We start from the raw sequence: 57510 nt of genomic DNA on the forward strand, positions 1-57510 counted from the left end.
TAAAATAAAAGGTGGACACAAAGAAATAAAAATATCTGATATATCAATTTTTAGAGAAGGAGATGCTGCATTATTTCATACATTAGAAGGAAAAGTAAATGAAGATAAGGCTGTTGGTATGGTTTCAATAGGTTTTAGAAGTACTGAGATGTCTTTCTTTGAAAAAGGATTTGTATTTAACGATAAACTATCTGATACATTAGAAGCTGGAAATCAGGATGCATTAACAATGGTTCAGAAGCAACTAAAGGATAGAGGCATAATAAGAGAACTTAATGAAATAGATAGTTCTAATGATTATGATGAACTTAAAAAGGTTGCTTATATAATGGCTTCTGAAAGCACTGCTCAAAGAATTGCCTCTAAATGGAAGAACATTGATGAAATGGATGTATATGTATCTGGTGGTACTGCATTGCATATGAAATTTGATAATAGATTTAAAGTATCTGAAGATGCTCAAATGGCAACTTCTAAAGGCTTATTTGAAGTGGGTATCGAACAATTCTAGGAGTGATATAAATATGAAGAAATCATCTAGCTTTTATTTGGAAGAAGATATATTTGATGAAATAGAAAGATATCAAAATGATAGAAAAATAAGTAGTAGAAACACAGCCTTAGAAAGAATTATATTAGAATGGAAAAATTTATTAGAAGAAAATAAATTATTAAAACAATGTTTAGGCAATAGTACATTTAAAGATAATAAAGAAGTTTCAATTACAGAAGAGAAAATTATAAAAAAAGAAAATCCAATTATTAAAAATATATTTAATAATATGCCAGATTAATGACAAATATCTGCTCTTTAATTTAAGGAGTAGATATTTAACAAGATGCTTGAGAACGGAGAGTTTATATGTTATAATGAAAATATACTATAAACAAAGATATTATTATTCATGAAGCTTTAATTTATAATAATTTTAACATAGTTTTATATCAACATTGTATTAGATTAATAAATAAAGAGGAAGGGTGTGATACTTATAAATAAAGGTAATGAATTTGTAAAAAGTGTAATTGTAACAGACAATAGAACTGGAGAAATAGTAGAACATCGAGGAATGAAAAGAGGCGAAATAGTCGAGATTAACAAAAGAAAAGTATGTTTTACACCAGAGCAAAAAGCTATTATGAATAATAAAAAAGAATTACCATCTTACAATTTTAAGCTAGGGGGCTTTGTATTCTGTGCTTATGTGAAAAATGAATTGTTATTTAATGAAATAAGTATAAGTAGAGCAAATATCAGTAGATTAATATATCTTACAACATATTTAAATTACAATACAGGAGAAGAAAACTTATTAGTGAAATATTCTAAACATAAAGAAATAGTCCCTATAGATAGAAAGAATATGAGAGAAATATTAAATCTTAAAGACAGAGCATTTAGAGAGTTTCTAACAGATGTAAAGAAAAACAATTTATTATATGAAAGTAATGGAAAATTTTATATAAGTACAGAGTATTTTACAAAAGGCATTTCTAAATTTAAAGATAAAGACTATACAAGAATATATATAAACACAAGTAGGTTCCTCTATGAACACAGCACTCCAAGACAACATAAACAATTAAGCTATATATATCAACTCATACCATATATACATTTCGAAAGTAATATATTATGTTTAAATCCAAATGAATTAGATATATCAAAATTAGAAAAAATGAGTTTACACACAATTTGTGAATTATTAAATGTTAGTACAATAAAACAAGATATGAATAGATTTAAAAAAGAATTGCTAAAATTTTATATAAAGTTAGATGAAAATAGGTTTTATGTTTTTAAATATGTAATAGTAGAAGGAACTTATAAAAGTATGGATTACTTTATTATAAATCCTTATGTTGTTTGGAGAGGTAATAATTTAAACATTGCTAAAAGAACAATTAATTTATGCTTTTTCTAAATAAGTTTCTAAGATATAAGAGGTAATAAACCTTAAAAAATTGAAAAAGTTCAGTAAAAACAGCTGAAAAATAAAATTTATAGGTGGCATAGAAATGTGACTAAAATACAAAAAACTGGCATAAAAATGTTACTTATAGATAATAACATTTAATATTGTTAGCAAGATAAAGGTGAAATATGAAAAAAGAAGAATTAAAGGTAATGTACTTAGAAGATTTATGCGAGATAGAAAAAACAAGTATACATAGAAATACATATAAGATTTTTGATGAAGAATATGAAGGTGAAATAGATAGATACTATGAATTAAGCCAAAGATCTTCATATGAAATAATTAATAGAAAACACGAAGAAGATTTCAAAGATGAGCTATGGGATTATGATGATACAAATTATAATGACAGATTACAAGGAAGGGAGATATAATCTTTTTAATGTACAATAATAACAATTTTTATGAAAATATAAATGGTAGATATGTCCAAGATTACATAAAGAATTTGGATTATAGTATAGGTGATTGTGAAGATAGAATTACGTATGTAGAAGAAATATTAGAAATTAAACATACTTGGTTTGAAGAAGTAAGTAGAAGTTATACAGATAAATACTATAATTTTGTTTCAAAAAGAAACGAAGAGGTTATTACAAAAGTAAAGTATCAAGAGAAAAAACAGTTTAATAATGAATTTTGGGAAGAAATATTTGAACAAACTTCAGATAGCCCTTTAAATAAGGATGGTATATATTATGTAGACAAAAATGGTGAAGAAGTAGCAATGGAGTATAAGAGATTCATTAAGTGGTGTAAATTAAAAGAGATAAGTCCAACTGAATATGTAGGTGCAGTTAATCCATTTAGTAATAGTGAAGGAACATGGGATTATAACAATAATGACACCTCTAAAGTTAAATTAATATTAAATAAAAATGATAGCACATATTCAACATCAAATATAGCTAAAACCTTAGAAATATTAGCTAGTTACATATTAGCAGTAGATGATAAAAGTAAAGAAGCTAAAATAAAAATGTACAATTCAAAAGAACTTTTCAAAAGAGCATGTCAAGAAGAGGCTCTTCTAAATAAAATAGCTACAGTCAATGGTGAAAATACATATTCAAAAACTCCAAATAAAGATGAAATCAAAGAAGACAATTCATTTGCAATTTTCCAGATACCCAAAAACTATAAAAAAATAAAAGATATTAAAATAAAATCCAAAGATATTAAAAAATATCCTATGTTAAAAATGTATTCAGATACTTATGAATGGTATAAAAGTAAATATAAGGAACTAGGAGATAGAAAATTAAATAAGGAAGACTTGAAGATAAAAAGGGTAGTTAGAAAGAATTTGAAATTATTAAAAAATGACATGATTGATGCTAAAAATTCAATAGAAAGACCTATTGTTTGGAAGGCACCATTAAAAGACTCTGGTAACCCCGAGTGGGATTATTTAAATATGTTTGATAAAACACATGTCAGAGAACTTTTAAGAGTTCAGAAAGGAAATGATTTGCAGGATGATTTATCATGTATTGTTATGGATTTAAATAACATTATTTCCAAGATTGAATTTACTAAAATACAAATAGATATATTAAGCATGTATAGGAGAGATAAATCTTTGGAGTATATTTCTGATATTATGAATATAACTTCTCCAGCAGTAAGCAAACAAATTGATAAAATAGTAAATAAAATAATTAGTACTTATGAAAAAGAGTATGAAGAAAATTACTATTATATGTCTGTTTGCAAAGGAAAGTACAAGAAGTGTAGTAGATGTGGGGAAATCAAATTATTATCTAAATTCGATAAGAATGGGAAAAAAGGATATAGGTCAAACTGTAAGAATTGCAACTAGTTGGTGGGGAAAAGTGGTTAAGAAAATGCTTGTTTAAAACATATTAATAGTGTAAGGGGATAAAAATAAGACCTCTTATTATCAAATGAAAATTACATGAAAAAGGGAGATTGGAAATATGAAGACTAAAGAATTTATAAAAATAATAGCAGAAGGGCTAGAGATATCACAGATAAAAGCAAGAGAAATACTTGATGTGATAGAAGAAAAAAGAAATGAAGTATTAAAAAGCGGTGATGAGTTGACTCTTATGGGAGTAAAATATTTAACTAAGGTACAAAAAGGTAGAGAGGGTGAAATAACCCTTGAAAATGGAACTAAAAAGCTTTGGAAATCAGAAGATAAGATAATACCTAAATTAAAAGCAGTTAAATCCTTAAAAGATGCAGTAAAATAATGTATAGTACTATATACTTAATATAATAGGAGTTAGAGGCTTATCTAGCTCCTTAATTTAAATAATTTTTATAATTGATTTAAACCCTGGGAAATAAATAATTCCCAGTAGATTTTATAATAGAAACATATAAAAAATAAATTTAAGGAAGATATTTATGAAAAATAATAAAGGAACTGTTTTAGAAAAATGTGAAATAGTAAAAGAAGAAGATGGAACAATAAAGATTGTAGAACATTTAAAAGACGGAGATCATGAAGTATTACTTAGTGATATTTTAGATAAATATGCTGGTGATACAGATTTAAATATAACAATTAGATTAAGTGAAACAATAGTCTAAGATTAGTATCTTAGACTATTTATTTTTTTACTAATATATTGATAATGATATTTATTTAATAAAATAGGGAGATATTAAATATGGAAGATATATTAAAGAGAAAAGAAAAAGAGACATTAGAAGATTATAGATTCAGAATTAGACTAGCAAAAGTTAATAAAGAAGTAGATTTAGATTGGGGTGAAATAGTTGAACTATTGGGTTTAGAATGTTCACCAGATCATTGTAGAAAAATCTCATATGGTTTAAAAGAGGCGCATGATTATATTAATTCAAACATTCCAAAATATTTTAATGAAGAAAAGTTAAATGATATAGAAGAAAAGATATTAGAATTAAAAAAGATTAGAGTACAAATATCTGATGAAAGAGCTTTAGTTAATAGAAAAATAAGGGAATATTCAAGGCTAGATAGTATAATTAATTTATTTAATAAAAAAATAAATGAGAAATCACATTATAAGCCACTTTTAGAAACTTATAATTACAAAAGATATGAGCCTTTAAATCAAGAAGCTATTATTCTTATTTCTGATATTCATTATGGATTGGAAGTAATTAATTCATTTAATAGATATAATACTAAAATATTTAAAGTACGAATAAATTATTTGAAAAGTAGGATTGTAGAATATTGTGAACTTCATAAAATTAAGAGATTGCATATAATGCTACTTGGAGACTTAATTTCTGGTCATATACATAATTCTATAAGATTAGAAAATAGAGAGAATATAGTTGAACAAATTATAGAAGTATCTGAAATACTCAGTGACTTTATATATGAGCTATCTCAGAGAATTGATGAAGTTGTAGTTTATTCAGTAGGAGGAAATCATGATAGAGTTCTTCCAAAGAAAGATGAAAATTTAGATAAAGATAATTTTACACTATTAATAGATGAATACATAAAATTAAGAATTAATAATATAAATAATGTTATATTTCAAAACAATGTACAAGACAATGATATAATAATAGCCAAAATATGTGGAAATACATGTCTAGGAGTCCATGGAGATAAAGATAAAATATCAACTGCAATTCCTAAGCTTACATCTCTAATAAAAGTCATTCCTGATTATATCTTCATGGCTCATCTACATAATTGTAAAGAAGATAGTTTTGGAGAAAGTGAAATATGTGTAAATGGAAGTTTCTGCGGAACAGATACATACGCTAAAAATCTAAGATTAAGTTCATATGCAATGCAAAAATTTATGATATTTAATGAAAATGGAAGATTGTGTACTTATAATATAAATTTAAGTAAACTATAAACTATTTATTAAGAGCTGAGTTAAGTTTATAGTTGTAGACTTATCTCAGCTCTTAATTGAACTGAATCTCCCTATTAACCACTAGGGAGTTAATTCTCTAGTGGTTTTTTTTATGGTGGTGATAATAATATATGGCAGTAAATAAGAAAAAATGTTCTTGCTGTAAACAAGAAAAATATGAAGAAAGATATTTCTGGAAAAGTTATAGTTATATATATTTAGATAGTGGAAGATTACCTGTGTGCAAAGAATGTTTTAAAAACATCTTTGATAGACTAGAAAATAAATATAATAGCAATATAAAAGCATTAAAACATACATGTCTTAATTTTGATATTTATTTTGATGATAAGTTAGCAAGTGAATTGAGAAATAAAAAAATTGAAGATTTTATTGATGAATATATGAAGATTATTAATCGAAATTCAAGATATCGAGGAAAGACATCAATTGATAATTCTATAGAAGATAAGATTAATTGTGCTTTTGAAGCAAATGAAGTAAAAATAAACAATGATATGGTTGAAAGATGGGGAGCTGGGCTAAGAGAAGAAGATTATATGTTCTTAGAAAATAAGTTTAATGAGTTTTCTACTGCATATCAATGTAAAAGACCTGCTGAAAAGATGCTATTAGAACAAATATCTAAATGTTTATTAAGAAGTGATGAGGCACTAAGAAATGGTGATGCTACAGGATTTGAGAAAATGAATACCTTAATATCAAAACTTATGAATGATGCAAATATAAAGCCTATTCAAGAAGCAAGTTTAGCGGAAAATGAAACTATTACATGGGGTACATGGATTGATAAGATAGAGAATTATAGACCTATAGGAGAGCCTTCAGAGCAATTTAAAGATGTAGATAAAATAAAAACATATATTAATAAGTGGTTTATAGGGCAAATGAGAAAAGTATTTGACTTAGCCAGTGAGGACAATCCAAATGACAACTAAAACTAGAAAGTTAGATAATCATGAGATTAATTCAGATAAAACTAAAGCTTTTGAAGAAGGTATAATTGAATGGACTAAGTTCTATAGAGAAAATCCTCATAGATTTTGTATAGATTATTTTGGACTCAATTTGTATTTAGTTCAAAGCATTTTAATATATATGTTTGACAAAGTTAACTATGCAATGCTTATATGTGCTAGAGGATTTGCAAAGAGTTGGATTGCTGCCGTATATGCATGTTGTAGGGCTGTTTTATACCCAAATTCTAAAATTGGTATAGCTGCATTTACTAAATCGCAGGCAGAACTTATTATAAGAGAAAAGATAGAAAAAGAATTAGTAAAACAATCTCCTATGTTAGCTAGAGAGATTAAAAAGATAGAATATAATAATAAATTTTCTAAAGTAACATTTCACAATGGAAGTACTATAGAAGCTATAGTCTCAAATGAGCAATCAAGAGGTTTCCGTTTCAATATTCTTATTGTAGATGAGTTTAGATTGGTAAAAAAAGAGATACAAGATAGAATTCTTAAACCATTTCTAAATGTAAGTAGAAATTTGAAGTTTAAAAAAGATGGAAAATATGAAGATTATCCTCCAGAACCTAATAAAGAATTGTACTTAAGTAGTGCATGGTTTAGGATGCATGAAGCATATGATAAATTTAAATTGTATGTGAAAGATATGATAGATGGTAGAGATAAATTTGTACTTAATTGTAATTATAAACTTTCTCTTCATCATGGGATACTTGATTAAAAAATAGCTACGCACACTTGTGACTTTAGTCGTGAGTTAGTAGCTAAAATAGTCAGCATATAGGGAAACTTATATGTAGAGATAGGATATAACCTATCCAATACTACCTGAATTGCTGGAAACCCCTAAAGCTAACCAAACTAAAACACAAGGATGAAATAAACCTAAGTGTGAAAGTTACGAAAGTAGAAAAAATTGGTTAGATAGTATAAGGTTAAACCCTAAGTACTTTAAAATGGGCAATCAGCAGGTAAGCTCCGAATAGGAGAAACTTCAACGACTATTCCTCTTGAGGGAAGTACACTACAAGCTATTGGTAGTGGAAGTGGGTAGACCTTAACGGATAACGCCGAAGGATAAGATATAGTCTGTGCTTACATGAAAGTGTAAGAAGTTCATAAGAGAACTGCATAGGTAGTAGCGAACTTATGCGAACGACAACCTCAAAAATGATAAAAGTTAGGACTTACGGTTCTTACATATGTTATTTAAAAATAAATATAAAAACCTTCAAAATACTTGTTTAAAAAAATTTACCTTGTTAATATTAGGATGGGTGAGTAAAATTTGAAGTAGCTCAGATATGTATAAATACCATATAGTATGGTGTGTAAAATATGGATATCGAGTATTAACGTAATCATAAAAAACAAGTAAAGTGAGGTGATAGTAGTGGAAAAAGCATATAAGTTTAGAATGTATCCAAATAAAAAACAGCAAGAGTTAATTAACAAAACTTTTGGATGTTGTAGATTTGTATATAATAAATATCTTGCTAAAAAAATAGAAGTTTATGAAAATGATAAAGAAACTTTTACTTATAAACAGTGCAGTTCTGATTTGACCAATTTAAAAAGAGAGTTAGAGTGGCTTAAAGAACCTGACAAATTTTCACTACAAAACACCTTAAAAGATTTAGAAAACGCATATAAAAAATTCTTTAAAGAAAATACAGGATTTCCTAAATTTAAATCAAAGAAAACTAATAGGTTTTCATATAGAACTAACTTTACAAATGGAAATATTATGCACCTTGGTCAATATATAAAATTACCTAAACTTGGTATGGTTAAAGTAAGGGATAAACAAGTACCTCAAGGGAGAATACTTAATGCTACTATATCCAAAGAACCAAGTGGTAAATATTATGTATCATTATGCTGTACTGATATAGATATTAAAGCATTTGAAAATACTAATAGTCAGATAGGTTTAGATTTAGGAATTAAAGAATTTTGTATCTCAAGTTGTGGACAATTTATAGAAAATCCTAAATATCTTCAGAAGTCATTAAACAAACTTGCTAAATTACAAAGAGAATTATCGAGAAAAACAATTGGTAGTTTAAATAGAAATAAGGCAAGATTAAAAGTCGCAAGACTTCAAGAACATATAGCTAATCAAAGGAAGGATTTTCTACAAAAACTATCTACTAAATTAATAAGAGAGAATGATATTATTTGCATAGAGGATTTACAAGTAAAGAATATGACTAGAAATAGTAAACTATCTCTTTCTATTTCTGATGTGTCATGGTCAGAATTTGTTCGTCAATTAGAATACAAGGCTAATTGGTATGGTAGACAAATTGTAAAGGTAGGTAAATTCTTTGCAAGTTCACAAATATGCAATAAATGTGGGTACAAAAAAGAGGAAATGAAGAATTTAAATATAAGAGAATGGATTTGTCCTTGTTGTAATGTAACTCACGATAGAGATATAAATGCAAGTATAAATATACTAAAAGAAGGATTAAGACTAATAACAGTTTAAAATAGATAACGTATGTAAGAACCGTAGGAACTACGGGGATAGCCTGTGGAGAATTGGTAAGACATATTTTAGTATGCGAAATTCTATGAAGCAGGAACTCTGTGACTTTAGTCATGGGAGGTTCAGAAGGAAAGAGCAGATGAAATGAAAAGAGAAATGGATGCTGTTTCTTGGATTATGGAGATGGAATCACTTTTCTTTGGAGAAAATGAAGATGCAATATTTAAATCATCTTATGTAAATCCATGTAGGACATTAAAAAATCCATTTTATCCTCCAACAGATTTGGAAGTGTTATCTGCTAAAAACGGAAAAATAAAGTGTAATCTACAAAAAAGAAAAGGTGAACTAAGGATAATTTCTGCTGACATTGCTATCGCAGAAGGAGACAATAATGATAACTCAGTATATACATGCTGGAGATTATTGCCCGAGAAAGATTATTATGAAAGAATGGTTGTTCATATAGAATCTCATAATGGTATGAAGCCAGATAAACAAGCAATAAGATTAAAGCAATTATTCTTTGATTTTGAAGCTGATTTCTTAGTTATAGATACTCAAGGAGTAGGGCAAAGTGTTTTATCTGATTTACTTAGGGTTAATTATGATGATGCTAGAAATAAGGAATATAACGCATTTTCTCATGCTAATACAAATCATTTACATAATAATTTTACTACAAAAGAAAATTATCCAGTTATATTTGAAATTAAAGCATATGGACAAATAAATCATGATTGTATAATTGGTTTACTTGATGTTTTCCTAAAAAATAGAATAAAATTGCCTATAAATGATGTAGAAGCAAACGATATGTTAAGTAGTACATCTGGGTATGCAAAGAAAAATTATACAGACCAAGCAAGAATGATATTACCATATAAACAAACTACGCTACTTGTAAACGAATTAATTAACTTAGAAACTGTTAAAAATGATGGTCAAAAGTGGCTTAAAGTTAAAGAAAAAGGGAAAGCACGAAAAGACAGATATTCTTCTTTAGCATATGGAAATTATCTAGCAAATTTACTGGATATAGAATTAAAAAAGAGAAATAGCAAAGAAAATGGACAAATAATTTCATTCTGGTCAGGAGGTGGAAACCATAATAGAACTCAAAGGAGATAAAAAAGAGTATACTTTAGACCAAATAAAATACTTAAATGAGCAACTAAGACAAAGAAATTATGCAATGATAGAAAATACTATAAATCTGTCAAATGAAATGTACAAGATAAGAAATATAAGTAGAGACCAAGTAAGAAAAGCTATGATAGACCCTTACAAAAACGTAGAATTACTACAAAAGGTTAGTCTTTTGCTTAAAGAAACGTCTGGTACATATAAAAGAATTCTAAATATGATTTCAACCATGAATACATTTGACCATTATATAATACCAACAAATATTTCTAAATTCAAAGATAAAGATGATTATGTCAACTCTTTTTTTAAAGCAGCAACATTTCTAAAAAAATATCAACTTAAACATATTTGTCCTTGGATAACTGAAAAAGTATTAGAACAAGGAGAAATATATCTATATAAAATTGAAGATTCAAAATGTATAATGATGCAACAAATGCCAGCTTTTTATTGCACAATAACATCTAAAGTAAATGGGGTATTAAGGTATGGTATTGATTTACGAAAAATAAATAGAAAGACTTTATCAGCATTTCCAGTAGAAGTTCAAGAAGCATATAAAAAATTGAATGATGGAAGATTAAAAAAAGAAGACTTAATAGAAAATAAATACTATGAATTAAGTGATAATGCTGTAGCATTTAATATAGATATTGATTCAACAAAAGGAATACCATTTTTTAGCTTTTTATTTGATGATATCTTAGAACTTGAAGATATGAAAGATTTAAAAGGTTCTAATGCAATTATTGAAAGTATTAAGTTAATACATGGAAAAGTACCTTATGGTAAAAATGATGAACCATTAGTTGCATTTGATTTATTAAGTGCATACTACCATGATATAAAATCTAATTTACCAGCAGGGACATCTGTAGCAGTAACTCCACTAGATATGGAAGGGATTAATCTAAGTGATGGAAAATCAAAGATTAATGATTATGTTAAAGAAGCAAAAGAATTTATATTCGATAATGCTGGAATCAATACTGCTCTTTTTAACTCAGATAAAATAAACACAGAATCAATTGCAGATGGAGTTATAGCAGATAGTTTAATACCTATGAGGATTCAAAATGAGATAGAAACATGGATAAATTATGAACTAAATAAAAAGAACTCATCTAAAGCATTTCAACTTTATTTTGTTGGCACAACTCATTTTAACCAATCTAAGATATCACAACAACTTAGAGAAAATATAAATAGTGTAGGAGATAGCAGGCTAGTATATTTAGCTAGTACTGGAAAAGAACCAATTGAAATTGCTAATTTATATAAAGCCGAACAACTAATGGAAATAGATGATTTGTTGCCAGTTAAACAAGCTTCATATACATTTTCAAATAATGATGCTGGAAGACCTACTAATGAAGATAAAGGTGATGGTGGTACAAATGGAAATAAATCAGATAGAAAAGATGAGAACAAATAATGAACGATTTATTATTGCGTTTACAGGTGATAAAAAAGACGAATTAATTAAAAAAGGATTTACTTTTATTAATGAAAATAAATGTGGTGAAGAATCATTTTATTTATTTGAAAATAAGCCTGATGAGATACTTAATTTTAATAAGGAAGATTTTAAAGATATAAGTTTTAGCGATGTAATGTTTATTTAAGGAGGTGAAAAGTTGAAAGTAGTTAGTATTCCATGTGGATTTGAGACATTTTCTAATGAAGAAGATGATAGAAAATTAAATGTAAAACTAAAAATTTTACATGAAGGCAAAAATTTAAATAAAACTAAGTTTGATTTACCAACTATAAATGAAGCAGAATCAACTTTATCAGATATACCAATACTTGGATATATAAAATATGATGAAGAAGAAAATGCAGTAGATTTTGATGAACACAATATGATAACTAAAGTTGTAAAGGATGATGATGGTTATTCTATAGAGTATAAATTCTTAGAAAGACCACTTGGTGTGATTCCAAATAATACTGAAATAACTTATACAGAAGAAGATGGAAAGACATATCTAAATTGTACAGGGCTTATTTGGAAACACTATTCAAATTCAGCATATCAATTATTGACAGAGTCAAAGTCAAAAAGTGTGAGTATGGAAATAGCAGTTGAAGATGGAGAAGTTGATAAAACTGATGGATATTATAATATTAAAAGATTTAGTTTTTTAGGAATTACTATTTTAGGAGATGATGTTGCACCTGGAATTGAGGGAGCATCTATAAATACATATAGTAATTTTTCAAAATATAAAAAAGCAATTTATGATATTTGTAAAGAAATGTATTCATTTAAAGGGAAGGAGGAAAATGTGTTGGATAAAAAGAAAAATGATTTATTATCAATAGAAGATATAGATATTTCTATTAATAGTCAATTAAAAAATAAGATGGTTGAGGTTGAAGACCCTTATTGGGGAGGTAGATACACAGCAAGAGAATATTATTTAAGAACTATTCTACCTGAAGAAAAAATAGCTATATTAGAAGATAACATAAATTATTGTAATTATTATGGTGTACCATATTCTATAGATGGAGATGATGTTGTTTTAGATTATGAAAACAGAAAATCATATATAGAAGAATGGAGAGAGAAAAAAGAAGAAGAAGTTATAGAAACTTTTTCTAAAGAGGATACTTTAAAAGAATTAGTACTTGAAAAGTTTAGTGAAAAAGAAACTGAGATAAAAAATCTAACTGAAGAGTTGGGAGTTTTAAGAAAATTCAAGGCCGATAAAGAAATGGAAGAATATAAAGTAGAAGTTTCTAGTATTATCTCAGAGTTTAATTCTTTAACAGAAGATGAAGTTAAGACTTTTAAAGAATCCGCTATAAACAAAGAGTTATCTTTAGAGGATTTAAGGAAAGAGTTAAGTTTACTTGATTATACTAAGTTAAAAGAAAACACAAAGAAATTTAATTTTGATAAGGGACTTATAGTGGAAGAAGCAAAGATAAATTATTCATCTACATTAGAAGATGAAAATAAAAATACAAAATCATATGAACAAATATTGAAAAAACACTCAAATAAGTAGTGTTTATTTTTATGAAAAAATAAAAAAGGAGATATAAAAATGGCAGATAAAGCGATATTAAATTGTGATATAGACAAGTACCCAGATGTTGTAACAGCAAAAAATGGAAGTGATGTACTAGAAAATGGTGCAATAGTAGCGTTAGGTGGCTTAGTAGATTCAGAGCTAGGAAACGATTGTTATAAAATAGAAAAGTTATCAGAGGGATGCAGATTTGGAATTTTAGACAGTGTTGCACTTCAATATGATGAAAGATTAGATGAAAGAGATTATGAATTAAAAGCAAATGAAATAGATAGAGTCAGATTACCTCATAAGGGATTATGTATGACTTTAGCTAAAAAACATTTTGATGGTGTTGTAGCTGTTGGGGATGAATTAGAACTTAAAGCAGATACATATAAGTTGACAAAGAAAACTACTGGAATAGTAGTTGCAAAGGTTGAAGAATTATATACTTTTAATGGACAAGATTCAGTATATGTATCTTTTATATAGAAAATAAAATCATAATAAATAATTAATGGAAGGTGGAAAAAATATGGCTATAGATATAATAGCATTAAAAGATTTATCAAGTGATATATTAAATGGAAAAGTAAAAAATTATGCTCAATGTGAAGATGCATTAAGAAAAGAAATAATAGATATATGTGGAGGGAAATGGGGACAATATACGTTCTTTGAAAATAAATATAAGATATTTCAAATATTATCTGAAACAATAACTGATAAAGTAAATAGATTAACTGAAGAAGCATTTTCAGATTTTTGTGATGTGGAAAACTTTGATTTAGGCAATAAAAAAGAATTTACAGTTAAAAATACTGATTTATTAAGAATTGCAAATATAGCTGAAGGTAAAAATAGTACAAGAAGACAAAGACTATTAGGTAAAAAAGTTCCTACATCTGCATTTAAATTAGCAATAGCTATATATGAAGAGTTTGATAGATTTATAGCTGGAAGAATAGATTGGTCTGAAATGGTAGATAGAGTATCTTCTACATTCCAACATCATATAGCAGAGGCAATAGCATCTACTATGGAAGGGGCTTACGCATCTGTGCATACTAATTTAAAAACTAGTGCTGCTTATTCAGATAAGGACTTAAAGAAAATAGTTAATAAAGTAAAAGGTGCTACTGGACAATCTGTTGCTATATATGGAACTCCAGAAGCAGTAGGAAATATAGAAGGTGTTGGAGCTGACTTAGATAAAGATGACAAAAGAAATTTTGGTTATGTTAAAAACTTTAGTGGAACACCTGTAATAGAATTACCTAACTATTATGATGCTGAAAGAGATAAATGGGCATTAAGTAATAGTATTTTATATGTTATACCAAACGATGAGAAGATAATCAAATTAGGATTTGAAGGCGACACAATGATAATAGAAAATACTGATGGAATAGCTAGAGATGACCAACAAATAGAGATGTTCATGTCAAGAAAAATGCATTTAGGTGTTGTTGTTGCTTCTAAATTTGGAATGTATAAAATACAATAATATTATTTAGAAGGGAGATTTTTTAATGGCTGCTAAGACAAAAAAAGATGTTTCAGAGGAAGTTGAACAAATAAAAACTTCTAAAAAAACATATAAAGAATTAAGAAATGAACTGAGGAAACTCAAAGATGAAATAGAAGTAGAGATAATGAACTTAGATACTGGAACAGTTTTATATAGAGATAGAGATGAAAGATTAGTCTTTGAAATGAATAAAGTGGGAGAAAAGACATTTATTATACTATCTGACTTATATGAAATATCAAACAAACATAGAGGTTATTTTGAAAACTATCTTATAACTATAGTGGATGTTGATAGTGATTATTATACTGTTGAGGATATATTAGAGTATTTAAGTTTAAAAGATGTTTATGAAGGTCTAGGTGGGTATGATTTAGATTACATAAATTATATATTATTAAAATTAGATAATGATAGATTTATGAATATAGTTGAAAAAGCTAACTATGGTTTAATAGAGTGTTTAGGCTCAAGAGTAATCGAATTATATAAAAAGGGTAAGTTTGATTCTCATTATAAGGAACGTTTAATAGCTACTAGACTAGGCTTACAAAGCTTATTTGAGGATTAGGGTGGTGTTATACATCATCTATTTTATAAAAGAGTGGTGATGATATGGCTACGCCAGTAAAAGAGATATATAAGCAATTTCTTTCTCTAATAAATGATGAAGAGATGCTATTACTTGAAGAGGAAATAATTGAGGATATGATGTATTCATATCTTCAAAAGGCTACATTTGATTTTTATGAATGTAGAAAAGATTTGTCTATAATAGGACAAGAAGAGTCTTGTATTACAATTCCAATTGACCAATTGGAATTTATTATTGAATATAATAATAAATTTGCAGAAATAAAACTAATAGGAAAATATACAGATAAAGAGTATGAAATCAATAAAGATTATATTGTAGAGTTTAGAGAAGAAGACTGTATAATAACCTTTGAAACAGAAACAGAAGAAGAAATCTTATTTAAGAGTAAATATCTAGGAGAAATAATTTCAGACCTTAATTTAGATGAAATAATTATATTAGCTTATGGAATGATGATTTGGTGGCTTCAACCTAAGATTCTTAGAGAAGAAAATTTAAAACAGATGTTAACTGACTCAGATTATAATACTAAGTCTGGTGCTAATATGTTAGCAAAGCTTTGTTTGTTAGAAGTTCAAATTAGAGAGCAACTTGCCAAATACAAGACAAGATATGTATATAAAGGTTTTAAAGGTTGGGATAAAATTGAATAGTTATATTAGTAATTATAAAAAAAGAATTGGACTAGGATGCTCAACTCCTAAAGAAAAAAGAATATTACAACTGAGATTAAGTTTTAAGAAATATTTAAAAGAAACACCAACCTGTATTGAAGTACCTATAACTGATATAGATGAAGTTTGTATAACAGAAGATACTAAAAGAGCTATAGTTGCAATTAATGATATAACTAATAATGATAAAAGGTCACTAGATGAAAAAAATCTATTAGTTGAATCGGATTTAAATGTAGATGTAGGTTGTTATCTTTTTTATGATAATTGTTACTGGCTGACTATATTTAAAGAACATAAAGAAATGGATACATATAAGCATTTTATAATAAAAAGATGTAATCAATTCTTTAATTATAAGTATAAAGGTCAAACATATAAAATTCCTCTCTCAGTAGAAAACTTAACTTTATATTCTGATGGTATGGCAGATAATAAATATACATCTGTAGCAGATACAAAAAGACAACTTTATTTTGGAAGTAATCATATAACTAAAACTATAGATATTGACACTAGAATAATGTTAACTGGTAAAACTGTATTTAGAGTTACATCGGTAAATGACTTTGAGTATAATGGCAGAGAAACAGGCTCAGATGGACTTATTAAAGCTATATGTTTACAAGATGCTTTAATTTCAAAAGATGATACAATAAATAATATTGCTTATAATGAGTTATCTGAAAATGATAATGTAATTATCCCATTTAGTAAGATTATGGGTGAAGAATTTATTAATCTAGGCGAAGAAAATGAATACACTATAGACCATGCTCAAGGTGTTGAGTGGCTCTTAGAGAAGCAGTATAACTATTGTAACATAATTAATCAAGATGAGAAATTGTGCGTCTTACAATCTAACACACTAGCTAAATATTCTGGCTTAGAAGTACTGCTATTAGCTAAAGATAAAGATACAAATGAAATAATAGATACTAAAAAGATAATGCTAAGGGGGTAGATATTATTAGTTTATATGGATTTCCCTAACAAGTTAATTTCAAATATTGGAACAACTCTAATGTCAAATCAAGACTTCGCTAAATTTATGATTTATAATGATGAATGCCAAGAAGATATTCTATCCATGCCTGATATAAAAAACCCAGTTAAAGAGCTTAGAAACAAGAAGGTATTTCTAAATAGAAGAGTGGAAAAAGTATTAAAAGAAGCAGATATATCAGTTTTCATAATTATGTCAGAGTATAGACCATGTTCTGAGGGAAGTAGGACAGTTAAAAAAACAAAGATAGAAATTGGTGTTGTCTGTCATGATGAATGCCAAGATACGGCAAATGGCCTAAGAGATGTTGCGTTGATGTGTTGCATAGTCGATATAATAACTCAAAATGAGGAAATAGCTGGTATAGGTAAGATTAAGTTAGAAAATGTATATCAAATGTATAATTTAAGTACTGATTATAATGGATTTGTAATAACTGTATCTGCTGAAAGTTTTGGTGATATGTAATGTTAGAAAATTACTATATTACAGGACTTCCAATTAAACTAGGTGAAACACTAGGAACTATATATCAACCTACTATTGAAGAGCTTATTAATTCAGATATGGCTAATTTAGAGCTGGTCAACCCGTTTCTAATACTTGAGAAGAGTTATTCTCAGCTATGTAACGAGGAATCATTTGAACTAAAATGTAAATATGACACTATACCCATTTTAGATTTAATGATATTAACATCAAGGAAAAACTCTTCTGAGAAAGTTGAATTACTTAGTGATAAAATAAAAAAATCTTTATCTATATTATATAAAACTGATATTAAAAATATTGAGTATATGAATAATATTAAAATTGGTATTTTAATCAAATCAGAAGATAAGAAGAAAAATGCTTTTATAAGCAGAGAAGATTTTGGACTAGTATCAGATTTAATTTTAGAAATGTTTTGTATTGATAAAAAAAGCTTCCAAGATGATGAAGATAAATGGATTGAAAATACTGGTTCTGAGAGAGAAAGAAAGTTAATTGAACACTTCAAAGAAAAGGAAAGAAAAAAAAGAGAAAAAGAAGCATATCATTTATGTGATTATATAAATATAGTTCAAAATATAGATGGGCATATTCATATAAATGAAATATTAAAAATGACTTATTGGCAACTGATTAATATTTATAAGACTAAAATTCAATTTAAGAATTATAATGAAAACTTAGGTTATGCATGGTCTTTTAAATACCAAATTGGAGCAGATAAGATGAAACATTGGTCTAAAGAAATAAAAATACAAACTAGCACTGTTAAATAACAGTATTATTTTTATGTAAAAATGAGAGGATGATTAAATAATGAGATTTGCGATAAAAGATGCAAGTAATATAATAGTAAAAAATAAAACAACTGGAGAACCACTTTTTTATACAGCAGATTTAAATGCTTTTAACTTTAAATTGGATTCAGAATCAGTTTATGCTAAAGCGAAAGGTGCGAATGCCATTGCCTTTGATGGGAGCGTGACTTGTAGTTTAGCACTTGAGCAAGAGGTAATACAAATGCCACAACTGGCAATGCTATTAGCTTCTGATATGGTTGAAGAATCTGCTAAGGTTGGTAAAAGAAAATTATTAACTTCTGATGCTACTAAGAAAGTTACTTTAGAAAATGTAAAACCAGTCACTAATAGTATATCTGTATATAGTGTTGAAAAAGATGGTATATCTTTAGTTAAGAAATTACAATTTACTTCAACTGTAACAGGTTCTAATACGGAGATAACAATATCTACTGCTGATTTTAATGCAGGAGATAAGGTAGCAGTATTTTATTTAGAAGAGTTACCAAAAGCAAAAGTTATAAAAATAAAAGAAGAATCTACTGCTCCAAACTATGTAGTAGAGGCAGATGTTATGGCTAAAACTGCTGATGGTGAATATATGGTATTGTACATGACTATTCCAAATGCAAAAGCACAAAGAAGTATAGAATTAAATCTTACTGCTGAGAATCCATCTGGATTTAATATGACACTAGATGTTTTACCAGATGAAAATAAAGAATATGTAACATTTGCATTTGTTGGAAATGAAGATGTTAGCCCTGTTAGAATGGCCTCTATGTTAGGTGCTGAATTAATAGATGAAAAGGATGTTAAATCTAAGAAATAGTGAATTGCCCTACTCTTAATTGAGTAGGGGTTATTTTTTTACGTTTAAATATAATTTTAATCGGATTTGAACTTAAAAAAATGAAAGAAGGTGATAAATTGGTATTTTTAGATGATAAGTTTTTATTTGATAATATCTCAAGCGAATCTATGAACATCAAGTTGGTTACATTGGGTGATGATGATATTTTAAATGAATATGGGTTACCTTATGAAGAAGCAATTAAATCTGATAATACTTTTAATAAGAATCCTTGTTACTCGGAGGATGAAACTACTATTGAACCCATAACATTACAATTCTGTTTGTGTAGTGAACATGGAGAGGCTTATGAGTGGGATGATTATACTTTAGAGAATATATGTAATTGGTTTTGGCAGAGAGAATTTAAACCATTTATATCCTTTGACAATATAGAAGAAATTTATTATTTGAAGGCAAGAAAGATAACAAAAAAGTATACAAAAGATAAGAAAGGTGTATTGGAAATAGAGTTTCAGCCCTATACGAATTATGCATATAGAAATTTCCAGAAATCAATAACTGTTAAAGATACAAGGGAAATTAAACTAAATAATGTATCTAATGTAGATGAAGAATATGCCCCAGTGATTGATATTGAATGTTTGAAAGATGGAGATATAACTATTAGAAATTCTACTATCAGTGAAGAAGATAGTTTAGTTATAAGTGGATTAGAATTAAATGAGAAAATAACAATAGATAATTTATACTATACTGTTTTAAATGACAATGGAGAGAATAGATTTAATTTTGTTAATAGAAAGTGGATTAGGTTAAGAAGAGGTGTAAATATATTGAAATTTACTGGAAACTGTAAAGTTTCTATTAAGTGTAAATATCCAATAATAAAATAAGGGAGAGATAGATATGAATAAGATACAAGTAGATAAATTAATGCAAGATGAGGTTAGAGCTATTATACCTATTGTAGATGAGAATGGTAAAGAGGAGTACATAGAGGTTAGAAATCCTGATAAGAAAACTAAGGAAGAGATATTAAATAAAATATGGGCTGGTATGGAAAATCCAGATTTAGCATTGTCTCAAGAAGATATTCTTAAAATGTTGGTTGATGAGTTGACTAATATAGAACTAAATATTGAAATAGAAAATTTAATAAATGGTAATATATCTAGTGAATTAGAAACTGTGATGTATCACATAGGTCAAATAGAAAATGAATTAACTGCATCTTTATTAATGAATACTGAGGTTAAGTTAGGTCAGTTAAAAAATGAAATGTTACAAGATAGAGTACTTAAAGAGACTGAGGAAATTGAAAAGATGAATAATATCAAAGATAAGGTAGTGAATTAGATGGTATTTAAATCATTAGACGAAGTAGTTGCTTATACTAAAGTTAAGATTGCTGCATCTATGCCAGAAGTTGGAGAAGAAATGAAGGAAATTATGAAAGAAGAGGTAGTTAAACAGGCTTATGGAAGTTTTATTCCAACTATTTATGAAAGAACAGGAGATTTATTAGATGCTTCCGAAATAGCTGAGATTACTGCAAATTCTGTTACATCTGAGATAAAAGATAATGGAGGATGGAGTTCTCTTAGAGGTGGTCATTTCTTCCCTATGTATGGATTTGAAGGTGGTAGTGTTTGGAATCATGGTAGCACTAAAGAAGAGCCTAAGTTTAGACCCAAGACAAATATAATGAGTGAAAGTGAAGCTAAAGTGATAACTAAGATACCAAAGTGCTTTAAATCTAAAATGAATGAATTAGGTGTACCATTAGGATAAGATTTTATCTTTGTCGAATTTTAGTGGTTTAAACATAATATATTGACTGATATAATAAAATCATAGAATATTTTAGGGGGAAATATATTATGTTTAAGAAAAAGTTAATAGCTGTAATAATGAGTTTGGCTATGATTAGTATAGGGAGCTTTTCATATGCACATTCAGGAAGAACTGATTCATCTGGAGGCCATCGTGACAATAAGAATAAATCTGGATTAGGAAGCTATCACTATCATTGTGGTGGTTATCCAGCTCATCTACATAATAATGGTGGTTGTCCTTATACTAGTGGAGTAAGTAGCTCTGGAACAACAACCACTTCAGTTAATAATGAAGAAAAACAAAAAAAATCTGTTGGAGAAAAAGGATATAATCAAGGATACGAGGATGGGTATAAAGGAAGTTATAGTTCAGCAAGTTATAGTGGAGATTATAGTGATACATATGAATCAAAGTACTCAGAAGGATATGAAAAAGGAAAAGCTAAATTAGAAGAAGAAGAAAAGGCAGCTGAAGAGGCTGGATATAATTTAGGACTTACAGGTGTTAAATCTAATAATACATATGAAAAAGAAGCTTTAAAAAGTGCTTATGATACTGGATATTCGAATGGATACAATGAATATAAGACTAAAAAGATAGAAGAATATAAAGCTAAAGGAATAGAGGATAGTAATAAAGATAAAGAGAAAATGACATTTGAAGAAAACATAGATTCTGAGTTTAAAGATGCTTATAATAGTGCTTATGATGAAATACAAGAACAATTAAAAAATGATTATAACACTAAAGGATTTGAGAGTGCTATCAAAGGAGAAAAGTTTGATACATCAACTATAGGTAATGTTAAATATTCTAATTGGCTTAAAGAAGGATATGATAATGGTAAAGTTAAACTACCTAAAGTAAAAGAAAGTGTATATAATCAAGGTTACAATGAAGAAGATTTTAGTGTACCAAGTGAAATGAAGTCTATTGAGACTAAGTTAAAAGGTGTATATGATGAAGGGTTAGAAAAAAGAGAAGAAGAGAAAAGTAGAAATATTACATATGGTGTTGGAGCTGGAACTGTAGTGGTAGCTGCTGGAGTAGTATATAAAAAGAAAAAGCATAAAAAGATATAGATACTAGATATACCAATGATGACAAGTATATGACAAGCAAAATTTTAAGTATATTTATTTGAAATATATAAGGGAGGTTGTATCTGTGGGATTTAATTTTAGAAAAAGCATAAACTTAGGTGGTGGAGTAAAATTAAATTTAGGAAAGAAAAGTGTAGGGATAAGTGCTGGTGTTAAAGGTGCTAGAGTCTCTGTTAATTCAAAAGGAAGAAAATCAGCTACATTGAGTATACCTGGGACTGGAATATCATATACAAAAACAAGTACAAAAAAACGTAAACCTAAATAAATACCACTAAAAATAGACTGTTATAGATGGTCTATTTTTATTTTATGGATTTAAAAAAATAAAAGAATTTTGAAATAGAAACTAATTTTATAAAGGAAAATCACTATTAATGTAGAATTATAATATCTGAGTAATATTATAAAAAATTTATAGGGGGATTTTATTATGAAATTAAGCAAAAAATTGTTAGCAATAGGGATATCTATTCCATTATTGATTGTTAGTTGTCCAACATCAAATGCTCTTAGTTCTATTAGTTCAATAAAAGGTGTAAATAAATATGAAACAGCAGGTCTTATAGCAGATAAACAAAGCTACGACACTGCTATACTTATTAATTCTGAAAATGGATTATCTGATGGATTATCTGCAAGTGGCTTAGCAGGAGCTAAGAATGCACCAATATTATTGACTAAGAAAGATACAATACCTTCAGAAACATTAAAGCGATTAGAAAAAGTTAAAGATGTATATTTAATTGGAGGAGAAAAGTCAATAGAAGCATCAGTTCAGAAAGTGTTAAGTGATAAAAAAATAAGTATAAATAGAATAAGTGGAACTGATAGAATAGATACAAGTCATAAAGTTGCAAAAGAAATAGGAAGTGTAAATGCTGCTAAAAAAGTAATATTAACTAATGCTTTTAAAGGTGAACCAGATGCTATGAGTGCTGCATCTGTAGCCGTTAGAGATAAGGCGGCTATAGTGTTAACTGATGGAAATACTACGAACTTTGCTACAGATGGAGTAGAAACTTATGCAATTGGTGGAAAAGCTAGTATGAGCGATAAATTAATAAATGAAACTAAGGCAACAAGAATAGGTGGAGTGGATAGATACGATACAAATAAACAAATAATAAATAAATTTTACAATGGTTCAAAAGAATTTTATATAGCAAGTGGAACTGATTTAGTTTATTCTTTAGTTGGTTCTACAATTGCACAAAAAGCACCTATTGTGTTAGTTGGAAATGGAAGTAATAAGAGTATATTAAAAAATGCAAGTAAAATAACTGCTATTGGAAATATTGATGATAGTGTTATAAAACAGTGTTTAAATATAACTAATAATATTGGTGATTCAAATACAGGTATTGTAAAAGATACTAACTCAAATAATACAAATAAACCAAGCAATGAGCCTAGTTCTAATAACTCTGGATTAACTGATAAGAGCATAGTATATGTAGTTCCTAATGGAAAATCATATCATCTAACAAAAAATTGTTCTACATTAAAAAGAAGTAAAACAATAAATAAAGTGACATTAAAACAAGCTAAGTCACAAGGTAAAACAGACCCTTGTAATGTTTGTGTAAAATAATACATTAGCAAAACATATATTACTAAAGACAATCAATTAAGGTTGTCTTTTTTATTGAAGAAATATAAATTTATATTACATATTATTAAAAAGTAAATTATGAATTATAAAAATAATAAAAACGATAAGTATTAAAATTCCAATAGACATTTGTATTTTTTTATTATTTTTATAATTTATCCATGTCATTATACTTAATAGAGTTATAAATAATAAGATTATAACTGTTAATGGTATTTTAATTATATTTAATAATTCTAAAATTACTAATATCATTGATATTACTGAAATTATTAATGCTAAATCAGATAAGGATTTATTTTTCATAAGATACCTCCAGTTTATATTATATATTTATTATAAACTAATAATGATTGATTTGAAATTATTTTAATATAAACTAGTAATTTCAATGATGACAGAGGTATGACAGACATAGTTATGAGTATGAATATTTGAATACAGAGAGGTATCTGTATTTTGTTTTTATATTAAGGAGGTGTAAGTATGGAGTTAATACTTAAATTTAAAGATATTCATGAATGTTTAGATTTTACTAAAGAGTTTAATTGTCTTTATAAGAATAATAAAATTTTCAAAAATAAATCATTATTCAATGAAGTCAATATTCCAAAACATTTAATATATAATTATAATGATGAAATTTGGACTGGAGATATAATAAAAATGGCTAATCAGGCAAAGAAAAATGATTACAGTTTCTTTATGTTTAACAATATAATTTATTTTGTAGATGATGAATATATAAGTTATAAAATAGGTCTTAGAGATTAAATTTGATAATTTATAAGACGTTCATTTATTATTATATTATAGAAAATCTAATGGGAACAGAGATGTGACAGCAATAACTTTAAAATAAATTGGGTTACATATAAAAAAATAAATAGATTATATTTTTCTTTCTAAGTATACCATTGAGCTTTATTTATATTTTTATAATAGTGATAGTCTTGATTATTCTAGATTGTAGATATATACTTAAAATGAGCCAAACATGTGAAGGTAGGTGATATTATGGCAACAGTGTCATTTGATAAGCGGATAGTCATAAATAAAAAAGAAGAAATAGATAAATTTAATGATATTTACTTATCAGAAAATAAACCGCTTCCAATAGATAAAGATTTAGCATCAAACGAAGCGATGGCTAGAGGTGAGCGATTATTAGAACAATACTTATCTCTTTAAAAAATCTCCTAGAGATGAATTCCTCAGATAGTTTAATTTTACTATCTTTTTTATTGGGAAATATAGTATTTAGATTGTATATTTGATATAATAATATTAATATAGATAAGGCGAGTGGCCATAGTACACATTTTATGATGTGTTTGATTTAAGACATAACTAGTTTCTAGTTTATTAGCGTGAGGCTATAGTACACCTTTAAGGTGTGGAGATAGAATAAACCTTCTATTATTTTAGGATAATGGAAGGTTTATTCTATTGTAATATATTATTCATTAATAGTTTTTTGCAATTCCTGTTATAATATAAATATCAAGATGTATTAATAAATATTAAAGACAATCAATTTAGATTGTCTTTTTTTTAATTGAAGAGATTTCTACATGTAACTGAATTTAAAATTTGAAAACGTAAATGGATTTTTAGATTTCGATAAAATATCAAATTATATTCACAGGAATGTAAAAATATTTTATAGGTTGTATATAATTAAAAGTAAAAGGATAGAATAGTAAATAAATTTAATTAATAAAAATGTTTTTGATTAACTTATTTGTTATAATAATATTAATACTATAACAAATGAGGTGCTTTATATGAATTCTCAGAATATTGAGTGTATAACTTTAAGTAAAATAGGCAACATAAGAGGTTTATTAAATGTATTAGATAAATATAAGGAATTATCAAGTAATGATACTTTATATTTAAACATAGACTGTAATGGTATGATATTTCCTGAATATCTATGTATACTGGTTTCTTGGATTAAATTTTTAGAATATAAAGGAATAAAAGTGGTAAAGAAAATATTGAACGAAAATGATTATGTTTCAAGAATTAATTTTTACAATGAAATTGGATATGATTATATAGAAAATTTTAATAGGCATAATGGAAGTGGAAAATTCATTGAAATAACAAGAATAGACAATACAAATACAAATTATATAGTTAATGATATAATGAATGTAATCAAATGTAATATTGAATTACATGATACTGTTTTTGATTGTCTTAATTATTGCTTATTTGAAGTTGTTGATAATATAAATGAGCATTCAGAATCTCCAATTGGCGGTTACATTGTAGTTCAAAATTACCCTCAGAAAAATATACTAAAAATTGCAATAGTAGATAGCGGGTTGGGTATATATAATACGTTAAAAAATTCAGGAAAAGAAGAATATAAAAATATAAATGAGAGTGATGCTTTAAAATGTTCAATAAAAGAAAAAAATTCAAGGTTTCAAAAGAGGGGGTATGGTTTATATCATACTTCAAATTTTATGAAACACAATAAAGGAATAATGTCTATGCATTCAGGCAATAGTACATTAAGCATTAATAATGGAAAAATAAAAACTTATTCTTCTGGATTTTGGCAAGGATTAATTGTTTACTTTAATATAAATACAAACAAAAGTGTAGATATTAATAATATATTTGATGGAAAAGAAAACATTCCAATCTCTGTTAATGAATCAGATGATATTTTAAATGGATATTTATAAGGAGTGATAAAATTATGATTATAAAGTTTTTGGAATTTGGAAAATCTTTAGGAACAAGACAATTAGGAAAAAAAATAAGAACTGACATAATAAATAGCATCAAAAAAGGGGAAAAAGTAATCTTCGATTTTAATGGTGTATCAATTATCTCAAATTCTTTTGCTGATGAATGTTTTGGTAAGATACTAGAGGAAATGGATTTACAAACATTAGTTAATAATACTGAGTTTAAAGATACAAATGATAATATAAGAATTATTATAAAGTCTGTACTAAGAAAATATTAATATGTTTATATATTTTGTGAAAATGATTTTTTAGGATAGATTAAAAGAAATAATTGATATTATCTTATAAAGTAGTACATATATTTTTTAAAAGTTATAAAAAATAATCCCTTACTATTTTGAATATAAGGGGTTATTTTTATATGTTGAAAATTATAGAGGTGATGACATGGATAGATATAAATTTAAGCCAATACAAGCAACTCCCGAACTATCAGGTAAAGATGCTGAATTATTTATAGAACAAGTATTTACCAAACCAAGTCAAAAGGAAATAGAAAGAAATGAAAGACTGCTGAATAAATTGACCTCGTGTAAGATTCTCTAAGGCTTTATAAAAATGGTTGCTTGTGTTTATACCTTTATTGCTTAGAATCGAACATAAGAAGTTGATTTTTTATACTTAAAGTGTTGGAATTTCAACAAGTGTTCCTGAGAGGAACATTTTGTTTGGTGTTTAGTAACTTCAATGATGACAGAAGTATAGCGTAGATAATTATCTTTGTAGATAGTGTTGTGTTTTTAAAACTCAGTTTAGAGGTTCAGATGTTGTGCATATTAAAATATATAAAAAATGTGGTCAATAAAATAGTGCCACATTTAAAAATGAAAAATATTTTCTTTATCTATTAATTAATATAATATACTTTTATAATAAATTTAAAGACACTTATTTAGATTTTGTGTCTTTTTTTTCATTAAACATACTCATCATGCTACTAAAAGTTTTTAATTCTTCAATATCTAGTTTCTGAGCTTCAAAATATATTTTTCTTAACAAACTGGAATGTTTAGACTGCTTTTCAGAATCACACGATGTTTCTAATTCAACATCTAATATGTCATATTTGTCCACTAGCTGACTATATTCTAGCACAGAATTGAATATATGATCTTTCTTCATATAAGCTTCTATACATTCGTCATCAAGTTCGATAGCTTTTGTATAGCATTTAAGGGCTTTTTTATATTTATTAATATTACAAAAAGCATCTCCTAATTGAAGATAAGCTTCTATACATTCTTTGTCTATTTTTAAAGCCTTTAAATAGTATTCGATAGCTTTTGTATATTTATGAGTACATAAAAATACATTTCCAAGTCCAATATAAGCTCTTATTTCTTGATTGTCAATTTCAATAGTTTTTTCATACCATTCAATAGCTTTTTCATATTTTTCCAATGCAAAATATGAAAATCCTAAATAATAATATAAATCTATATCATTTGAACCATCAGATAATAATTTTTTTGCATATGGTATGTAGTTTCGCCATAAGTCACTGCCATTTGATGTAGATAGTTTACGTTTCATTTCATCTTCTATTCGAGTTATATTACCAGAGTCTATAATATCATCATAGTTAACTTCTAAAGCATTTGCAATATTATTTAAAATATTTATATTTGGAATCCTTTTATCATTTTCATAATTATAGATGGCATTTTTTGAAAGTCCAGATTCATTCGCTAATTGCTCTTGAGTCCATCCTTTTAAAAGTCTATAATTTTTAATATTTTTTCCTATGCTATTGTTGTTCATTAATATCACTCCTCACATTAATTATACAACAAAATCCTACGTTTGTAAAAAATATTCCTACAAAAGGTTGAAAATAGTAAAAAATGGTATTATAATATAATCATACATAAATACAACAAATGTATGATTGTGTATGATTAATATAAAAAGGCTCTACAGACTTTGGCGAGCAGTAGAACCTTTTAAAGAGTTGATATAATCATCAACAAAGTTAATTTGATTATATCAGTCTCTCAGTAAAAAAACAAATAAAAAGGGAGATGTGTGTATGAGTAATGAAAAAAGAAATGAAGTGTTCACAAATGAACAATTGGGTACAAGTGTTAGAACGATAAGTTACGAAGATGGAAGCATAGGTATTAATGCTGAAGACACAGCAATAGGTTTTGGATGGTATCAAACTCAAAATAAGAACGGGAAACAGTATATCTCAATTAGATGGGAAACAATAAATAAATATTGTAAAGAATTTGGTTTCCCCAACAAACTGGGGAAAGATGATTACATACCAGAATCATTGTTTTACATGTTAGGAATGAAAGCTAAAAATGAAGCAGCATTAAAATTTCAAAAATGGTTAGCTACAGATGTAATAACAACTATCCGTAAACATGGAGCATATCTAACTGACACAAAGATAGAAGAAATACTATCTAATCCAGACACAATCATTAAATTAGCAACTGACTTAAAAAAAGAGAGAGAAAAGAGAAAAGTTTTAGAGGCAACAAATAATAAACAGCAACAAATCATAGGTGAACTTAAACCAAAAGCAGACTATACAGATTTGATACTTAGAAATAAAGGATTGGTAACCATAACTCAGATAGCTAAAGATTATGGCATGAGTGGTAAAGCTATGAATAAGAAATTACATGAACTAGGAATTCAGTTCAAACAGAGTGGACAATGGTTATTATATAGTGATTATCAAAGTAAAGGATATACTCATTCTGAAACAATAGATATTGTAAAGGCTGATGGAACTCCTGACATTAAAATGAATACTAAGTGGACTCAAAAAGGAAGATTGATGATATATAAGAAATTAAAATCTATTGGAGTATTACCTATTATAGAACTTGAAGAAGTTTGTTAGGTGAATGATATGAGAGATGAATTGAAAAGATTAATTGATTTATTGGATGATGGAGTTGTGGGTATAGTGTATTCTTTTGTAGCTGTATTTTTCAAGTAATTATATGGAAGGTAATTTAGAATAGAACTAGATTTAGTTAAATATATTGTTAAATAGTATGTATTATATATGTTAAAGTACTTTTATCTATAAATTAGTACTTTAACATACTTAAAATATACTTAAATATGTATAAGACAACTTAAATATGTTAATATATAAAATAAAGAATAAATTGTTTTTATATATTATAATAAATGTTTAATGAATGGAAGTGATAAAATGAATAGATTATTGGCAGAACAAGTTTTTAAGCCAGGTGCTTTTCCAGAATATACATATGTATCAAGAAAATCAACTGATTTAGGTATAGACTATGAACTTAGACTAAGACAAGCCTTAAAGGTTTCTGGTTATTTGACTTCTATAATTGGCCCATCTAAGATGGGTAAGACTGTTTTATGTGAAAAAGTTATAGCTTTAGAAAATCTTATAGAAATGTCGGGAGTAGATTTTAAAGATAGCGAAGATTTTTGGAACATTATAGGAGTGAAAGTGGGTTTATCTGTTAGCGGAGAATTTGGAGAGGTAAACCTAAAGGGAAATATGGAATCAAAAAAAGAAATTAATAAATCTGAAAAATTTGTATTAAATAAAGACAGAGTAATCGAATATTTTAAAGATAATGGACTAGTATTAGTGCTTGATGATTTTCATTATGCTTCAGAAGATGTTCAAATACATATAGCTCAGCAATTGAAAGATGCTATAAGAAAAGAGTTTAAAGCAATAGTAATATCACTTCCTCATAGAGCAGATGATGCTATAAGAAAAAATGCAGATTTGACAGGTAGGATTAACTCAATAAATATAGAACCTTGGAAGGAATCAGAGCTAGAACAAATTGCAATAAAAGGATTTCGAGAACTGGGTATAAATATTAAAAATGATATATCCAGAAAGATATCTATAGAAAGTTTAACTTCTCCTCAATTAATGCAGTATATATGTTTAAGCATATGCACATTAATAGATTCAGATACAGGAAATATTAAAGAAGTGCCAGAAGATGTTTTGGAAATAGCATATAAGTTTACAACTATAAATCTAAATTATAATGATGTTGTAAAAATACTAAAGGAAGGCCCTAATCCAAGAGGAAATAAGAGAAAGTTGTATAAAACTAATATAGATAAAGAACTAGATATATATGGATTAATAGTAGAATCTATAAGGAAAAATCCTCCTTTAGTTGGATTAACATTAGATGAACTTAAAAGAAGAATAGATGATTTAATTATATGTGATATAAAAAAACCAGATAAAAAAACCATTAGAGAATCACTTAATAAAATACAAAATATTATAACTGAAAAGGATGGTATTTATAAAGTACTAGAATGGAAGGATAATGTAGTTCATATTTTAGACCCATTATTTTTATTTTATCTGAGATGGGGAACATATTAATTAGAATGGGGTAAATTAAATTGAGTCAAAAAGTAGAATTAATTTCAAACTTACTTACTGAATTAGAAGCAATGAGTGATATAAGACTAATTAAAGAGTATATAGACAATATAGATAGTTTAAATATTCCTTTTAGCCAAACTGAAAAATCTGATATTGATAGATTATTGATGTATCAAGAAAATGATTTTTCTAATATGGCTACTAGAAAAAGTATCTTATCTGCTAAGTCTAGGTTAATAGCTTACTTAAGGTCATTGATAAATAACATTGCAAATAAAACTAATTTAAGTAATATGGGTGTATTTACTGAAGATGTCACCAAAATGATTATAAGAAATGTGCTGAGTAATTTTTATATGCATATATATGAAATGTATGAAGCTAATACTCATGGGAAGGCACATATAACTAAAGATAAATTAAATGATATAAAAATAGGAAACGAATATGATGTTCAAAGGATTTTATATTCAATTATAAAACCTATTTTTCCAGACTCAAGGGTAGAAGTCAGTGATGATACAGGAAATGCATCTATTAGATATGATATATTCATAGAGCAGTATGACTTAGTTATAGAAGTTAAGTGTTCTAGAGAATCTATGACTGAGAAGAAGTTAACAGAAGAAATAGGCTCAGATGGATTTCACTATAACTATAGGAACATATTTTTCTTTATATATGATAAAAATAGAGTTATAAAAAATAAAGTGGCATTTGTTAATACATATACTAGATGTGATGAAAATAAAAATATAGAAACAATAGTTATTCAACCTATAAATCTATAAATCAATTTAGGGTATTTTCATTTAAATCTACATGATAGACTACATAGAGGTGATTTAGGATAAAAGGAAGGTAATTTAGGTTACCTTCCTTTTGGAGAAGGTGAGATTGTGGTTAAAGATGTTAAGTTGAAGAAGGGTATGTGTAGAGAAGAAGTTAATAGGTTGTTGAAAGAACATGATGTTGATTTAGAGTTAGTTGATGAAATATATGGTGGGAATGGTTTTAATCATAAATGGAAATGTGAATGTGGAAATATAATAGAAAAAAGAATGTGGACAACAGTGAAAGATAAAGGTGCTTTAAGGTGTAATAAATGTAAATACAGTATTATTAAAGAGAAGCATAAAATAGAAATTCAAAAAGATTGTGATTATGAATACATAGATAGTTACTTTAAAGGTGATATATTAGAAAACGGGAAAATATCTAGAACAGTTTGTATTAAGATAAAACATAAGTATTGTAAAAGTGTATATATTGTTAGTGCAAATGCTTTTATAAATATGAAGCAAAGATGTTCAAAGTGTTGTGGTTCATATGAAAACAGTTTTGCACATTATATTGAAAAAGAGCTAGGTGAACCAATAGAAAAATATTGGGATTTTGAGAAAAATAAAGTTAGCCCTTATAATATATGGAAAAATACAAACTCTAAAAATTCTGAAAGAAAAGATATTAGAGTTTGGATTAAATGTATCAAAAAGGATTATCATGGAAGTTATCTGATAAGTTGTGACCATTTTGTTAAAGGAAATAGATGTCCTTATTGTAGAGGATTTAAGATTAGTCCAAAAGATTCTTTTGCTAAATATCATATAGATAATACAGATAAAGATTTCCTTATCAAATATTGGGATTATAATAAAAATAAAATTAATCCATATAAGTTAATGCCTAGCAATAAAACAAAAATTTGGATTATATGTCAGGAAAAAAAATATCATGGAAGTTATCTGATAAGTTGTGACCATTTTAAAATTGGAAAGAGATGCCCTTATTGTAGTGGAAAAAAAGTTAATTTTAAAGACTCATTTGGATATAATTATTTTGATATGGCTCAATCGTGGAGTTTAAGTAACAGTATAAGTCCATTTAAAGTAATGCAAACTAGTGGTAAGAAGTATAAATTTATATGTCCTAAATGTGGAAATGAATTTTTAAGAAGATTATCAGATGTAGGAGAAAGGGGATGTATATGTCCTAAATGTTCTAAAAGTAAAGGAGAAAAAAGAATAGAACAGTATCTTATAAATAATAATATTAAATATAAAGATGAAGTAAAGTTCAAATCTCTAGTTAGTAATTTAGGAAATCCTTTGAGATATGATTTTTATTTAATGGATTTTAATATCTTGATAGAGTATGATGGAGAATTTCATTTTAAGGAGTATTTTGAAGGTCAAAATTTTAATAAAAACTTATTACACGACGAAATGAAAAATGATTATGCTAAAGAAAAAAACATAAAACTTATAAGAATTCCTTATTGGGATTTTGATAATATAGAAGATATATTAGATAAAGAAATAGGAAGTCTACTTTAAGTAGGCTTTTTATTATATTAATTAAAGGAGATGATAATATGAAAATAACATTAGAATTTGATAATATAAAAGAATACAAAGAATTTATAAATATAAATAAGTCTGTAAAAAATAAAAATGAAGAAGTTATGATATGTGATAAAAAAGGTTTGATTATTTTAAATGGGGAAATAAATATATAAATAAAGGGATTTATTATGTATAAACCCTTTATATGTATTAGATATTTTGAACATCACTCTGTTCAACAGCTTTTAATTGAATATTATGACAAGTTGAACAAGTAAAGACTTTGACACCTATCCCAGCATCAGTATAAATTAAATTATCTTTAATATTATAACAACCAAGAAAGAAAAAATTACCCTTTGGGGGGTTATTTATTTCAAAAGTATCTGCTCCACAAAATGGACATTTAGACATAAGAATCCCCTCCTTGAATTAATAGTAGCACAATTTTATGTGTAGTGGTACAAAAATAAACTACTTTCATAGAGTAAATGATGTCGTGGAAATAGGAGTTTTGGCTTCTATTTCCTTTTGTAGTATAAATTTTCCTTTAGACTTGATATAATTGAAGTATCAGAATAGGGGGGAGATATTATGTTTAAGAAGATATTATTAATTTGGATTATAAGTATATTAGGGTTTGGTATTGTGGGATGTAGTGATAGCAATGAAGATACAAATGAAGATATTTATTACTCAGAAAAAAAAATGCATTATAATCCAAATGAAAATGCTTTTAAGGATGGAATAGCAAGAGTTAAACTAAATGGGAAATATGGATATATAGATAAAAAGGGTAATACTGTAATAGAACCAGAATTTGATTATCTTGGATATTTTTTCGATGGATTAGCTGTTTGTCAATTTGGAACTGGAGATAATGAAAAATATGGATATATAAATGAAAAGGGAGACATAGTTATTAATCCTCAATATGATTTAGCATTAGATTTTAGTGAAGGTCTTGCTGTAGTTGAATTAGATGGAAAAGATAAGTATATAGATACAAAAGGTGAAGTTGTAATAAACATTGAAGCTGAATACTTGTCTAAGTTTAGTGATGGATTGGCTGAGATTAGAATAAATAATAAATATGGTTTTATAAATAAAGAAGGTAAAATTGTAATAGAACCTAAATATGAATCAGTAGACCATTTTTATGAAGGTTTAGCTGCCGTAAAAATAAACGATAAAGAAGGTTGTATTGATAAAGAAGGAAATTTTATAATAGAACCGAAGTATGACTCTTTAATGAGTTTTTATGGTGCTTTAGCTTCTGCATACAAAGAGGGTTCATACTTTACTATAGATAAAAATGAAAATGTCATTGCAAAAGAGTCATTACGAAGACCATATACTAAATCAGAGAATTTATTTGTATTTCAAAGTAAAAACAATAAATATGGAGCAATAAATAGAGAAGGAAAAGTAATTATTAAACCTCAATTTCAAAAATTATATAACTTCAGTGAAGATTTAGCTGTAGTTAATATTGGAGATAAATATGGATATATAGATAAAACAGGCAAGATAGTTATTAAACCTCAATTTGAAAGTGCATGTGCGTTTAAAGAAGGATTGGCATTTGTATGTATAAATGATAAATGGGGAGTTATAAACAAGAATGGTGAAATAGTTATTAAACCTAAATATGAAGATATAGCTAGAGTATATAGTTAAATTATTAAGACAGTCAATTGACTGTCTTTTTTATGTAAAAAAAGGAGTGTGATTTAATGTCAGAGTTTAAAATCAGAACTAGTATTGAATTAGATGATGAAAAAGCTAAAAAGCAACTGGCTACTTTGCAGGAATCAACTAAAGGAAAACCTATTAAATTAGATGTACAGATGAACGCTTCATCTTTAAATAATTTAAAACAATTGGAAGCAGTATTAACTAAAATTAATGCTTTAAGTGCAAAGACTCAAAATAGTTTATTTGGAGGAAAGTCATTTAATAATTCTGGTATAAGTAAAGCTTCTAGCCAATTTGCTAAATTACAAAGAGATGCTACGAATTTACAAAGTAAATTAGCTTCATTAGGAAAATCTGGGTATGTAGATACATCTAAGTTAAAAGCATTATCGGGTGATTTAAAAAAAATACAAAATTTAAATTTTAAAAATATGAATAGTAGTGGAATGAACGCTGCTATATCAGGGATGGAATCATTAAAAAATAAATATAAAGAGTTAGAATCAGCTACTAAACAATCTAAATTCAATGCTAAGTTTGATATAAATACATCAAAAACACAAGCTGATTTGGATAGATTAAGACAAAAGGCATTAGAATTAGGTCAATCAACTTCTGGAATTGATAAGCTTGAAGCTAAATTAAAAGAACTTTCTAATTTACCAATGGATAAAAAAGCTAATGAATTAGCTAGAATAAAATCTCAAATAAGTGGTATGAAATCTAGTTTTTCTGGATTAAATACTAGTCTAAAAACTACAAATGGATTTTTCCAAAATTTATATTCTAGTATGAGTACCTTTACTCTTGGAAACATGATTGGTATGGGTATGATGAGTTTTGCTAGAAATATAAAAACTACCATTGTTGAATTAGATAGTAGCTTTAGAGATTTGATGAAAGTTGCTCCAGATAATTTTCGAGGAACAACAGAGGATTTAAATTCACTTAGAGACTCAGCTATTGAAGCTGGAATAAGTGTAGCTCGTTCAAGTACCGATATAATACAAGGAACTGCGAAAGCCCTTCAAACTGGTATAAAAGATGTGAATGATGCTATGGAATATGCTACAAAGTCAGCACAGTTTGCAAATGTAGCAGACTTGTCACAGGAAGATTCTAATACATATTTGACATCAATAATGTCAGCATATGGTGGTGTAGCTAATAGTTTAAAACCTCTTCGTACTGAATTACAAGGTGCAGGAAAAGATTACAATAATCTAACAAAGTTCTCAGACCTTGCCAATTATGCAGGAAATAATTTTGCTGTCACAACTGGGGATATAGGTTCAGCATTACAAAGAAGTGCAAGTGTATTAGCTGGATTTGGAACTTCAATGGAAGATTCAATTGCATTAGTAGTTGGAATGCAGGAAAGTACACAAAATGCAGAAAAGACAGGTACAGCTTTAAAAAGTATTGCAGTGAACCTAGCGGGAGTAAAGGCTTCAGCCAAAGAAGGAACTTTAGAGGCTAATAAAACAAATAAAGCCTTCAAACAACTAGCAAATATAGATATTTGGAATAAACAGACTGGTGAAATAAAAGGAACAATGGATGTTCTAGGGGAGCTAAATACAAAGTGGAAAGACCTTAATGATGACCAAAGAAATGGTATCGCTGAGGCAGCAGCTAAACTTTTGGCGTGTTAAACAGAAATGTTTAATATTATAAGGGGGCAAAATCGGTGAAGGCTGAAATGTTACCACCGAGGTAAATTAAAAAATTAAAGGATTTTAATCACCGTAACGCATAGGAAATGAACCTATGCTATTTTTATGTCTAAAATAGTATAGAATATAATTTTCCCACGAGTGTCCTCCATCTTAACAAGTAATGTTGAAGATGAAAATGTATGCTGAACTTGCATGAATAAGAAGTGTAAGAACATAAGGATAAAAAGCCTTATGGATAACAAAATTGGGAAAATATCACATAAATAGTTTTGTTGCTTTAATGAACAACTGGAAAAACGTTATAGCTTATCAGGAACAGTATAAACAGGGGTTAATGGTAGGTTCAAGTGACAAGGAAAATAAAAGATTCGTAGATAGTGCAGAAGGAAAGATGATACAACTATCTGAAGGATTAAAGAAATTAGTAACAACAACAATATCTACTGATATGTTTAAAGGAGTATTAGATGTTGCTATTTCCTTTGTAAATGTTTTAGATAAAATTGTCAGTGGATTTGAAAAAATAGGAATGAGTATTCCTTTGGCTGTAGGTACAATTGGTGGACTATTTGCAACGATTAAAGGATTAGGCACAACAGGAGCAATACCTAATTACTTTGCCAACACTATGAATAAATTAATGCCCGTAACAACTAAAAGCATTAAAGATGGTGAAAGCGCAATAAAATCGTATGCCAATTCTCAAGCTAGATTAAATGATTATCAAAAAAGGGGTTTATTACCAATTGTAAACTACAATAAAAAAATAGAAGGAGTATCAGATAGCTATAAGAAATTTTCTTCCAATATTGAAAGAACAGTATTAGCAAATAATAAAATGAATCAAACTTCATTAAAAGGAGTTAAGGCCAGTAAAGAAACTGCTAATGCTATGAAACAAAATGCACGTTCTCTCTATATGATGAATTCTGCGTCTAAAGATATTGATAAACTTAACAATGGCACTAAAAGAAATCTACCAATTGTCAATTATAATAAAGATACAGGTAAAGTGATAAGTGATTACAATAAATTATATACTAGTAGTCAAAAAGTTGTCTCAGTGAATAATAAAGTAAATGAATCTTCAATGAAGGGAATTAAGGCTAGTAAGGAAACTTCCAATTCAATGAAACAAAGTGCCGAAGCTATGAAACAGAATGCTGATGCAAGAAAAGAAAGTATCCGTTCGCTTTATGCAGTTAATTCAGCATCTAAAAAAACAGGTGAAAGTGCTAATTCAGCTTCAAAAGGTGTAAATGAACTTAATGATGGAATGAAAAGAAGTATGGTTGGTAGTTTACTTGCAAATACAGGTGTAACTTTATTAAATGGTGCATTTTTAGGACTTGCAACAGCAGGTATATCTACTGCTGTAAAGATGATAGATGAATACGTCCGTAGAAATGAAATAGCTAAAGAACAAGCAGAAGAAAGAATTCAAGTTACTCAAGATGAAATAAATGAATATAAGAGTCAAAAAGATGGTCTAAAAAGTATTCAAAAAGAATATGACACATTGTATAATAAATCAAATAAGACCCCAGAAGAATTAGAAAGGTATAAAGCATTAACAAAAGAAATAGCAGAACTGATGCCTGAACTGGTTGTAGGAACTGATAGTGATGGAAACGCTATTTTAAATATGCGTGGAGATGTTAGTGACTTAATTTCTGATTTAGATGAAGCTATAGCTAGAAAAGAAGCTCTAATGGCTGGTGATAAAGAAGAGGCTGGTAAAATTGCATTAGACGAATTAAATGAGAAGGATACTGGAAAAGTTAGAAAACAAGGTGTCAATGGATTCTTTGACCAAGTAGTTAATTATAAAGATGCAAAAGAGAAACTTGCAGGTATTCAAAATGAAACGAATTCAAAAATTGTAGAGACTGAATCAAAGATGAATAAAGCTCTCTTAATGGCTCAAACTGAAAATGATGGGCAGAGAGAAAAAGCGTTAGCAGAATATCGAAAATACTATGAAGAAAGACAAAAAATAGTTGATAGTGGAGAAAGTGAATATCAAAGTAAACTTAATGAAATTCAGAAAACATCGAATGAAGCAGGAGCAGGAATATTTGCTGGTATAAAATCTGATATTTCATTTTCTGATTTTACTTCAAAAATTCAAAGTGAAATACTATCTCTTCAAGGTTCATTAGATTTTTCTGATTTTACAAGAGAGGAATTTCCAAAAGTACAAAATGCAATAATGGCATTGGGTTCATCTGGAATTGATTTATCAAATTTTAAAAAATCATTAGATGAAACAAATAAAGCTTTTCAAAGTGGTCAAATTAGTGTTGGAGATTATAATAAAAAGATAGATGAATTAGCTAAGTTAGCATCTGATGGTACTGGTTATGATGTTGATTTTTGGAAAGATATGCTTGATGGAATAACGCAGGGTTCGTATGAAGCTTCAAGAGGAGTAGAATCCTTTTTAAAATCTTTTAATAAAACAGATAACGATTTAAGAAATGGCGATTCTATGGCTAAAACACTTAAACGTCAATTTGAAACAGTTAATACTAGTTTAGGTGAAATAGCATCCCCTACAATAACAACTGATGTAGTTCTAAAAATGTCAGAAGATAAAGATATGCCTTCTGAAATAAGGAGTCTTTTAGGTGAGTTTGCAGACGACCAAGAAATTACTCCATTTGAACAAACGATGGCTATAAAAGTAATGCTTGCTTTTCAACAAGGAGATACTAAAGAAGCAAGACAAGCATTAGAAAAAATTAATGAAGAATTAAACAAAGAAGGATTAGAACCTATCAACATAGATGCTTTATTTAATGATAAAGAAGCTGTTGAAGAAATAGGAGCTTTTGAAGCTAGATTAAATCAATTTAAAGATAAAGATATTGCTATTAAAATAAAAGATAATACTAATATAAAATCTGTTAAAGAGTTAGATATTCTTGATGAGCAATTAAACAAATTTAAAGATAAAGATACTAAATTAAATTTTATAGCTGATTGTGGTCAAGCATTTGAAGGTGTTAATTCTTTAGATGAAGCTATAAAAAATATTCCACTTAAAAATCTTGTAAAATATGATATAGATGTTAGTAATGATAAAAAACTTCAACAAATGAAAAATGACTATGAGTCCTTACCTAAAGATGTAAAATATATAATTGATACTGAAGTCATTGGTCAAGAACACATAGGCAAAGTCAAAGATATGATAGAAAAACTTCCTACAAATAGAGAAATGACTCTCAAATTTATGGAAGAAAATAAAGATGTAATTGAAGATGCAAAAGACTATCAAGATATCCTTGATAATCTTGCTAAAAATCCTGATGTAGCATTGAAATACGGAATAAAAATAGAAGGTATAGAAGAGTTTGAAAAAGTGAAAGGATTATTTGATAGTATAACAGATAAGAATTTACAGAAAAAATTTGCAAATTTTTCTATACAGTATCCAGATAATATTGATGTTATAAAGTCTTTATTTGATAATGCACCATCTGGTAAAAAAGAAGCTACTTTAAGTTTCATGATAGAAAATGCAGATAAACTTCAAATGGTGCAAGAATTATTTGATAAAACTCCAGACGAGCAAAAAGAAGCTGTTATTAATTTTATAGTAAACAACTTAGACCAACTTGAAAAAGCTAAAAATGTACAAGAATTTATAAGCAATTTACCTCCAGAAATAAAGAAACAGCTAGGAATAGAAGTTGAAGGAGGAGAAAATGCAGAAAAACTTCAAATGATTCAAGAATTATTTGATAAAGTTCCAGATGAGACAAGAAATAAAGTTGTTAACTTTGCTGTAGAAAACGCAGATGAACTTGAGAGAGTTACAAAATTATATGAATCAACACCAGATGAACAAAAAAATCAAGTTCTTAATTTTATGTTAAATAATGAAGATAAGTTATATTTAATAGAACAACTTTATAATGATTTCCCTGAAAGTAAGGACATTATAGCTAATCTTATAGTAAATAATCCAGATGCATTAGATGAAGTTGAGAATTTAAATGCTTTAGACCTAGATAAAGATGTAAAAATAAATATAATAAAATCACTAGCTAATGGAGATATTAATTCATTAATTGCTGAAATCGAAAAATTGCCTCCTGAAAAACAAGTTGAAGTAATAGCCACAGTTGAAGGAGCTATTGCTGGGATAGATAGTGTTGATAAAAAAACACTAAGAGATAAATGGGCTAAACTGAAAGCGAATAATTCTGCTGCATTAGCTACAATCCGTCAGACTGAAAATAAAAAACTAAGTGATAAGAGTTTTACAATAACAGCACATCTTCGTACCGTAGGAACTCTTGGAGGAATTGCTTCTCAATTTGCCAATAATATATTAGACGGATTAAATAGTAATAGAAAAAGTGTTAAAACATCATTAGAAACACCACAACCAATTCCAGCAAATCTATCCCAACCTAGAACATCAGAACCAGTACCAATAAGTGACGAAACTCCTGTAACAAAACCATCCTTATTTTCAAGAGCAGTATCAAGAGCAACAGCACCAATAAAAGCTCTTAAAACATTAACTCAAGACACTCCAATAGATAAAAATTTTGATGCTATTATAAAATATGAAATAGAGTTATTTAAAGAATTAGAGAACCAACTTTCAAAAGTAACAAATGAACTATCATTGCTAGATAAGCAAATGAAAAATGCTACTAATGAGCAGAAACTCAATTATCTTAAAAAACAAAATGAACTATATAAAGAGCAGGAAAGACTTTTAAATAGAAAAGAATCTCTTACAAAAGATGAAGCAAATAGATTTAAAAAGGTATTGAGTGACAAAGGTTTCAAATTTAATTCTGATGGAAACATGACAAATTATGAAGAGTTAGCTATAAAAAAAGAAAAAGAATTAGCTAAACTTGAAGCAGAGGCAAATAAAGAGAAAGCATCTGATAAGACTAAGAAGAAATATGAAGATGCTAAAAAAGTTTGGGATGAAACTAAGAAATATCGTGATGAATATTTAGATATCATGTTTACTGAACTACCAAAAGTAGTTGAAGAAAAACAAGAAGTAGTAAATGCCACAAAGGATATAGCAAAAGCAGAACGAGAATTAAGAAATGAGGCTTGGAAACTTCACAAAGAATCTGAATGGACATCTATGAATAGAGATGTTGAAGAAGTTAATAATCAGCTTGAATTGTTAGATGTACTGATGGGAAGTGCTTTTGGAGTTGAAAAAAATGATTTACTTCAACAAAAACTAGATTTATTAGAAAAACAGAAAAAAGAAATGAGTGAAACTACAGCTTACATGAAACAAAGTCAAAATGAAATAAAGGGTAAACTTCAAGGTTTTGGATTTCAATTTAGAGATGATGGTACAATAACTAACTACATTCAACAACTAGACAAGTTATTCCAAAGTAATGATAACTTTGATGAAGCGAAAGAATTAGTTGATGCATACCTAGATTTAATGATGGATAAAATTCCTGATGCTGAAAAAGAAATGGCTAAGTTAGATGCTACAATTAAAGCAGCATTAAAAGAAAAGTTAGAAACTACTAAAGAAATAGAAGATGAGATAACTAAAGTTTATGAAAAGCAAATTGAAGAACGTAAGAAACAGATAGATGATGAGCTTAAAAAACGTCTTGATGCACTTAATAAAGAAAAAGAAGCCTACAATAAAGCTAGAGATAAAGCAGATTATCAGCGTGATTATGATGATAAATCAAAAGAAATAGAGGAACTTCAAAAGAAATTAGATATTGCTGAAAGAGATAGTTCACTATCAGGACAAAAGAAAATACAGGAATTAAGAAAAGAATTAGAAGAGGCTAAGAGAGCATTAGAAGATTTAGTTCAAGACCAGATTGATAAAGATGTAAATGATATGTATGATGATGAAAGTGATAGACTCCAAGATGAAGCAGATAAGGCTAAAGAAGATTTGGATAATAAGTATACTAAAGAAGAATTAGCTAGATTAATCAAAGAAGCATTAAATACAGGATTATTTACAGATATAAATGGTGAGGTTCATGATTTACAACAAACATTGCTTGATTTTGCTGATAAGTATGGTTATGGATTAGGGGCTACAGGGGCTATTATAAAAAGTGAATTAGTTGGTAACCTTGAAATTGCTAAAAAAGTAATGGAGGATATGTTAGATATTCAAGATAAATTAGGTGTTGGTGAATATAGCAATTATTCAGTACCTAGAGGTCGTAGTTATCAACCTCAGCAATCTAATCAAAATCAATTTAATTACAATGCTCCATTAGTTAGTGTACAAGGTACTATGAATAGGGATATATTAAAAGAAGTAGAAAAAATGATTAAAAAGTCACAAGATGAACTTGCTAAAGAGATAATAAGAAAAACTAAATATTAAAATATTATGAAAATATATGTTATAATGTAGTTACCACAATATCTCATTGTTGTTCGCATGTATTAAAAGAGTCACTGGAAAATTCTAGTGATTCTTTTTGTTTAGTATGATAGAATATAATTACCATTCCGAACGCTCTTATAAAAAGAGTATTATTATATCATAAAGAAGTCATTCTATTTCAGGATGGCTTTTTTATTTTAACAAAATTATCTGATGATAATAATGACAATATTGACTATAATGACAATATTGGAGTATAATAAAAGTAAGGAATTTAATCTACTTAATACAAAGAGTGATTGCTTCCTTAAAGTTAATTAAAAATCAATTTATCTTTTGAAACCACTCTTATTGGCCTTTGAGTGGTTTTTTGCTTTATCATATATGTAACAAGCTATTAAACTTGATACAATATTTAGGCAAACATTAAACACTACTGTTTCCATAAATTCACCTCCCCATAAAAAAATAAAGTGAGGCTCACCTCCTTCCTTTGAAGAAGTAGGCTAAATATAGAAACAACCACTCTTAGCACTTTCGATTTATAATTCCTTACTATAACAAATTATACCATAATTTAACAACTAATAAAATATTTTAGTCCATCATTAATGGTGGGCTTTTTTAATATAAAGAAGGTGATAAAACATGAATTTTAATGTGAATCTCAAACAAATCCAAAGAGAGTATAATATAACCCTCCATAAAGTTAACAAAGAAATTCTAGGCGAAATCCCAATAGAATTTATAGATAGTTTAACTCGTAGCATTGATGGTACAGATGAAATTCAATTTACCATACCAAAATTTATAACAAATCGCTTTTCATTTCAAAAAATAATAAATCCATTATATTATGAAGTAAGTAACGAACGATTTATATGTGTAGACAATAAAGAATATTTTGTAATAAAAGAAATAAAAGAAGATGGATATAAGAATAAAGTTATTAGAGCAACATCAGCAGAAGTTAAACTGGGTAAGATAAATTTAAACATTGAAGATATGGGGCTACAGCTATTTACAGAAGATAAGGACGCTGGAATAATAAGTCTCAATGATTATATGAAAGAAGAAACTGGATGGACTTTAGGCAATGTAGATGATTCAATAGGTTATGAAACTACTGAGACAGGAGAAAAAAGAGAGAAAGTAAGGTGGCAAGAAAGTGTAGATAGTAATTGGCATGATTTTTTAATTAATGATATTAAAGAGGAATTTGGATGTGTAGTTCAGTTTGATACATATAACAAAAAAGTACACTTATATGATGTAGATAGCTTTGGAGACAATATAGAATTAGTATTATCCTATGATAACTATATAAAATCACATGAAAAGACTAGAAATTCAGATGAAATAGTCACTAGAATGACATTAGTTGGAAATGAAGAGATGGACATCATTGGAGCTACTGTAACAGGATATAAATATATTGAAAACTACTCTTATTTTTTAGAGAATGGTGAAATGAGTACAGGCTTAGTGAATGCAATACTTAAATATAATGAGATGATTAAGTTAAGAGAAGTTGAGTGGTTAAAATTAATAGATGAGAAGAATAAAAAGAAAAAAGAATTAAGGGACAATAAAAATAAACTACAAGTAATCTATTCTACCATCAATGCACTATATAGTATTAAAAAGACATATGAGACAAATAAAGATACTGCTAATGCTGCCAAAGTAGCAGCAGATATAACTAAGAATAATGATGAAAAAGTAATACTTGAAGTAACTATAAAAAATTTAGAACAACAAGTATTAGAATTAGAAGACAGTATAAAGCAAATAAACATATTGTGTAAGAGAGAAACAGCAACTAATGAAAATGGACTATTAATTTTTAATGAAATATTACTAGAAGAATTAAAAGAATTTATTTATTGTGATACTTATACGAATGATTCATTTTTGGAGGTTGAAGACTTAATTAAAACAGGTAAAAGAGAGTTAGAACTTAAATGTAGACCAACTATTGATTGGACAATAGACTCTGTTAATTTTTTAAGTAGAATTATTAATATGGAGTTTAGACAACATTGGAATGGATCATTAGGTGTAGGAGACATAATTATATTTTATGATAGAAATGAAAATACTGAAGATATAATATATTTTGTTGGATATACACAAAACTTTAAAGATGGAAGTTTAAATTTAGATTTATCTAATAAGAAATTAAAGGAAGATAATACAAGAACTATTTCTGATTATTTAACTAAATCAAAACATACTATGGATTCAGTTAATAAGAAAAAGTACTTACTCAATAGACAAAAATTCAATAGAATGAATGTCCCAGAAAGTGTGGTGTTCTAATGGCAATATATGATAATAGTTATACACTAAGTTATATAAGAATAACAGGATGTATAGTGACTTATAATGAAGAGGTTTATACTGTACAAGATGAATCAACAAATAGAAAGTATATATACTGGAATGTAGATAATCCTTATAAACTTGAAACTTCTAACTTGATGCTAGATAGAAGTAATAAAAGGTTTTTAATAGTTATAAATGATAATGGAATTCATACTGAAGTACCTAATGATAGTGATATATTTAGTATAAGTTATGATGGAGATGCAAAGAAAAATATTCAAAAGGATATTTATGCATTATATGAGACAGATAAAGAATTTGGAGATAGATTTATAGTTGTAGAAAAAGATATAGATGGTATACATCAGACAGTTGGAGCTATACAAGAAGATGCTAAAAACATAAAAGAAAATATCTCAGTCATAGACCAAAAAGCAGATAACATAAATATATTTGTAAAGGAAGTAACTAAAAATTTTAATGATTCTAATGAGATTACTAAGTTAAGAGAAGATACAAATAAACTTATAATTAAGCTTAATTCTGATTTAGGATTATTTAATTCTAATATCAATGAATATTTTAGAGATGATGAAGTTACAGATATTGAAAAAGCTCAAATAGAAACTGAAATAAACTTATTGAATACAGATAAAACAAGTTTATATACTCAGGTTCAAAAAATAATTGATAGATGTCAGTCAAATAATGATAGTACAAGTATTGCTGCAATTAACAGTTCTAAAACAGCTTTAGACAATGCACATAATAATCTTAAAACAATAATAAATTCAGTTATATCTGATAATATAATCACTCCTTCAGATGTAATTCTAGTTACAAATGGATTTGCAAAATATAATTTAAAGGTTAATGAACTAAAAAATACCCTTGATGGAGTATTCCTTAAAGGCTTGGGTGGAAGTGTTTCAGAAGAATTTGCACAAATAAATGCTACTGCAAAAGAAATTAAATTAGAAGTTGCGAAAGTTGATGGGGCAACTAAAACAAATGCTGCTGAAATTAAATTAACTAAAGATGATATAACTATGATGGTCACTAGAGATTCAAGTAATGCGATTATAGGAATTAAACCCGATAAAATTGAATTTGGATTCAATGATATATCAAATTATGTTGAGATAGACAGGAGCGGTCTAACAGTAAATCAAGGAGCTATAGCATGTGATATATTAACTACTCCATCTGGTCATGAACCAATAATACGATTATTTGGGAGTAGTAGGTCTGGATTTGCAATAGATGCAAGACAATCAGATGGTGCTAGTCAAGCATCAGCTATAAGACTTAAATATGATAGTAATAATTATTTTTGGGTAGGATATGATACGGCTGAAATATATGTTGATGGAGAAGAACATCTTATAGTTGAAAGGGATGATACGTTTGTAAGATGTGGAGGAGCTACTTTTACATTTACAAATGGAGATAGTTTAGGTGTAGGATATTCATTTTATCCAGAGCGTTCATCAACTGATTTAGGTTGTGAGCGTTATAAGTGGAGATATTTATATGCTCGTTCTACTCTGAGTGAATCTGATAAAAAGTTTAAAGAGAATATAGTATACATAAAAGATATTAAGAATAGAACTCGTTCAAGTATCACGCCAACACCATTTTTAGATTTTATAAAGGATGAGTTTAAACCAGCAACGTTTGACTATATAGCAGAAAAAGATGGAACAATTGCAGATAGTCAAATAGGGTTTATAGCTAATGATTTTAAAGATAGTTATGTTGGAAAAACATTTCTATATGATTTTGGAGAAGAAAATGGATTAATGTTTAGCCCATCTGGTTATACAACTGTTGTAGCAACTGCACTTCAAGAAGAGATACAAAAGAGAGAAGAATTAGAGGTTTTAGTTAGTGAATTACATGAGAAAGTTAATAAATTAGGAGGAGAGTAAAATGGAAGTAAATATACAAAATGCATATACAATAGCGGTAGAAGAAATAAAGAATTTACATAGTGAGCTTATATTACATAAAGCACTTAATATGCAACAACAAGAAGAAATAAATAATCTTAAAAAAGAGTTAGAAGAGTTAAAGCAAAATAAAAATAAAGAACAATAGGATGTGATACTTTTGAAAAATTACGAAGTAAAAAGTCATACCATAGAGGTTGATTTCAGTAACTATAGAATAAATAAAAGATTACTAGACTACTTTATTTATAACGAAAATGATGTGAAAACTGCTTATATTAAAGCAATCTTAAAAAATGAAGATAGGATAATAGACTTATCTAATTATGATAGAGTGCTTATCGACATTACTAAAAGTGATGGCTTTAAGGTCAACGATGAATGTAAAATTGTAGATGCAGAAAATGGTGTTGTGGAAATAGAACTTAGCAGACAAGCACTTGCAAGTATTGGTATAAATACATTTCAATTATCTCTTGTAAAAAATGGGGTTCGATTAAATACTACGAATCTTTTCTATAGAGTTGAAGAATCAATGATAAATGATGATGATATTGTTTCAACAGATGAATATGGAGTGTTGCTAGTAATAATATCTCAAGCTGAGGAAATAATAAAAAATAACAAAGAGTTGACTAAAAGAGTTGAACAACTTGAAATAACTATTCTGGGAAATGAAGAAGTTAGAGATAAAGCAGAACAAATTAGAATTTATAATGAAGACTTAAGAAATATACAAGAAGATGATAGAGAGTTTAATGAATTAACACGTCAAAATCAAGAAGAAAATCGTGAAAAATCTATTCAAAACATGCAAATCCAAGTTGATGATAAATTAACTGATTGTCAACTTCAACTTGATGAAATGATAGATGAAAAGTCTAAAGAAATAGATAATATAGTTGATGATAAAATGCTTGATGTACAAGCTCAGACAGATAAGAAGTTTCAAGACTTAGATGTTAGAACAGAAAACACTTTTAATTATTATGATAAAACATTTGAAGATAAGCTTACAGATAATCAAGAGCAAATAGATTATAAGCTTGATGAAGTAAATCAGGTTATATCTGATGTTGAAGATTGTATTGATGAAAGTACTAAAAAATTAGATACAAAAATAAAAGAAGTAGATGACAAAATAGTAGAAGTAAATACTGCTAAAACAGATATGACAACTACTGTTAGTAATAAAATAACTGAATTTGAGAATAGATTTGGTGAATTAGAAAGTCTTGATGCTAGAGGAGAATTAATACAATCCAGAGAAACAATTGATGGTACTGTAAAGGATACTCTAAAAGAAAGATTAACATACGATTTTGAAAAAGTTAATGAGAAAATAGCAGAGATGACTTCCGCTGCAACTAATGTGGCATTTAGTAAGTCTTATATTGAATCTGATTGGGTATCTGATGGAGAATACTTTAAACTTACAGTTAACCATAATCTTGTTACAGAGAATATATTTGTAGCGATACTGGATGAAGTAACTAAGAAGAGTATGACTAATTCTTATACTGTAGTGGATTCTAATACAATAGAAATTTTCAATGAAAGTAATATAGATGTAAAAGTGACTGTTGTAAATGGTAATACAAATAAAGAAGTTATAACGGCTACAATAAATGATAATATAACAACACTAGATAGTACATATTCTAGTGTTAAAATTGATGCAAAATTTGATGATAACATAGCAAAAATAAATGAAAATAAAGCAAATATAACTTCTAATTTAGAAAAGATAAATTTGATACAAGATAAAATAGGTTCAAGTGAGTTAACTACAGTATCTAAAAATATATCTGATGCAGTAAATGAATTAGATGCTAGTGTAAAAGCTCTTGAAACTGGCGGAAATGTAAAAGAGCAAATAGACTCTTTGAAATCTAAGTATGATACCTTGTCTAATAAGGTTTTAGATATATTAATTTATTTGGAACTTGAATCTGGAACAGTAGACGAAGTAGGGCAATGGTATGATAATTTAACAGATTCAAAAGGTATTTTATCAATTGATGGATTGAGGTTAGATACAGATAGAAGAAGAATATTTGGTAATGAAGGGAATGTTATTTTTAATAAAATAGACATTCCTTTTTCTTGTTATAAGGTCAAATACATACATGAACTAGATGATAATTTTATAGAAACTATTTCAAACACTAGTACAGAGATTGGAACAAATGTCATAGAGCTTGAAAAGTATTCTTATGAAGTTAAATAGAAAGGAATGATTTAATGAAAGAAAATAAAATCTTACAACGTGGAAGATATTTAGATACAGATATATATTTTAATGAGTTTGACAAAGATTTTGATAATTATGATTTTGTAGAAATGGTAGCAAGTTCAAGTGGTGGTTATACTTTTGGTATAAAGAATGACAGAACTATATATGTATGTGGGATAAATTCTAGTGGACAGTTAGGATTGGGACATAACGACTATGTAAAACTATTTACAAGATTAGATATTGATAATGTGAAAAAGGTTTCTTCTTATTCTAGTCATTCATTTATACTAAAAAATGATGGCACATTATATTCGTGTGGTTATAATGGTAATGGTCAGTTAGGATTAGGTGATAAAGTTAATAAAACTGTATTCACGAAAGTTGATATAGACAATGTTAAAGATGTAGAATGTGGAAGCACTCATACATTTATATTAAAAGAAGATGGAACTGTATATTCATGTGGTATCAATTCTAGTGGGCAGTTAGGGTTAGGAGACACTACTGATAGAGAATTGTTTACAAAGGTTAATATAGATAATGTAAAAAATATATATTGTGGTTCTGCACATGTTTTCATAATAAAAAATGATGCTACAATTTGGGCATGTGGGCTGAATAATTATGGGCAATTAGGTTTAAATGATAAGGTTAATAGAAATGTATTTACTAAGGTTGATATTGATAATGTTAAAAATATTGCTTGTGGTGGGACAAATACATTCATATTAAAAAACGATAATACTTTATGGTGTGTAGGAGAAAATAATAAAGGACAATTAGGATTAGGAGATAACACTAATAGAAATGGGTTAGTAAAGGTTAATATTGATAATGTTAGAGATGTCATATGTTCATATCAAAATACATTCATAATAAAAACTGATGGTTCGGTTTTATCTACTGGTTATAACTATTTTGGACAATTAGGATTAGGAGATAAAGTTGATAAAAAAATATTTACTAAAGTTGATGTAGATAACGTAAAGAACTTATATTGTGGTAATACTCATACTTTTATAATAAGAGAAGATAATAAATTATTATTTGCTGGTTCTAATAATTTTGGGCAATTAGGATGCCAACACTTTATAAAAAATACAGATAATTTTACAACTTTTACAGAATATAAAAATAATGATTATAAAGGATTTAGTAAAAGTGTAAATATAAATGGAGATACATATTTATTAAAAGACAGTGGCGAATATTTAATGATAAATAAAAATGATAAAGTAATGAGTAATGGATATTATGTTTTTGTATTAAAAAAAGATGGGACTTTATTTGGAGTAGGTGATAACAATAATGGACAATTAGGATTAGGTCACAAAGATGATATTAGTACTTTTGCTAAAATAGACATTGATAATATAAAGGATATTGGTTGTGGGACTAGCCATGTTCTTATATTAAAGAATGATGGAACAGTATGGGGTACAGGTGCTAGTAATAGAGGGCAACTAGGCTTAGGTGATACTACTCAAAGAAGCGTATTTACTAAGATTGATGTAGATAATGTTAAAAAAATTAGTTGTGGATTAGCATTTACATTTATATTAAAAAATGATGGAACTTTATATTCCTGTGGAATGAATAGTGATGGTCAATTAGGTTTGGGGGATACTAATGATAGACTTTTATTTACTAAAGTTGATATAGATAATGTAAAAGATGTCATATGTGGATATAATAATACAATAGTAATAAAAAATAATGGAGATATATTTGTTTGTGGAAATAATACATGTTATCAATTGGGATTAGGTGATAATAGTCCTAAAACTTCATTCACTAAATTAAATATTGATAATGTAAAATATATTAAAAATGGGTATCGTTTCTCAATTGTATTAAAAAATGACGGAACATTATGGGGAGTTGGTGAGAATACCCAAGGACAATTAGGTCTAGGTGATACAACTCAAAGAAATGTATTTACAAAAGTCAATATAGATAATATTAAAGATGTAATATGTGGATATCAGCATGTTATTATACAAAAGAATGATGGAACAGTGTGGGGTACTGGCTTAAATAAACAAGGACAATTAGGATTAGGTCATAATGAAAATAAAACTATATTTATGAAAGTCGATATAGATAATGTAAAAAAAATCATATATGGATTTTATAATACATTCTTATTAAAAAATGATGGAACAGTGTGGGGTGCTGGCATAAATGGGGATGGTCAGTTAGGATTAGGTCATAATGAAAATAAAATTATATTTATTAAAATGCCTATTGAACTAAAAAATAGTTTACCTACTAAAACAAATATCCATAAAATTGTAATAGGAAGTGCCTCTTATATATTGAAGAATAATAATACATTATGGGGATGTGGTTATAATACTTATGGACAACTAGGCTTAGGTGATAATGCTAATAGAAATACATTTACTAAAATGAATATAGAGAATATAAAAGATGTCATATGTTCAAAATTCAATGTTTTTGTATTAAAAAATGATGGAAGTGTATGGTGCACTGGGCGTAATGAGTATGGGCAATTAGGATTAGGCGATACTGTTGATAGAAATTTATTTACGAAGGTCAATATTGATAATGTTAAAAGTATTGTTTGTGGACATAGTTACGCTTTAGTATTAAAAAATGATGGTACAATATACTCTTGTGGTTATAATACTTATGGACAACTAGGCTTAGGTGATAATGCTAATAGAAATACATTTACTAAAATTGATATAGACGATGTTAAAGAAATTATATGTGGAAATTTTCATACATTCATAATTAAAAATGATGGTAGTATATGGGCATGTGGTTTTAATGAGTATGGACAGTTAGGTTTGGGAGATAATACCAATAGAGATATGTTCGTAAAGATTGATGTTGATAATGTTAGAGATTTATATTGTGGCGGTACCCATACATTTATACTGAAAAATGATGGTACAATATACTCTTGTGGATATAACATTAGTGGACAATTAGGATTAGGGGATAGAGTTGATAGAAACACATTTATTAAGGTTGATATTGATAATGTTAAAGAAGTATATTGTGGTAGTACCCATACATTTATACTGAAAAATGATGAAGAAATTTTAAGTACTGGTAACAATAGTTATGGTCAATTGGGTTTAGGGGATGTTAACACTAGATTTGTATTTACTAAAGTTAATGTAGACAATGTTGAAACTATTGTATGTGAGGATAGTTGTAATTTTATAGTTAAGAATAATGGTACCATTTTAGCTATAGGCTATAACGGTAATGGACAATTGGGATTGGGTGATAATAATCATAGAAATACATTTACTAAAGTTGAAGGACATTATCTATACAGATTTGAAACTTTAAATAATTATATCCTCAATAATAACTTTAATCTAATAAATAATAAATATATAATACCATCACGAAGCGACATAAATTATAAAAATGTTTTAGGCTCTATATATAAAGAAAATTATGATATAAATAATGACAGAATAGAATTACAAGAAGATATAAAAGAATTTTGGATGTCAAAGACCCATTCATTAATTGTAAATACGAATGGAGAGTTATTTGGATGTGGTGATAATTCTTATGGACAGTTATTAAACCCAAGAACAACTGTATCTTTACTAGATTTTACTAAATTAGATTTTGCAGATATAAGACAAGCTGCATGTGGTGCTGGATTCTCTTACTTTTTAAAAAACGATGGTACTCTATATTCAGCAGGATTAAACTCAGATTACCAGCTAGGATTAGGTCACAACAATGAAGTAAATGAGTTGCAAAGAGTAAATATATCTAATGTAAAGAAAGTTATGTGTGATGATAAATTCACACTAGTTTTGTTAAATGATAACTCTGTATGGGGTCAAGGATTTAATAGGTATGGTAATTTTGGATTAGGTGAAGCTTCTGCAAATACTATAATAAAAACATTTACTAAGCTAGATGTAGATGTGGAAGATGTAGAGATAGGTGGAGATTATATATCTTTTAGAAAGCTAGACAAATCTTTATGGATATGTGGCAAGATAAGAGATTGTTATAATATGAATTCTAATAATCCATACATATTTAATAAAATTCAAATACCAGAAGAATTTAATCATAATTTACTTTGGTTAAATGCTGGGTGTGATGAAACTTTATTTATGACTTATCAAGCACATACAACAAAATCATCTATAGAAATATCAGAAAAAACTATTTCTGGTATAAAGTTAAAAGTTAATGACTCAAATAATGAAATTGATAAAATTGAGATGTATTTAAATAACGAGTTAATACACTCTAAGAATGAATTTATCAATAATTTTGTGTTGTTTACTATTCCACTTGAAAAACTTAATCTTGGTATAAATAATATATATTTTAAAGCTAATACTCTATTTGGAGATAATATGTATTTAGGAGCAACAATTAACAAAGAGAATAATTCTATAAATGTTTCAGAAGGAGCAAATTTATTTATTAAAAGTAAAAAATATAATATAACTTCTTTAACAAATAGTGCAGATGGTAAATTAACAATAACATTAGATAGAGCATTAGAAGATAATATAAATGTAGGAGATATAATTTATCAGCTTATAAATCAACTAAAAGTACAGGTAAAAACTAATAATACTGGATTACATAAAGATATGAATTTATTAGAAATGAAAAAAGTTGATACAGGCTATCAAGAGATTTATGAATTGGAAGAAAAAGGAATGACACAAGCAGAACCTAAAATCATAGTTGAAAAAGGAGATAATTGGACTGCTATAAAAAGACCATCTATGATATTTAGTATAGATGAATCAACACTTTAGAGGTGATTAAATGTTTAATGTAAATAAAAAGAAGATTGAGAATCTGAAAAGAAAGAAGGAATCAGATAATTTAAATGCAAGTCAAAAAACGCAAAATGATGACATAACAGATTTAATGTTGGCAACTGCTGAAATATGCGAGATGGTATTAAATAGTCAACAAACATCTACTATGTTATTAAAAAATATAAAATTTGAAGGAGGAAGTAGTATGGCAGCAATTTACGTAGGATTAATAGAAAGAAGTTTAAAAACAATTGACCAAGTACCTATTAAATATAGGGAAGAGGTTAGAAAAATGTGTGAAGCACTAGAGATTTCATTATCATAGAACTTTAAAAGTTCTTTTTTTATGTTCAAAATAGAGAGTTACTAATGTAGCTCTCTAAATAAAAAAGAAGGTGATAGATTGTTAAATGAAGATGTAGTAAAAAAATTAAAAAATGTACCTGATGATACTGGTACAGAGATTGAAAAAGTTAATACAAATATAGAAACTGCTAAGTTGGAGTTAAATACTAAAATTGACCAACTTATAGCAGGTGGCTCTAATGTGGCATCTACCAAATTAATAACTATTGATGATTGGGTAGATGATAAGGAAAATGGATTCAAGGCAAATGTAACACATAACTTATTAACCCAAAGAATAGTTGTGAATATTATAGATGCTACTACAAAAGAGAATGTAGTTACAAACTTTAAAATCATAGATGATAACTCAATTGAGATTAGAAGTGAAACAAAGACTGAGTTAAATGTTTATGTAGTTAATGGAAACGCAGAGACTCATTTTATTAATGCTACAGTTGATGATAATAGAGTGTCTGAAATGACTACTTATTCATCTAAGAAAATAGAGAATTCTATTGGCAGTATACAGCTTGTAGATACCAGTATAAGTATTACAGATGCTAATGATAGATTTACAAGTGATAAGTTAGATGGAGTATTAGAGGAAATAATGGTAGAAATAAGCGGTCAAAGGACTAAAGGAATAGCTATAGTAAATAATTTAATAGATATGATTTAGTAAAGGAGAGTGAAAGATGGCAACAAAATTAGAAGAAAATGCAAAACTAAGAGAAATGATAGACACATTAGAAACTACAAAAAATGATTTGCAGACAGGTAAAAATAATATAGCTAATACATTAGGAAGTCCTTTTATTTCAACCGATTCATTTAGCACAACTAAAACAAAAATACAAACTTTCAAAAGTACATTAGCGACTAATTTAACAAGGAAAGGTATTTCAACTTCTTCAAACGAAACAGTTCAAGGCATGGCAAATAAAGTTAATAATATTGAACTTGGAAATACAGACATACCAAACTGGTATAAACCCAAAAATATAATTTTTGATGGGGCTTCTTCAAGTTTACAACAATATCCTCCATGTATAGCAGTAGAAAATTATGTATATTTTCTTTGTAATAATAGTTTAGGTTTGTCACTTTTACGCTATGATACATTAACAAATATTAATAGTGTCTTAGCGAAACCGTCGGTTTGTGATGATGCATTAATGGTTTATTACGATGGATACATTTATAGAATAGGCGGATATAGTAATGGTTCAGCAAATTCAACCTGCCAAAAATATAATATAAGTACAAATACTTGGTCATATATTTCAAATATGATTACACCTAGAGGAGGAATGTGTGGAAATGCTTATCTTAATGAAATACATACTCTATATGGTTATACAAATACAAATGCTAATACACTATCAAGTGCTATTAGTGAATACTACAAAACAAATACAAACACTTGGACAACTAAAACAGATTTACCAGCTTCTAGATATAGAAGATTATTTGTATGTGCAAAAACGGATACCTACAATTTTTGCATAACAGGAACAACAGACCCGAGTAGTTATTGGGATACTTGTATAAGTAATTATTATCCATTTAGTGGCACTCTTACAAGGCTAGAAGGTATACATCTTGGCTTTGCAACAAGTATTAATAATATGCTATATACAGTGTATTATGGTGATACATATATTTATGTAGGCGGGTATAATCACAATGGTGCCGTATTTTCAAAACAGTATGATAAAAAAGGTTCTACATTTCCATACAATTCACTACTTAAAGCTGTATCAGTAAAGAATAAATTTATATATTACTGTGACAATAGTAGATATAAATGCTTTATACCTGAATTATAAAAAAAAGGAGAAATTAAAAAATGATAAAAATATGGGATAAAAAAGAAAAAATAAATGGAGTTGAAGCGGAAGAAATTTTAAAAGGGAATTATGATTTCCAAACTAGCGAAGTGTTTTTAATATTAGATGATTATAACAGAGTTACAAATATAGAGTCGGTTAATACAATTAAATCTATATATAAACTAGACAAGAACTTGACAGCTTTAGAAACAGCAGAAAAATATCTAGAAATGCATAAGAAACAAGAGGATGAAATAAAAGCGCATGAGGAACTAGAAAAAAATTCTAAAAGTGCGACTATAGCTACACAGGAAGAAGTAAAAGCACTAAGAGAAGAAACAGCAATGTTAACTTTTGCAATGATTGAAAAGGGGATAATATAAAATGTGGTACAAAATAATAAAAAAATACTATGAGGATGAATTATGGACTAAGGAGCAAGTTAAAACGGCAGTAATAAAAAATAAGATAACAGAAAATGAATATAAAAATATTGTTGGAGAGGATTATATTGCATAGTCCTTTTTTAATTTTATATAGTAACTATTTGTCAAGAAAGAGTTACTAAAAATCCTTATACTTGTTTGTTTTGCTTGTTTTTCTATTAAAAATAAAATTATTTATACTATATATGTTTTATAAAAATTGTTTAAAATCAATCACTTTTCTATTTGAAAAAGTAACCTATTCTTGACAAAGAGTTACTAAAAAATAGAAAGGTGATATTTTTATGTTAGAAAAACTAAACGAAAACGCAAGTTTAAGTGAACTTATAACAACCTTCGGGGATGTAAAAAACGAATTACAAATTGGT

The 57510-nt window shown here is 27.4% G+C and carries 55 protein-coding genes (1 of these 55 running past the window's edge); 52 read left to right on the plus strand and 3 right to left on the minus strand.

What is annotated here, in order from left to right; genetic code table 11:
• The 29 genes from IC218_RS20150 to IC218_RS20290 form a co-directional block, all read left to right on the plus strand.
• Nucleotides 1-511, plus strand: the 3' portion of a protein-coding gene (locus tag IC218_RS20150; RefSeq protein ID WP_021383103.1) for a ParM/StbA family protein. The gene continues 404 nt to the left of window position 1, outside the view; only the last 511 of its 915 coding nucleotides appear in the window; its start codon lies off the left edge, out of view; it ends in the stop codon at nucleotides 509-511.
• Between the two features lie 13 nt (nucleotides 512-524).
• A complete protein-coding gene (locus IC218_RS20155) occupies nucleotides 525-794 on the plus strand; it encodes a hypothetical protein (protein ID WP_227825353.1) in 270 nt (89 codons plus the stop codon).
• A 189-nt stretch (nucleotides 795-983) separates the two neighbouring features.
• Nucleotides 984-1925: a hypothetical protein gene (locus tag IC218_RS20160; protein WP_227825354.1), complete on the plus strand. Its 942-nt coding sequence runs from the start codon at nucleotides 984-986 to the stop codon at nucleotides 1923-1925.
• 179 nt (nucleotides 1926-2104) lie between these two features.
• Entirely contained in the window at nucleotides 2105-2353 is a 249-nt protein-coding gene (locus IC218_RS20165; protein ID WP_227825355.1) for a hypothetical protein, read from the plus strand.
• 8 nt (nucleotides 2354-2361) lie between these two features.
• Entirely contained in the window at nucleotides 2362-3801 is a 1440-nt protein-coding gene (locus tag IC218_RS20170) for a hypothetical protein (RefSeq protein ID WP_227825356.1), read from the plus strand.
• Nucleotides 3802-3919: 118 nt separating this feature from the next.
• On the plus strand, nucleotides 3920-4198 hold the full coding sequence (locus IC218_RS20175) for an HU family DNA-binding protein (protein WP_227825357.1): 279 nt from the start codon (nucleotides 3920-3922) through the stop codon (nucleotides 4196-4198).
• A gap of 157 nt (nucleotides 4199-4355) precedes the next feature.
• Nucleotides 4356-4541: a hypothetical protein gene (locus IC218_RS20180; RefSeq protein ID WP_021383067.1), complete on the plus strand. Its 186-nt coding sequence runs from the start codon at nucleotides 4356-4358 to the stop codon at nucleotides 4539-4541.
• A gap of 80 nt (nucleotides 4542-4621) precedes the next feature.
• A complete protein-coding gene (locus IC218_RS20185; protein ID WP_021383116.1) occupies nucleotides 4622-5821 on the plus strand; it encodes a calcineurin-like phosphoesterase superfamily domain protein in 1200 nt (399 codons plus the stop codon).
• A gap of 131 nt (nucleotides 5822-5952) precedes the next feature.
• Entirely contained in the window at nucleotides 5953-6780 is an 828-nt protein-coding gene (locus tag IC218_RS20190) for a hypothetical protein (RefSeq protein ID WP_021383133.1), read from the plus strand.
• Nucleotides 6770-7543 carry a terminase large subunit domain-containing protein gene (locus tag IC218_RS20195; protein WP_021383135.1) on the plus strand — a complete coding sequence of 258 codons (774 nt, stop codon included), beginning with the start codon at nucleotides 6770-6772 and terminating at the stop codon, nucleotides 7541-7543. Before IC218_RS20190 ends, IC218_RS20195 begins: the two co-directional genes overlap by 11 nt.
• Before the next feature lie 663 nt (nucleotides 7544-8206).
• Nucleotides 8207-9316 (plus strand): IS200/IS605 family element RNA-guided endonuclease TnpB, encoded by a 1110-nt coding sequence (gene tnpB, locus IC218_RS20200; RefSeq protein ID WP_227825358.1) that lies wholly within the window; start codon nucleotides 8207-8209, stop codon nucleotides 9314-9316.
• A 144-nt stretch (nucleotides 9317-9460) separates the two neighbouring features.
• The gene (locus tag IC218_RS20205) at nucleotides 9461-10447 is read left to right on the plus strand and encodes a hypothetical protein (protein ID WP_227825359.1); all 987 of its coding nucleotides are present in this window, start codon (nucleotides 9461-9463) and stop codon (nucleotides 10445-10447) included.
• Nucleotides 10416-11900 carry a hypothetical protein gene (locus IC218_RS20210; RefSeq protein ID WP_227825360.1) on the plus strand — a complete coding sequence of 495 codons (1485 nt, stop codon included), beginning with the start codon at nucleotides 10416-10418 and terminating at the stop codon, nucleotides 11898-11900. The genes IC218_RS20205 and IC218_RS20210 overlap by 32 nt, the downstream gene beginning before the upstream one ends.
• The gene (locus IC218_RS20215) at nucleotides 11863-12090 is read left to right on the plus strand and encodes a hypothetical protein (protein ID WP_227825361.1); all 228 of its coding nucleotides are present in this window, start codon (nucleotides 11863-11865) and stop codon (nucleotides 12088-12090) included. Before IC218_RS20210 ends, IC218_RS20215 begins: the two co-directional genes overlap by 38 nt.
• A 12-nt stretch (nucleotides 12091-12102) precedes the next feature.
• Nucleotides 12103-13485, plus strand: a complete 1383-nt coding sequence (locus tag IC218_RS20220) for a hypothetical protein (RefSeq protein ID WP_227825362.1) — start codon at nucleotides 12103-12105, stop codon at nucleotides 13483-13485.
• A 39-nt stretch (nucleotides 13486-13524) separates the two neighbouring features.
• On the plus strand, nucleotides 13525-13983 hold the full coding sequence (locus IC218_RS20225) for a hypothetical protein (protein ID WP_227825363.1): 459 nt from the start codon (nucleotides 13525-13527) through the stop codon (nucleotides 13981-13983).
• 43 nt (nucleotides 13984-14026) lie between these two features.
• On the plus strand, nucleotides 14027-14998 hold the full coding sequence (locus tag IC218_RS20230) for a hypothetical protein (RefSeq protein ID WP_227825364.1): 972 nt from the start codon (nucleotides 14027-14029) through the stop codon (nucleotides 14996-14998).
• Between the two features lie 25 nt (nucleotides 14999-15023).
• The gene (locus tag IC218_RS20235) at nucleotides 15024-15593 is read left to right on the plus strand and encodes a hypothetical protein (RefSeq protein WP_227825365.1); all 570 of its coding nucleotides are present in this window, start codon (nucleotides 15024-15026) and stop codon (nucleotides 15591-15593) included.
• A gap of 44 nt (nucleotides 15594-15637) precedes the next feature.
• Nucleotides 15638-16273, plus strand: a complete 636-nt coding sequence (locus tag IC218_RS20240; RefSeq protein ID WP_227825366.1) for a hypothetical protein — start codon at nucleotides 15638-15640, stop codon at nucleotides 16271-16273.
• Nucleotides 16266-17258, plus strand: coding sequence for a hypothetical protein (locus tag IC218_RS20245; protein WP_227825367.1), 993 nt, complete (start codon nucleotides 16266-16268; stop codon nucleotides 17256-17258). Before IC218_RS20240 ends, IC218_RS20245 begins: the two co-directional genes overlap by 8 nt.
• A gap of 60 nt (nucleotides 17259-17318) precedes the next feature.
• On the plus strand, nucleotides 17319-17768 hold the full coding sequence (locus IC218_RS20250) for a hypothetical protein (RefSeq protein WP_227825368.1): 450 nt from the start codon (nucleotides 17319-17321) through the stop codon (nucleotides 17766-17768).
• A complete protein-coding gene (locus tag IC218_RS20255; protein ID WP_227825369.1) occupies nucleotides 17768-18568 on the plus strand; it encodes a hypothetical protein in 801 nt (266 codons plus the stop codon). The genes IC218_RS20250 and IC218_RS20255 overlap by 1 nt, the downstream gene beginning before the upstream one ends.
• A gap of 40 nt (nucleotides 18569-18608) precedes the next feature.
• On the plus strand, nucleotides 18609-19424 hold the full coding sequence (locus IC218_RS20260; protein ID WP_227825370.1) for a hypothetical protein: 816 nt from the start codon (nucleotides 18609-18611) through the stop codon (nucleotides 19422-19424).
• Nucleotides 19425-19522: 98 nt separating this feature from the next.
• The gene (locus tag IC218_RS20265) at nucleotides 19523-20302 is read left to right on the plus strand and encodes a phage tail domain-containing protein (protein ID WP_227825371.1); all 780 of its coding nucleotides are present in this window, start codon (nucleotides 19523-19525) and stop codon (nucleotides 20300-20302) included.
• 13 nt (nucleotides 20303-20315) lie between these two features.
• Nucleotides 20316-20765, plus strand: a complete 450-nt coding sequence (locus IC218_RS20270; RefSeq protein WP_021383057.1) for a hypothetical protein — start codon at nucleotides 20316-20318, stop codon at nucleotides 20763-20765.
• Nucleotides 20766-21200: a hypothetical protein gene (locus IC218_RS20275; protein ID WP_227825372.1), complete on the plus strand. Its 435-nt coding sequence runs from the start codon at nucleotides 20766-20768 to the stop codon at nucleotides 21198-21200. It begins immediately after the preceding gene.
• An 89-nt stretch (nucleotides 21201-21289) separates the two neighbouring features.
• Nucleotides 21290-22327, plus strand: coding sequence for a YHYH domain-containing protein (locus IC218_RS20280; protein ID WP_227825373.1), 1038 nt, complete (start codon nucleotides 21290-21292; stop codon nucleotides 22325-22327).
• Nucleotides 22328-22412: 85 nt separating this feature from the next.
• Nucleotides 22413-22616, plus strand: coding sequence for a DUF4236 domain-containing protein (locus IC218_RS20285; RefSeq protein ID WP_021383048.1), 204 nt, complete (start codon nucleotides 22413-22415; stop codon nucleotides 22614-22616).
• 165 nt (nucleotides 22617-22781) lie between these two features.
• Nucleotides 22782-23942 carry a cell wall-binding repeat-containing protein gene (locus IC218_RS20290; RefSeq protein ID WP_227825374.1) on the plus strand — a complete coding sequence of 387 codons (1161 nt, stop codon included), beginning with the start codon at nucleotides 22782-22784 and terminating at the stop codon, nucleotides 23940-23942.
• A gap of 75 nt (nucleotides 23943-24017) precedes the next feature.
• On the opposite strand, the gene IC218_RS20295 is transcribed toward IC218_RS20290, so the two are convergent.
• Nucleotides 24018-24269 carry a hypothetical protein gene (locus IC218_RS20295; RefSeq protein ID WP_227825375.1) on the minus strand — a complete coding sequence of 84 codons (252 nt, stop codon included), beginning with the start codon at nucleotides 24267-24269 and terminating at the stop codon, nucleotides 24018-24020.
• 180 nt (nucleotides 24270-24449) lie between these two features.
• On the opposite strand from IC218_RS20295, the gene IC218_RS20300 reads away from it, so the two are divergent.
• The 5 genes from IC218_RS20300 (at nucleotide 24450) to IC218_RS20320 (ending at nucleotide 27283) form a co-directional block, all read left to right on the plus strand.
• Complete coding sequence (locus tag IC218_RS20300; RefSeq protein ID WP_227825376.1) at nucleotides 24450-24737, plus strand: hypothetical protein; 288 nt, start codon at nucleotides 24450-24452, stop codon at nucleotides 24735-24737.
• 243 nt (nucleotides 24738-24980) lie between these two features.
• Nucleotides 24981-25154 (plus strand): hypothetical protein, encoded by a 174-nt coding sequence (locus IC218_RS20305; protein ID WP_227825377.1) that lies wholly within the window; start codon nucleotides 24981-24983, stop codon nucleotides 25152-25154.
• Between the two features lie 596 nt (nucleotides 25155-25750).
• Nucleotides 25751-26668 (plus strand): histidine kinase-, DNA gyrase B-, and HSP90-like ATPase, encoded by a 918-nt coding sequence (locus IC218_RS20310; RefSeq protein WP_021425205.1) that lies wholly within the window; start codon nucleotides 25751-25753, stop codon nucleotides 26666-26668.
• Between the two features lie 14 nt (nucleotides 26669-26682).
• Nucleotides 26683-26955 carry an STAS-like domain-containing protein gene (locus IC218_RS20315; protein ID WP_021425083.1) on the plus strand — a complete coding sequence of 91 codons (273 nt, stop codon included), beginning with the start codon at nucleotides 26683-26685 and terminating at the stop codon, nucleotides 26953-26955.
• A 169-nt stretch (nucleotides 26956-27124) separates the two neighbouring features.
• Nucleotides 27125-27283 (plus strand): hypothetical protein, encoded by a 159-nt coding sequence (locus tag IC218_RS20320; protein ID WP_227825378.1) that lies wholly within the window; start codon nucleotides 27125-27127, stop codon nucleotides 27281-27283.
• Between the two features lie 342 nt (nucleotides 27284-27625).
• On the opposite strand, the gene IC218_RS20325 is transcribed toward IC218_RS20320, so the two are convergent.
• Nucleotides 27626-28498 carry a helix-turn-helix transcriptional regulator gene (locus IC218_RS20325; protein WP_227825379.1) on the minus strand — a complete coding sequence of 291 codons (873 nt, stop codon included), beginning with the start codon at nucleotides 28496-28498 and terminating at the stop codon, nucleotides 27626-27628.
• 268 nt (nucleotides 28499-28766) lie between these two features.
• Between IC218_RS20325 and IC218_RS20330 the strand changes: the two genes are divergently transcribed.
• The 5 genes from IC218_RS20330 (at nucleotide 28767) to IC218_RS20350 (ending at nucleotide 33627) form a co-directional block, all read left to right on the plus strand.
• Nucleotides 28767-29597: a phage antirepressor KilAC domain-containing protein gene (locus IC218_RS20330; protein ID WP_227825380.1), complete on the plus strand. Its 831-nt coding sequence runs from the start codon at nucleotides 28767-28769 to the stop codon at nucleotides 29595-29597.
• Between the two features lie 321 nt (nucleotides 29598-29918).
• Nucleotides 29919-31106 (plus strand): hypothetical protein, encoded by a 1188-nt coding sequence (locus IC218_RS20335; protein ID WP_021383144.1) that lies wholly within the window; start codon nucleotides 29919-29921, stop codon nucleotides 31104-31106.
• 20 nt (nucleotides 31107-31126) lie between these two features.
• Nucleotides 31127-31900, plus strand: a complete 774-nt coding sequence (locus tag IC218_RS20340; RefSeq protein WP_227825381.1) for a hypothetical protein — start codon at nucleotides 31127-31129, stop codon at nucleotides 31898-31900.
• Between the two features lie 108 nt (nucleotides 31901-32008).
• Nucleotides 32009-33445 (plus strand): zinc-ribbon domain-containing protein, encoded by a 1437-nt coding sequence (locus IC218_RS22345; RefSeq protein WP_227825382.1) that lies wholly within the window; start codon nucleotides 32009-32011, stop codon nucleotides 33443-33445.
• Between the two features lie 38 nt (nucleotides 33446-33483).
• Entirely contained in the window at nucleotides 33484-33627 is a 144-nt protein-coding gene (locus IC218_RS20350; RefSeq protein WP_227825383.1) for a hypothetical protein, read from the plus strand.
• Between the two features lie 37 nt (nucleotides 33628-33664).
• Here the strand turns inward: IC218_RS20350 and IC218_RS20355 are convergent, their stop codons facing one another.
• Complete coding sequence (locus tag IC218_RS20355; protein ID WP_227825384.1) at nucleotides 33665-33868, minus strand: hypothetical protein; 204 nt, start codon at nucleotides 33866-33868, stop codon at nucleotides 33665-33667.
• A 180-nt stretch (nucleotides 33869-34048) separates the two neighbouring features.
• On the opposite strand from IC218_RS20355, the gene IC218_RS20360 reads away from it, so the two are divergent.
• From IC218_RS20360 to IC218_RS20420, 13 genes are all read left to right on the plus strand, one after another.
• Complete coding sequence (locus tag IC218_RS20360; RefSeq protein ID WP_227825385.1) at nucleotides 34049-35134, plus strand: WG repeat-containing protein; 1086 nt, start codon at nucleotides 34049-34051, stop codon at nucleotides 35132-35134.
• A 56-nt stretch (nucleotides 35135-35190) separates the two neighbouring features.
• Nucleotides 35191-36807 carry a phage tail tape measure protein gene (locus IC218_RS20365; RefSeq protein WP_227825386.1) on the plus strand — a complete coding sequence of 539 codons (1617 nt, stop codon included), beginning with the start codon at nucleotides 35191-35193 and terminating at the stop codon, nucleotides 36805-36807.
• A gap of 268 nt (nucleotides 36808-37075) precedes the next feature.
• Nucleotides 37076-43201 (plus strand): hypothetical protein, encoded by a 6126-nt coding sequence (locus tag IC218_RS20370; protein ID WP_227825387.1) that lies wholly within the window; start codon nucleotides 37076-37078, stop codon nucleotides 43199-43201.
• A 651-nt stretch (nucleotides 43202-43852) separates the two neighbouring features.
• On the plus strand, nucleotides 43853-45526 hold the full coding sequence (locus IC218_RS20375; protein ID WP_227825388.1) for a phage tail protein: 1674 nt from the start codon (nucleotides 43853-43855) through the stop codon (nucleotides 45524-45526).
• Entirely contained in the window at nucleotides 45526-47463 is a 1938-nt protein-coding gene (locus IC218_RS20380; protein WP_227825389.1) for a tail fiber domain-containing protein, read from the plus strand. The genes IC218_RS20375 and IC218_RS20380 overlap by 1 nt, the downstream gene beginning before the upstream one ends.
• A gap of 1 nt (nucleotide 47464) precedes the next feature.
• Nucleotides 47465-47632, plus strand: a complete 168-nt coding sequence (locus IC218_RS20385) for a hypothetical protein (protein ID WP_227825390.1) — start codon at nucleotides 47465-47467, stop codon at nucleotides 47630-47632.
• A gap of 12 nt (nucleotides 47633-47644) precedes the next feature.
• Nucleotides 47645-49714 carry a BppU family phage baseplate upper protein gene (locus IC218_RS20390; protein ID WP_255616467.1) on the plus strand — a complete coding sequence of 690 codons (2070 nt, stop codon included), beginning with the start codon at nucleotides 47645-47647 and terminating at the stop codon, nucleotides 49712-49714.
• 14 nt (nucleotides 49715-49728) lie between these two features.
• The gene (locus tag IC218_RS20395) at nucleotides 49729-54510 is read left to right on the plus strand and encodes a hypothetical protein (protein ID WP_227825392.1); all 4782 of its coding nucleotides are present in this window, start codon (nucleotides 49729-49731) and stop codon (nucleotides 54508-54510) included.
• Between the two features lie 10 nt (nucleotides 54511-54520).
• Entirely contained in the window at nucleotides 54521-54841 is a 321-nt protein-coding gene (locus IC218_RS20400) for a CD1375 family protein (RefSeq protein ID WP_227825393.1), read from the plus strand.
• 78 nt (nucleotides 54842-54919) lie between these two features.
• On the plus strand, nucleotides 54920-55543 hold the full coding sequence (locus tag IC218_RS20405) for a hypothetical protein (protein WP_227825394.1): 624 nt from the start codon (nucleotides 54920-54922) through the stop codon (nucleotides 55541-55543).
• Nucleotides 55544-55559: 16 nt separating this feature from the next.
• Entirely contained in the window at nucleotides 55560-56693 is a 1134-nt protein-coding gene (locus IC218_RS20410; RefSeq protein WP_227825395.1) for a Kelch repeat-containing protein, read from the plus strand.
• A gap of 20 nt (nucleotides 56694-56713) precedes the next feature.
• Nucleotides 56714-57079 (plus strand): hypothetical protein, encoded by a 366-nt coding sequence (locus IC218_RS20415; protein WP_227825396.1) that lies wholly within the window; start codon nucleotides 56714-56716, stop codon nucleotides 57077-57079.
• A 1-nt stretch (nucleotide 57080) separates the two neighbouring features.
• A complete protein-coding gene (locus IC218_RS20420; RefSeq protein WP_227825397.1) occupies nucleotides 57081-57215 on the plus strand; it encodes an XkdX family protein in 135 nt (44 codons plus the stop codon).
• The last annotated feature ends 295 nt before the right edge of the window (nucleotides 57216-57510 follow it).

This window comes from Clostridioides sp. ES-S-0005-03 (assembly GCF_020658455.1).
Taxonomy (GTDB): Bacteria; Bacillota; Clostridia; order Peptostreptococcales; family Peptostreptococcaceae; genus Clostridioides.

Bases quoted from the DNA above. Each gene is read 5' to 3' on its own strand.
- IC218_RS20155 (WP_227825353.1), top strand. From the start codon at position 525: ATGAAGAAATCATCTAGCTTTTATTTGGAAGAAGATATATTTGATGAA.
- IC218_RS20165 (WP_227825355.1), top strand. From the start codon at position 2,105: ATGAAAAAAGAAGAATTAAAGGTAATGTACTTAGAAGATTTATGCGAG.
- IC218_RS20170 (WP_227825356.1), top strand. From the start codon at position 2,362: ATGTACAATAATAACAATTTTTATGAAAATATAAATGGTAGATATGTC.
- IC218_RS20175 (WP_227825357.1), top strand. From the start codon at position 3,920: ATGAAGACTAAAGAATTTATAAAAATAATAGCAGAAGGGCTAGAGATA.
- IC218_RS20180 (WP_021383067.1), top strand. From the start codon at position 4,356: ATGAAAAATAATAAAGGAACTGTTTTAGAAAAATGTGAAATAGTAAAA.
- IC218_RS20185 (WP_021383116.1), top strand. From the start codon at position 4,622: ATGGAAGATATATTAAAGAGAAAAGAAAAAGAGACATTAGAAGATTAT.
- IC218_RS20190 (WP_021383133.1), top strand. From the start codon at position 5,953: ATGGCAGTAAATAAGAAAAAATGTTCTTGCTGTAAACAAGAAAAATAT.
- IC218_RS20195 (WP_021383135.1), top strand. From the start codon at position 6,770: ATGACAACTAAAACTAGAAAGTTAGATAATCATGAGATTAATTCAGAT.
- IC218_RS20205 (WP_227825359.1), top strand. From the start codon at position 9,461: ATGAAAAGAGAAATGGATGCTGTTTCTTGGATTATGGAGATGGAATCA.
- IC218_RS20215 (WP_227825361.1), top strand. From the start codon at position 11,863: ATGGAAATAAATCAGATAGAAAAGATGAGAACAAATAATGAACGATTT.
- IC218_RS20225 (WP_227825363.1), top strand. From the start codon at position 13,525: ATGGCAGATAAAGCGATATTAAATTGTGATATAGACAAGTACCCAGAT.
- IC218_RS20230 (WP_227825364.1), top strand. From the start codon at position 14,027: ATGGCTATAGATATAATAGCATTAAAAGATTTATCAAGTGATATATTA.
- IC218_RS20235 (WP_227825365.1), top strand. From the start codon at position 15,024: ATGGCTGCTAAGACAAAAAAAGATGTTTCAGAGGAAGTTGAACAAATA.
- IC218_RS20240 (WP_227825366.1), top strand. From the start codon at position 15,638: ATGGCTACGCCAGTAAAAGAGATATATAAGCAATTTCTTTCTCTAATA.
- IC218_RS20250 (WP_227825368.1), top strand. From the start codon at position 17,319: ATGTCAAATCAAGACTTCGCTAAATTTATGATTTATAATGATGAATGC.
- IC218_RS20255 (WP_227825369.1), top strand. From the start codon at position 17,768: ATGTTAGAAAATTACTATATTACAGGACTTCCAATTAAACTAGGTGAA.
- IC218_RS20260 (WP_227825370.1), top strand. From the start codon at position 18,609: ATGAGATTTGCGATAAAAGATGCAAGTAATATAATAGTAAAAAATAAA.
- IC218_RS20270 (WP_021383057.1), top strand. From the start codon at position 20,316: ATGAATAAGATACAAGTAGATAAATTAATGCAAGATGAGGTTAGAGCT.
- IC218_RS20275 (WP_227825372.1), top strand. From the start codon at position 20,766: ATGGTATTTAAATCATTAGACGAAGTAGTTGCTTATACTAAAGTTAAG.
- IC218_RS20280 (WP_227825373.1), top strand. From the start codon at position 21,290: ATGTTTAAGAAAAAGTTAATAGCTGTAATAATGAGTTTGGCTATGATT.
- IC218_RS20290 (WP_227825374.1), top strand. From the start codon at position 22,782: ATGAAATTAAGCAAAAAATTGTTAGCAATAGGGATATCTATTCCATTA.
- IC218_RS20295 (WP_227825375.1), bottom strand. From the start codon at position 24,269: ATGAAAAATAAATCCTTATCTGATTTAGCATTAATAATTTCAGTAATA.
- IC218_RS20300 (WP_227825376.1), top strand. From the start codon at position 24,450: ATGGAGTTAATACTTAAATTTAAAGATATTCATGAATGTTTAGATTTT.
- IC218_RS20305 (WP_227825377.1), top strand. From the start codon at position 24,981: ATGGCAACAGTGTCATTTGATAAGCGGATAGTCATAAATAAAAAAGAA.
- IC218_RS20310 (WP_021425205.1), top strand. From the start codon at position 25,751: ATGAATTCTCAGAATATTGAGTGTATAACTTTAAGTAAAATAGGCAAC.
- IC218_RS20315 (WP_021425083.1), top strand. From the start codon at position 26,683: ATGATTATAAAGTTTTTGGAATTTGGAAAATCTTTAGGAACAAGACAA.
- IC218_RS20320 (WP_227825378.1), top strand. From the start codon at position 27,125: ATGGATAGATATAAATTTAAGCCAATACAAGCAACTCCCGAACTATCA.
- IC218_RS20325 (WP_227825379.1), bottom strand. From the start codon at position 28,498: ATGAACAACAATAGCATAGGAAAAAATATTAAAAATTATAGACTTTTA.
- IC218_RS20330 (WP_227825380.1), top strand. From the start codon at position 28,767: ATGAGTAATGAAAAAAGAAATGAAGTGTTCACAAATGAACAATTGGGT.
- IC218_RS20335 (WP_021383144.1), top strand. From the start codon at position 29,919: ATGAATAGATTATTGGCAGAACAAGTTTTTAAGCCAGGTGCTTTTCCA.
- IC218_RS20350 (WP_227825383.1), top strand. From the start codon at position 33,484: ATGAAAATAACATTAGAATTTGATAATATAAAAGAATACAAAGAATTT.
- IC218_RS20355 (WP_227825384.1), bottom strand. From the start codon at position 33,868: ATGTCTAAATGTCCATTTTGTGGAGCAGATACTTTTGAAATAAATAAC.
- IC218_RS20360 (WP_227825385.1), top strand. From the start codon at position 34,049: ATGTTTAAGAAGATATTATTAATTTGGATTATAAGTATATTAGGGTTT.
- IC218_RS20365 (WP_227825386.1), top strand. From the start codon at position 35,191: ATGTCAGAGTTTAAAATCAGAACTAGTATTGAATTAGATGATGAAAAA.
- IC218_RS20375 (WP_227825388.1), top strand. From the start codon at position 43,853: ATGAATTTTAATGTGAATCTCAAACAAATCCAAAGAGAGTATAATATA.
- IC218_RS20380 (WP_227825389.1), top strand. From the start codon at position 45,526: ATGGCAATATATGATAATAGTTATACACTAAGTTATATAAGAATAACA.
- IC218_RS20385 (WP_227825390.1), top strand. From the start codon at position 47,465: ATGGAAGTAAATATACAAAATGCATATACAATAGCGGTAGAAGAAATA.
- IC218_RS20395 (WP_227825392.1), top strand. From the start codon at position 49,729: ATGAAAGAAAATAAAATCTTACAACGTGGAAGATATTTAGATACAGAT.
- IC218_RS20400 (WP_227825393.1), top strand. From the start codon at position 54,521: ATGTTTAATGTAAATAAAAAGAAGATTGAGAATCTGAAAAGAAAGAAG.
- IC218_RS20410 (WP_227825395.1), top strand. From the start codon at position 55,560: ATGGCAACAAAATTAGAAGAAAATGCAAAACTAAGAGAAATGATAGAC.
- IC218_RS20415 (WP_227825396.1), top strand. From the start codon at position 56,714: ATGATAAAAATATGGGATAAAAAAGAAAAAATAAATGGAGTTGAAGCG.
- IC218_RS20420 (WP_227825397.1), top strand. From the start codon at position 57,081: ATGTGGTACAAAATAATAAAAAAATACTATGAGGATGAATTATGGACT.